Source organism: Polymorphospora sp. NPDC051019, from assembly GCF_040683055.1.
In the GTDB taxonomy this organism is placed as follows: domain Bacteria; phylum Actinomycetota; class Actinomycetes; order Mycobacteriales; family Micromonosporaceae; genus Polymorphospora; species Polymorphospora lycopeni.
The window spans coordinates 1-57,671 of the sequence record NZ_JBFBCH010000029.1 but is presented as its reverse complement, the minus strand read 5'-3'; the positions used below and the strand labels follow the sequence as shown (position 1 = coordinate 57,671).

General features: G+C 74.0%; 48 protein-coding genes and 1 pseudogene (1 of these 49 running past the window's edge). 16 read left to right on the top strand and 33 right to left on the bottom strand.

Annotated features, from left to right (window positions below):
* From AB0M79_RS32825 to mraZ, 17 genes and pseudogenes are all read right to left on the bottom strand, one after another.
* Positions 1–211, bottom strand: the start of a protein-coding gene (locus tag AB0M79_RS32825; protein ID WP_364221551.1) for a hypothetical protein. Its footprint begins 308 nt before the window's first position; only the first 211 of its 519 coding nucleotides appear in the window; it begins with the start codon at positions 209–211; the stop codon falls past the left edge of the window.
* Between the two features lie 302 nt (positions 212–513).
* On the bottom strand, positions 514–1,317 hold the full coding sequence (locus AB0M79_RS32820) for a DivIVA domain-containing protein (RefSeq protein WP_357537516.1): 804 nt from the start codon (positions 1,315–1,317) through the stop codon (positions 514–516).
* Between the two features lie 52 nt (positions 1,318–1,369).
* Positions 1,370–1,669, bottom strand: a complete 300-nt coding sequence (locus tag AB0M79_RS32815) for a YggT family protein (protein WP_357537518.1) — start codon at positions 1,667–1,669, stop codon at positions 1,370–1,372.
* A 24-nt stretch (positions 1,670–1,693) separates the two neighbouring features.
* Positions 1,694–2,398, bottom strand: coding sequence for a cell division protein SepF (gene sepF / locus AB0M79_RS32810; protein WP_364221482.1), 705 nt, complete (start codon positions 2,396–2,398; stop codon positions 1,694–1,696).
* Positions 2,399–2,674: 276 nt separating this feature from the next.
* A complete protein-coding gene (locus tag AB0M79_RS32805) occupies positions 2,675–3,433 on the bottom strand; it encodes a YggS family pyridoxal phosphate-dependent enzyme (RefSeq protein ID WP_364221479.1) in 759 nt (252 codons plus the stop codon).
* Between the two features lie 9 nt (positions 3,434–3,442).
* Positions 3,443–4,561: a cell division protein FtsZ gene (gene ftsZ / locus AB0M79_RS32800; protein WP_364221476.1), complete on the bottom strand. Its 1,119-nt coding sequence runs from the start codon at positions 4,559–4,561 to the stop codon at positions 3,443–3,445.
* A gap of 234 nt (positions 4,562–4,795) precedes the next feature.
* On the bottom strand, positions 4,796–5,620 hold the full coding sequence (locus AB0M79_RS32795; RefSeq protein ID WP_364221473.1) for an FtsQ-type POTRA domain-containing protein: 825 nt from the start codon (positions 5,618–5,620) through the stop codon (positions 4,796–4,798).
* Positions 5,617–7,065 carry a UDP-N-acetylmuramate--L-alanine ligase gene (murC, locus tag AB0M79_RS32790; RefSeq protein ID WP_364221470.1) on the bottom strand — a complete coding sequence of 483 codons (1,449 nt, stop codon included), beginning with the start codon at positions 7,063–7,065 and terminating at the stop codon, positions 5,617–5,619. Before murC ends, AB0M79_RS32795 begins: the two co-directional genes overlap by 4 nt.
* A gap of 61 nt (positions 7,066–7,126) precedes the next feature.
* Entirely contained in the window at positions 7,127–8,233 is a 1,107-nt protein-coding gene (murG, locus tag AB0M79_RS32785; protein WP_357537529.1) for an undecaprenyldiphospho-muramoylpentapeptide beta-N-acetylglucosaminyltransferase, read from the bottom strand.
* Positions 8,233–9,852 carry a putative peptidoglycan glycosyltransferase FtsW gene (locus tag AB0M79_RS32780; protein ID WP_364221467.1) on the bottom strand — a complete coding sequence of 540 codons (1,620 nt, stop codon included), beginning with the start codon at positions 9,850–9,852 and terminating at the stop codon, positions 8,233–8,235. The genes murG and AB0M79_RS32780 overlap by 1 nt, the downstream gene beginning before the upstream one ends.
* A gap of 109 nt (positions 9,853–9,961) precedes the next feature.
* Complete coding sequence (gene mraY, locus AB0M79_RS32775; protein ID WP_212820989.1) at positions 9,962–11,068, bottom strand: phospho-N-acetylmuramoyl-pentapeptide-transferase; 1,107 nt, start codon at positions 11,066–11,068, stop codon at positions 9,962–9,964.
* A complete protein-coding gene (murF, locus tag AB0M79_RS32770; protein ID WP_364221464.1) occupies positions 11,065–12,456 on the bottom strand; it encodes a UDP-N-acetylmuramoyl-tripeptide--D-alanyl-D-alanine ligase in 1,392 nt (463 codons plus the stop codon). The genes mraY and murF overlap by 4 nt, the downstream gene beginning before the upstream one ends.
* Entirely contained in the window at positions 12,453–13,985 is a 1,533-nt protein-coding gene (locus AB0M79_RS32765; RefSeq protein ID WP_364221461.1) for a UDP-N-acetylmuramoyl-L-alanyl-D-glutamate--2,6-diaminopimelate ligase, read from the bottom strand. Before AB0M79_RS32765 ends, murF begins: the two co-directional genes overlap by 4 nt.
* Before the next feature lie 264 nt (positions 13,986–14,249).
* The gene (locus AB0M79_RS32760) at positions 14,250–16,517 is read right to left on the bottom strand and encodes a penicillin-binding transpeptidase domain-containing protein (protein WP_364221458.1); all 2,268 of its coding nucleotides are present in this window, start codon (positions 16,515–16,517) and stop codon (positions 14,250–14,252) included.
* Positions 16,518–16,520: 3 nt separating this feature from the next.
* Positions 16,521–17,225, bottom strand: coding sequence for a hypothetical protein (locus AB0M79_RS32755; RefSeq protein WP_364221455.1), 705 nt, complete (start codon positions 17,223–17,225; stop codon positions 16,521–16,523).
* Between the two features lie 308 nt (positions 17,226–17,533).
* Positions 17,534–18,490: pseudogene (gene rsmH / locus AB0M79_RS32750) on the bottom strand (16S rRNA (cytosine(1402)-N(4))-methyltransferase RsmH); the annotation flags it as partial.
* 210 nt (positions 18,491–18,700) lie between these two features.
* A complete protein-coding gene (gene mraZ / locus AB0M79_RS32745; RefSeq protein WP_364221452.1) occupies positions 18,701–19,132 on the bottom strand; it encodes a division/cell wall cluster transcriptional repressor MraZ in 432 nt (143 codons plus the stop codon).
* A gap of 453 nt (positions 19,133–19,585) precedes the next feature.
* On the opposite strand from mraZ, the gene AB0M79_RS32740 reads away from it, so the two are divergent.
* Genes AB0M79_RS32740 through AB0M79_RS32730 form a run of 3 tightly spaced genes read left to right on the top strand, consistent with a single transcriptional unit; the run spans position 19,586 to position 22,315 of the window.
* On the top strand, positions 19,586–20,806 hold the full coding sequence (locus AB0M79_RS32740) for a MurT ligase domain-containing protein (protein WP_357537816.1): 1,221 nt from the start codon (positions 19,586–19,588) through the stop codon (positions 20,804–20,806).
* Positions 20,796–21,545: a glutamine amidotransferase gene (locus AB0M79_RS32735; protein ID WP_364221449.1), complete on the top strand. Its 750-nt coding sequence runs from the start codon at positions 20,796–20,798 to the stop codon at positions 21,543–21,545. The genes AB0M79_RS32740 and AB0M79_RS32735 overlap by 11 nt, the downstream gene beginning before the upstream one ends.
* Entirely contained in the window at positions 21,542–22,315 is a 774-nt protein-coding gene (locus tag AB0M79_RS32730; protein WP_364221446.1) for a VTT domain-containing protein, read from the top strand. The genes AB0M79_RS32735 and AB0M79_RS32730 overlap by 4 nt, the downstream gene beginning before the upstream one ends.
* 567 nt (positions 22,316–22,882) lie before the next feature.
* Here AB0M79_RS32730 and leuS read toward each other — a convergent pair.
* Positions 22,883–25,729, bottom strand: coding sequence for a leucine--tRNA ligase (gene leuS, locus AB0M79_RS32725; protein ID WP_364221443.1), 2,847 nt, complete (start codon positions 25,727–25,729; stop codon positions 22,883–22,885).
* Between the two features lie 404 nt (positions 25,730–26,133).
* On the opposite strand from leuS, the gene AB0M79_RS32720 reads away from it, so the two are divergent.
* The 3 genes from AB0M79_RS32720 to AB0M79_RS32710 are packed head-to-tail and all read left to right on the top strand — an operon-like array spanning position 26,134 to position 31,002.
* On the top strand, positions 26,134–27,189 hold the full coding sequence (locus AB0M79_RS32720; protein ID WP_364221440.1) for a MoxR family ATPase: 1,056 nt from the start codon (positions 26,134–26,136) through the stop codon (positions 27,187–27,189).
* A 2-nt stretch (positions 27,190–27,191) separates the two neighbouring features.
* The gene (locus AB0M79_RS32715; protein ID WP_364221547.1) at positions 27,192–28,490 is read left to right on the top strand and encodes a DUF58 domain-containing protein; all 1,299 of its coding nucleotides are present in this window, start codon (positions 27,192–27,194) and stop codon (positions 28,488–28,490) included.
* Between the two features lie 43 nt (positions 28,491–28,533).
* Positions 28,534–31,002 (top strand): DUF3488 and transglutaminase-like domain-containing protein, encoded by a 2,469-nt coding sequence (locus AB0M79_RS32710; protein ID WP_364221437.1) that lies wholly within the window; start codon positions 28,534–28,536, stop codon positions 31,000–31,002.
* A 273-nt stretch (positions 31,003–31,275) separates the two neighbouring features.
* Here AB0M79_RS32710 and AB0M79_RS32705 read toward each other — a convergent pair whose 3' ends face one another.
* From AB0M79_RS32705 to AB0M79_RS32660, 10 genes are all read right to left on the bottom strand, one after another.
* Positions 31,276–31,659 carry a DUF3040 domain-containing protein gene (locus tag AB0M79_RS32705; protein WP_357537550.1) on the bottom strand — a complete coding sequence of 128 codons (384 nt, stop codon included), beginning with the start codon at positions 31,657–31,659 and terminating at the stop codon, positions 31,276–31,278.
* Positions 31,660–31,738: 79 nt separating this feature from the next.
* Positions 31,739–33,046: a DNA polymerase IV gene (locus tag AB0M79_RS32700; protein ID WP_364221434.1), complete on the bottom strand. Its 1,308-nt coding sequence runs from the start codon at positions 33,044–33,046 to the stop codon at positions 31,739–31,741.
* Between the two features lie 177 nt (positions 33,047–33,223).
* Complete coding sequence (locus tag AB0M79_RS32695; RefSeq protein ID WP_364221544.1) at positions 33,224–34,351, bottom strand: nucleotide pyrophosphatase/phosphodiesterase family protein; 1,128 nt, start codon at positions 34,349–34,351, stop codon at positions 33,224–33,226.
* 205 nt (positions 34,352–34,556) lie between these two features.
* Positions 34,557–35,327, bottom strand: a complete 771-nt coding sequence (locus AB0M79_RS32690) for a methyltransferase domain-containing protein (protein ID WP_364221431.1) — start codon at positions 35,325–35,327, stop codon at positions 34,557–34,559.
* 171 nt (positions 35,328–35,498) lie between these two features.
* Positions 35,499–38,840: an error-prone DNA polymerase gene (locus tag AB0M79_RS32685; RefSeq protein ID WP_364221428.1), complete on the bottom strand. Its 3,342-nt coding sequence runs from the start codon at positions 38,838–38,840 to the stop codon at positions 35,499–35,501.
* 9 nt (positions 38,841–38,849) lie between these two features.
* Entirely contained in the window at positions 38,850–40,637 is a 1,788-nt protein-coding gene (locus tag AB0M79_RS32680) for a DNA polymerase Y family protein (RefSeq protein ID WP_364221541.1), read from the bottom strand.
* Between the two features lie 131 nt (positions 40,638–40,768).
* Positions 40,769–41,446: a hypothetical protein gene (locus AB0M79_RS32675; protein WP_364221425.1), complete on the bottom strand. Its 678-nt coding sequence runs from the start codon at positions 41,444–41,446 to the stop codon at positions 40,769–40,771.
* A 79-nt stretch (positions 41,447–41,525) separates the two neighbouring features.
* Positions 41,526–41,981, bottom strand: a complete 456-nt coding sequence (locus AB0M79_RS32670) for an SAV_6107 family HEPN domain-containing protein (RefSeq protein WP_364221422.1) — start codon at positions 41,979–41,981, stop codon at positions 41,526–41,528.
* Positions 41,982–42,541: 560 nt separating this feature from the next.
* On the bottom strand, positions 42,542–42,715 hold the full coding sequence (locus AB0M79_RS32665; RefSeq protein WP_364221419.1) for a helix-turn-helix domain-containing protein: 174 nt from the start codon (positions 42,713–42,715) through the stop codon (positions 42,542–42,544).
* A 22-nt stretch (positions 42,716–42,737) separates the two neighbouring features.
* Entirely contained in the window at positions 42,738–43,721 is a 984-nt protein-coding gene (locus AB0M79_RS32660; protein WP_364221416.1) for an asparaginase, read from the bottom strand.
* Positions 43,722–43,870: 149 nt separating this feature from the next.
* Between AB0M79_RS32660 and AB0M79_RS32655 the strand changes: the two genes are divergently transcribed.
* The 6 genes from AB0M79_RS32655 (at position 43,871) to AB0M79_RS32630 (ending at position 49,439) form a co-directional block, all read left to right on the top strand.
* On the top strand, positions 43,871–44,359 hold the full coding sequence (locus AB0M79_RS32655) for a YbaK/EbsC family protein (protein WP_364221413.1): 489 nt from the start codon (positions 43,871–43,873) through the stop codon (positions 44,357–44,359).
* A complete protein-coding gene (locus tag AB0M79_RS32650) occupies positions 44,356–45,147 on the top strand; it encodes a monooxygenase (protein WP_364221410.1) in 792 nt (263 codons plus the stop codon). Before AB0M79_RS32655 ends, AB0M79_RS32650 begins: the two co-directional genes overlap by 4 nt.
* 9 nt (positions 45,148–45,156) lie before the next feature.
* Positions 45,157–45,711: a GNAT family N-acetyltransferase gene (locus AB0M79_RS32645; protein ID WP_364221407.1), complete on the top strand. Its 555-nt coding sequence runs from the start codon at positions 45,157–45,159 to the stop codon at positions 45,709–45,711.
* Positions 45,708–46,502, top strand: coding sequence for a carotenoid biosynthesis protein (locus AB0M79_RS32640; RefSeq protein WP_364221404.1), 795 nt, complete (start codon positions 45,708–45,710; stop codon positions 46,500–46,502). The genes AB0M79_RS32645 and AB0M79_RS32640 overlap by 4 nt, the downstream gene beginning before the upstream one ends.
* Positions 46,499–47,629: a glycosyltransferase family 2 protein gene (locus AB0M79_RS32635; RefSeq protein WP_364221401.1), complete on the top strand. Its 1,131-nt coding sequence runs from the start codon at positions 46,499–46,501 to the stop codon at positions 47,627–47,629. Before AB0M79_RS32640 ends, AB0M79_RS32635 begins: the two co-directional genes overlap by 4 nt.
* 253 nt (positions 47,630–47,882) lie before the next feature.
* Entirely contained in the window at positions 47,883–49,439 is a 1,557-nt protein-coding gene (locus AB0M79_RS32630) for an FAD-dependent oxidoreductase (protein ID WP_364221398.1), read from the top strand.
* Positions 49,440–49,595: 156 nt separating this feature from the next.
* On the opposite strand, the gene AB0M79_RS32625 is transcribed toward AB0M79_RS32630, so the two are convergent.
* Both AB0M79_RS32625 and metF read right to left on the bottom strand, forming a co-directional pair.
* Complete coding sequence (locus tag AB0M79_RS32625) at positions 49,596–50,282, bottom strand: CDP-alcohol phosphatidyltransferase family protein (protein WP_357537575.1); 687 nt, start codon at positions 50,280–50,282, stop codon at positions 49,596–49,598.
* Between the two features lie 47 nt (positions 50,283–50,329).
* Complete coding sequence (gene metF / locus AB0M79_RS32620; RefSeq protein WP_357537577.1) at positions 50,330–51,247, bottom strand: methylenetetrahydrofolate reductase [NAD(P)H]; 918 nt, start codon at positions 51,245–51,247, stop codon at positions 50,330–50,332.
* 328 nt (positions 51,248–51,575) lie between these two features.
* On the opposite strand from metF, the gene AB0M79_RS32615 reads away from it, so the two are divergent.
* The gene (locus tag AB0M79_RS32615; protein ID WP_364221538.1) at positions 51,576–52,556 is read left to right on the top strand and encodes a polyprenyl synthetase family protein; all 981 of its coding nucleotides are present in this window, start codon (positions 51,576–51,578) and stop codon (positions 52,554–52,556) included.
* A 116-nt stretch (positions 52,557–52,672) separates the two neighbouring features.
* Here AB0M79_RS32615 and AB0M79_RS32610 read toward each other — a convergent pair whose 3' ends face one another.
* The 3 genes from AB0M79_RS32610 to AB0M79_RS32600 are packed head-to-tail and all read right to left on the bottom strand — an operon-like array spanning position 52,673 to position 53,738.
* Positions 52,673–53,041: a lycopene cyclase domain-containing protein gene (locus tag AB0M79_RS32610; protein ID WP_364221393.1), complete on the bottom strand. Its 369-nt coding sequence runs from the start codon at positions 53,039–53,041 to the stop codon at positions 52,673–52,675.
* A complete protein-coding gene (locus tag AB0M79_RS32605) occupies positions 53,038–53,367 on the bottom strand; it encodes a lycopene cyclase domain-containing protein (protein WP_364221390.1) in 330 nt (109 codons plus the stop codon). Before AB0M79_RS32605 ends, AB0M79_RS32610 begins: the two co-directional genes overlap by 4 nt.
* A gap of 8 nt (positions 53,368–53,375) precedes the next feature.
* A complete protein-coding gene (locus tag AB0M79_RS32600; RefSeq protein WP_212821040.1) occupies positions 53,376–53,738 on the bottom strand; it encodes an Rv2175c family DNA-binding protein in 363 nt (120 codons plus the stop codon).
* Positions 53,739–53,905: 167 nt separating this feature from the next.
* On the opposite strand from AB0M79_RS32600, the gene AB0M79_RS32595 reads away from it, so the two are divergent.
* From AB0M79_RS32595 to AB0M79_RS32585, 3 genes are all read left to right on the top strand, one after another.
* The gene (locus tag AB0M79_RS32595; protein WP_364221386.1) at positions 53,906–54,559 is read left to right on the top strand and encodes a hypothetical protein; all 654 of its coding nucleotides are present in this window, start codon (positions 53,906–53,908) and stop codon (positions 54,557–54,559) included.
* A 115-nt stretch (positions 54,560–54,674) separates the two neighbouring features.
* Positions 54,675–56,666: a Stk1 family PASTA domain-containing Ser/Thr kinase gene (pknB, locus tag AB0M79_RS32590; RefSeq protein WP_364221383.1), complete on the top strand. Its 1,992-nt coding sequence runs from the start codon at positions 54,675–54,677 to the stop codon at positions 56,664–56,666.
* 1 nt (position 56,667) lies between these two features.
* A complete protein-coding gene (locus AB0M79_RS32585) occupies positions 56,668–57,516 on the top strand; it encodes a deoxyribonuclease IV (protein WP_364221380.1) in 849 nt (282 codons plus the stop codon).
* Positions 57,517–57,671 lie beyond the last annotated feature (155 nt).

Here is a 57,671-nt window from a genome sequence, read left to right as displayed (position 1 = left end):
CGGATTCGTCGACCGGCGCCGACCGGGTGAACGGCTGGTCGGCCGGTGCCGAGCGGGGGAACTGTCCACGCGGACCGGGATCGTCGGTCGCGCTCTCCTGCGGGTAGCCGCCCTGTGTCGGCACGGCCGGGGCGATCGGCTCGGCGACCGCGACGGACGTGTCGCCCTCGGCCCAGCCCCCGGCGCCGTGCCGGGTGGCCGGCTCGGTCACCCGGGTCCCCGCCCCGCCGCGGTGGTAGTGCGGTTGGTCATCCTCGTCGCCGGCACGCGGATCCAGGTCGTCGCCGGGGCCGGCCCCCGCGCGGGCGGCGGCCGCCTGTCGGGCACCCACCACCAGCGCGACGGCGGCCAGCAGGCTCGCGGCGATCGAGCTGATCAGCAACGCGCTCGAACCGTTTGCCAGTCCGAGTACGAGCAGCGTAACGGCGACGAGGATGAGCAGCAGACTTCCGACGATCACGGCTCACCCCCGCCGCTTGAGTTGACGTTGTCCTCTGTGGTCGTGGACCCGGATCAACGACCGGCTTCGAGCGCGCCGGAGCGGCTCCCGCCGTAGGACCCGGAGATCCCCGCCGCCGCGAACCCGGAACCGTTGCCGGAACGGCCCCCCACCTCGGCGCGGGTCATCTCGCCCTCGAGCTTCTGGCCGCGGCCGTCGAGGTCGCGGAGCTGGCTCTCCAGGTAGGCCTTGAGCCGGGTGCGGTATTCGCGCTCGAACTGCTTGAGCTCCTCGAGCTGCTTCTGCAGCGCGGTGCGCTTCTCCTCCAGGCCGCCCATGGCCTCCTGGTGGCGCTGCCGGGCGTCCCGCTCCAGCGCGTCGGCCTTCGCCCGCGCCTCCCGGGTCACCTCCTCGGCCTTGCCGCGGGCGTCGGACAGCAGCTTGTCGGCTTCCCGACGCGCGTCGGACACGTGGTCGTCGGCGGTCCGCTGGGCCATCATCAGCACCCGGAGGGCCTGCTGCTCGCCGTCGCCGCCCGAGACCGGGCCGCCCTGCGCGCGGATCTGCTCCAGCTCGGCCTGCATCGCACGGGCCGCCTGCTCGGCCGCCGCCTTGTCGCGCTGCACCCGGTCGAGCTGGGCCTTGGTGTCGTTGAGCTCGGCGGCGAGCCGGGGGTCGGCGCCCGGGCCGGCTGGAGCGCCGCCACGACCGCCGCGCTCCACCTGCGCGCGCAGCTCGTTGTTCTCTTCGATCAGACGGGCGAGCTCACGCTCGACCTCGTCCAGGAAGGCGTCGACCTCTTCCTCGTCGTACCCCCGTTTGCCTATCGGAGGCTTCTTGAAGGCGACGTTGTGGACGTCGGCCGGGGTCAGCGGCATCGAAACTCCTCGGGTCAGTTGCGGCCGCGTGGCTCGCTGGTTCCCAGGACGTTCACCTGAGGATCAGCGGCCTTAACACGAATTCCATCAGCACGAACAGGATAACCAGGAGCACAAGGGAGGCCAGGTCGAAGCTCACGGTACCAATTCGCAATGGTGGGATCACACGCCTCAACGCCTTGAGGGGCGGATCAGTGACGCTCCACACGGATTCCAATCCTGCGGATGCCCCCCGACCGGGCTGCCAGCGGCGGCCGTACTGGAGCACGGCGCTGAGGACGAACCTCGCCAAAAGCGTCAGAAGGAACAGGTAAACGATGAGATACAGGACTTGCAGCACGATAGACAACACGGCAGGCGGGGTCCCTCGGTCGGGTTAGCTCAGACTGAAAAACCCGCCCTCAGCGATCTTGGCCTTGTCCTCCGCGGTGACCTGGACGTTGGCCGGTGAGAGCAGGAACACCCGGTTGGTCACGCGCTCGATCGTACCGCGCAGCCCGAACGCCAGCCCGGCGGCGAAGTCCACCAGGCGGCGGGCGTCCGCCTCGTCCATCTCGGTGAGGTTGATGATCACCGGTACGCCGTCGCGGAAGTGCTCGCCGATCGTGCGCGCCTCACGGTAGGTGGTCGGGTGCAGCGTGGTGATCTGGTAACGCTGCTCCTCCTCGGCCACCACGGCCCGCTCCCGCACCTGCACCTGCGGTGCCAGGGCGAGGTTGTCCCGGGTCTGGTAGCTGAGCGCGGACGACGACTCGGAGCCGCCGGCCCGGGTGATCGAGCGCACGCTGGAGCGCTCCGGACGGTCGATCCGCTCGGTGCGCTCGACCCGCTCGGGCTCACCCCGGTCACGGTCGAGGTCGGCGCCGCGGCCCACGTTGCGCTCGGCGAGCCGGGCCCGCTCGCTGGCCCGCGCCCGGGGCAGGGCCGGCGGCTCGTCGCGGTCGTCCTCGTCGTCGTTGAACTCGTCGGCGTACCGGCTCTGCCGGTAGCCCGAGTCACGGTAGCCGCCGTCGTCGTAGCCCCGCTCGTCGTCCTCCTCGACGAGGCCGAGCCAGACCCCCGCCTTGCGCAGTGCACCCATCGCCGCGCCCCTCCGTCCGCCGTGCGGCACGAGCCCCCCGTGCCGTGCCACTGTCACGCGCGTGGACACTGTGGTGTCCACTTCGGTGACCGGACCGGCTCCCCCGTGGTCCGCGGCCGCGGCGGTGTCCCCCGCCGGGCACGGAACCGTCACCACCGGTTGTCGACGGCTCACCGGCCGGTCACGACCGGATCACCGTGGAGCACCGGCCGTGTCCCCCGATCGGGAAGGCCCGTCCCCAAACAACACTGATGTAGTTTGGTGTCCGCCGTCAGGCTACCGCAGCGTGGGACGCATTCCGAGCAACGCGCTGCCGACGCGCACGTGTGTCGCGCCGTACCTGATCGCCTCTTCCAGGTCGGCACTCATGCCCGCCGAGAGCGCGGTCGCTGTCGGATGATCGACACGGAACCGGGCCGCGATCGCGGCCAGCCGCTCGAACGCCGCCGTCGGCTGCCAGCCCAGTGGCGCCACCGCCATCAGCCCGGCCAGGCGCAGCGGACCGTCGCCGGCCACCACGGCCGCCACCTCGTCCAGCCGCCGGTCCGCCTCGACCGCATCGGCCCCCCAGGCCGGCGCCAGCGCGCCGCCCCGGGCCGGATCGCCGTCGACGCTGACCTGCACCAGTACGTCCAGCGGGCGGTCCCGGTGCCGCCGCGCGGCGTCGGCCAGCGCCCGGGCCAGCCGGACACTGTCGACGGAGTGCACCACGTCGGCGTATCCGACCACCGACCGGCACTTGTTGCGCTGGAGCTGGCCGACGAAGTGCCAGGTGACCCGCGTGCCGGCGGCGGCGACCGCCCGGGCCTTGGGTGCCGCCTCCTGGTCGCGGTTCTCCCCCACCTCGGTCACGCCGAGGCCGCCGAGCAGTTCGACATCGGAGGCCGGGTAGGTCTTGGTGACCGCGATCAGGGTCACCTCGCCCCGGTCGCGGCCGGCCGCCGCGCAGGCGTCGGCGATCCGCGCGCGGGTCCGGGCGAGGCCCGCCGCCAGTTCGGCGCGGCGCTCCTCGCGCCCCTGGGTCGACTCGGTCATCGGACGGGCTCAGGACCCGTTCTTGAGGAAGTCCGGCACATCGACGTCGTCGAAGAGCACCCGGCGCGGCGGCTGGGCCGGCGGCGGGGTGACCGGCGGCGGGTTGACGGCGCCACCGCCGGAGACCGGCTGCGCCGGCGGTGGAGGCTTGCCCGCCGAGGTGGCCGGCTTGTACGCCGGGGTGCCGCCGTCGAAGCCGGCCGCGATCACGGTCACCCGCACCTCGTCGCCGAGCGCGTCGTCGATGACCGCCCCGAAGATGATGTTGGCGTCCGGGTGGGCCGCGTCGGTCACCAGCTGGGCCGCGTCGTTGATCTCGAACAGGCCCAGGTCGGAGCCGCCGGCGATGGACAGCAGCACGCCCCGGGCACCGTCCATGCTCTGCTCCAGCAGCGGGCTGGAGATCGCCGCCTCGGCCGCCTCCACCGCGCGGTTGTCGCCGCGCGCGCTGCCGATGCCCATCAGCGCGCTGCCGGCGCCGCTCATGACGCTCTTGACGTCGGCGAAGTCGAGGTTGATCAGGCCCGGGGTGGTGATCAGGTCGGTGATGCCCTGGACACCGGAGAGCAGCACCTGGTCGGCCTGCCGGAAGGCGTCCATCATGCTGATCCCCCGGTCGCCCAGGGCGAGCAGCCGGTCGTTGGGGATCACGATGAGCGTGTCGCACTGGTTGCGCAGCTCGTCGATCCCGGCCTCGGCCTGCACCTGGCGGCGCTTGCCCTCGAACGAGAACGGCCGGGTGACGACACCGATGGTCAGCGCGCCGAGCTTGCGGGCGATGTTGGCGACCACCGGCGCCCCGCCGGTGCCGGTGCCGCCGCCCTCGCCGCACGTCACGAAGACCATGTCGGCGCCCTTGAGCACCTCTTCGATCTCGTCGCGGTGGTCCTCGGCGGCGTTCTTGCCGACGTCGGGGTTGGCGCCCGCACCGAGCCCGCGGGTCAGCTCCCGGCCCACGTCGAGCTTGACGTCGGCGTCGCTCATCAGCAGCGCCTGGGCGTCTGTGTTGATGGCGATGAACTCGACGCCCTTGAGGCCGACCTCGATCATCCGGTTGACGGCGTTCACACCGCCGCCACCGATGCCGACGACCTTGATGACCGCCAGGTAGTTGTGCGGAGGAGTCATCGGGCGACCTTTCCCTTCGAGGTGGGCGGCTGCCGACCGTGTGCGGCCCGGCCAGACCGCGATCAACATCCACTCGGTACGACAAGGGTCAGGGGGTGAACCCTAACCCTCTACTAGAGGCTTACAGTTATGTCAACTACTGATCCTCACCGGCAAGGTAGGCGGACGCGCGGCCGCAACCAAGGACCTGCGCGGCGTGTCGCCGAGGTGTGAGTCGGATATCGGACCAGTGGCTCAGCGGATCGTGACCACGTCGGGCGCGCTGACATCGATCATGTCACCCTCGCGGGCGAGCAGTGCGGTCGCCACCTCGGCCTTCGTCGCGCTGTCCGTGGCGTCGCCCCACACCACCTCACGCTCGTCCGCCAGCAGCAACCGGATCCGCGCCGGACTGTCCACCACCACCTCGACCAGCTCCCGCCGCAGGTCGTCGGTCAGTGCGGTCAGCACCGTCAGCGCCCCCCGGGTGCCCAGGTCGTCGGGTCCCGGCTCGGCCACCCGCACCAGCGGCAGCCCGTCCGGCCGCTGCGGCAGCTCACGGAAGACCACACCGGACGCGTCCACCACCACGAACGCCTCGCCGCGCGGCACCACCGCGACCGGCGTACGTTCCACCACGTCGACCACCACCGTGTTCGGAAACTCCCGCGACACCGCGACCCGCTCCACCTGCGCCAGCCCACCGACCCGACGCTCCACCGCACCGGTGTCCAGGCCGGCCAGCGGCGCGCCGGACCGGACCGCCGCCGCGGCGCGTACCTGGTCGGGGGTCAGCAGATCCGTCCCGTTGACGCGCACGTCGCGTACGCCGAACACGGCGGTGCCGTAGACCACCCAGGCCGCCAGGCCGACCAGGGCCAGCAGCGCACCGGCGACCGCCCACGGCAGCGCCGCCCGCAGCCGGCGCTGGCGGGCCCGGCGCATGAACCGCCGTACCGACGGCGGCACGGCGTCGCTGCCGGCACGCACCAGCCGCCACCGCCGGGTGGGCTCACCCTGGCGGTCCCGCCCGCCGGCTGCCGGGCCGCCGGGCCGCCCGCGGCCGGCCCCGGCGGTCATCCCGCGCCGGGGGTCGGGGCGTCCGGGGCGGGCCGGGCCAGCGCGTCGAGCAGTTCGTCGCCCATCAGGGAGATCGGCGGGGCGCCCATGGTGACCACCAGGTCACCGGCGCGGGCCCGGCGGGTCACCTCGGCCGGCACCTCCTCCCAGGACGGCACGAACACCTTCCGCGCGTCGGGCAGGTCGACCGCGGCGGTCAGCGCCACGCCACCCTCCCCCGGCCCGCGGACCTCGCCCGGACCGAACACCTCCAGGACGATCACCTCGTCGGCGAGCGACAGCGCGGCGGCCAGCTCGGCCTGCAGGTCACGGGTGCGGTAGACCCGGTAGGGCTGGAACACCACGAGCAGCCGGCCGCCGGCGGCGACCTCGCGCAGGGTGCGCAGCGCCGCGGTCATCGAGATCGGGTGGTACGCGTACTCGTCGTAGACCTGGACGCCGCCGGCCACCCCCTTGCGCTCGAACCGCCGGCGTACCCCGGGGAAGGTCGCGAGCGCCTCGACGGCCGCGTTCAGCGGCACACCCAGCTTGCGGGCGGTGAGCAGGGCGGCGGCGCTGTTGAGGCCCATGTGGTGGCCGGGCACCGGCAGCCGGATCTCGCCCAGCGACACGCCGTCGAGATGGGCGAAGTAGCGCACCCCCTGCACCGACGAGACGACCTCGGTCAGCCGCAGGTCGGCGTCGGCGGCGGTGCCGTACGTGAACACCCGCCGGCCGCGCGCCCGCAGCGTCGCGATCAATCGCTGCGCCCCCGGGTCGTCGGCGCAGGTCACCACGAACCCGTCCGGGTCGGTCAGCTCGGCGTACTCGACGAACGCCGCCTCCAGCCCGGCGAGGTCGCCGTACGTGTTGAGATGGTCGGCGTCGACGTTCGTGATGATCGAGACGTACGGCCGGTAGCGCAGGAACGAGCGGTCGCTCTCGTCGGCCTCGGCGACGAAGTACCGGCCGGTGCCGTGGTGGGCGTTCGATCCCACCTCGGAGATCTCCCCGCCGATCACGAACGACGGATCCTCGCCGGCGTGCTGCAGGATCAGCGTCATCATCGACGTGGTCGTGGTCTTGCCGTGCGTGCCGGCGACCGCGACCGTGCGCCGGCCGGTCATCGTCGCCGCCAGCGCCTCCGAGCGGTGCAGCACCCGCAGGCCGCGCCGGCGGGCCTCGACCAGTTCGAGGTGGTCCTGCGGGATCGCCGTCGAGTAGACGACCGTGTCGACACCGTCGAGGTTGGACTCGACGTGGTTCATGTGGATCGTGCCGCCCAGGGCCCGCAGCCCGGCCAGCGCCGGCCACTCGCGCAACTCGCTGCCGGACACCACCATGCCACGGGTGAGCAGCAGGCGGGCCAGCCCGCTCATGCCGACGCCGCCGACCCCGATCAGGTGGATGGCGCCCAGATCCTCGGCGGCCAACGTGCCGGTCGCACCGGCCTGTGCGATGTTCACAGCCGAACCCTCCCGTGTCGCGGCGCCCCGTCCGTCGGGCCACCGCCTTGTGTCGCGAGCCTCATCGGGCCACTGCCTCGTAAACGAAGTCGAGCAGTGCCTCGTCACCGTCGCGGCGCCCGTACGCCGCCGCCGCCGTACCCATCGCGGCGAGCCGGCGCGGGTCGCGCAGCAGCGGCAGCAGGTTGCTCTCGATCCAGCCCGGGCTCAGCTCGGCGTCGTCGACGATGAGACCGCCGCCCGCCTCGACGACCGGCAGCGCGTTGCGCTTCTGCTCCTGGTTGCTGTGCGGGTAGGGCACGTAGACCGCGGGCAGCCCGATCGCGGCCACCTCGGCGCAGGTCATCGCCCCGCCGCGGCACAGCATCAGGTCGGCGGCGGCGTAGCCCAGCTCCATCTGCGAAAGGTACGGCAGCGTCACGTACGGCACCGGCAGATCGGTCGGCACCGACACCGGCTCGTTACGGGCGCCGATCACGTGCAGCACCTGCACCCCGTGCCGGGCCAGTTCCTTCGCCGCCCCGGCGACGGCCAGGTTGATCGAGCGGGCGCCCTGCGAACCACCGGACACGAAGACGACGGGCAGGTCGGGCCGCAGCCCGAAGTGCGCCCGGGCGGCGGCCTGCTGGGACCACCGGTCCAGGCCGGTGATGCCGCGCCGCAGCGGCACCCCGACGACGCGGGCGTTGCGCAGCGACTCGGCCTGCGCCGGCTGGTGCGGGAAGCCGACCGCGATGTGCTTGGTGAACTTCATGCCGAGCCGGTTGGCGACCCCCGGCGGCACGTTGACCTCGTGGATGACGATCGGCAGCTCGCGCCGCCAGGCGGCCAGGTAGGCCGGGACCGAGACGTACCCGCCGAAGCCGACGACCACGTCGGCCCGGACCTCCTCGATCACCTTGCCCGCCGCGCGGGCCGCCTTGTACATCCGGTCCGGGGTCCGCATCAGGTTCACGTTGATCGACCGGGGCAGCTGGTAGGCCGGGATCTGCCGCAGGTCGTAGCCGGCCGGCGGGATCAGCTCGTTCTCCAGGCCCTTGGGTGTGCCGACGCAGGTGATCCGGACGTTGGGGTCGTGTCGGCGCAGGCAGTCGGCGAAGGCCAGCAGCGGGTAGATGTGTCCCCCGGTGCCACCTCCGGCGAGCACGACCGACCGAAGCTGACCCATCAACGTCTCCTCTCGCTGCCCGAACCGGCGCGCGGCCGCGCCGTGCCGCCCTGCTTAGGCCGGGCGTCGCCGTCGCGCCGCTTCGTGGCGCCCGGATCGGCGCCCCGCCTGGCACCGGAACCGGTGCTCCGGGCGGTGGGCGCGGACGATCGGTCCGCGCGGCGCCCGGCGGGAAGCGGCGGCAACGGGGCCCAGAGTAGTCGTACCCATCGGGCCGGCGGTCGGGCATGCAGAGCTCGGGCGGCGTCCGGTTCGGCGCGGGCGAACGACGCCAGCATGCCGACCGCGGCCAGGGTCACCAGCAGGGCGCTGCCGCCGCGGGAGATGAACGGCAGTGGCACGCCGGTGAGCGGGATGAGGCCGACCACGCCACCGATGTTGATCAGCGCCTGGCTGATCAGCCAGGTGGTCGCCGACGCCGCCGCCAGCCGCCGGAAGTCCCCCTCGACCCGGCGGGCGATCCGCATCCCGCTGTACGCGAGCACGCCGAACAGGGCGAGCACGACGAAGCAGCCGACCACGCCCAGCTCGTTGGCGAGAATGGCGAAGATGAAGTCGTTGTCGGCGGCCGGCAACCAGTCCCACTTCAGGCTGCCCTTGCCCAGGCCGACCCCGAACCAGCCGCCGGTGTCCAGCGCGTTGCGGGACTGGATCATCTGGTAGCACAGGTCGAGCTTGCAGTCGTCTGGCGGGTTGAAGAACAGCGTGAGCCGGTCGAGCCGGTAGTTGCCGCCTTCGCCGCCCTGCGACGCCGCCGCGATCAGCAGGCCCACGCCGGCCAGGCCGAGCACCGACAGCGTGGCGAAGATCCGCAGCCGTACGCCGGCCGCCCACAGCAGGCCGACGACCACGGCGAGCAGGCACAGCATGGTGCCGAGGTCGTTGTAGCCGACCAGCACGAACAGCAGGCCGACCACCGGGAAGAGCGGCATGGCCAGTTCCCGCCACCAGCCCAGGGCCGCCCCCTTGCGGGCGATCACGTCGGAGCCCCACAGCACCATGCCGAACTTCGCCACCTCGGAGGGCTGCAGCCCGACCGGCCCGATGAAGAGCCAGAGCCGGTCGGCCTCCAGCGGCCCCAGGACGGACTCTTTGAGCAGCCCCAGCGCGGCGAGGGCCAGCAGCGCGTCGAGGATGACCAGCAGGGTCAGCGCCACACCGAGCACCGGGATCGCCAGGGCCTGGAACGTACGCGCCGGCAGCCGCTGGCACACCCAGAAGGCGACCAGGCCGATCAGCGCGAAGGCTGCCTGGTTGGCGAACGTGGCGGTGGCGCTGCCCACGTCGGCGAACGACCTGACGCTGGTCACCGAGTAGACCATGGTCAGGCCGATGACCAGCAGCAGGCCGGCGCTGGACAGCAGCAGGTAGTAGGAGGCGAGCGGCCGGGCGAGCAGGCCGCGCAGGGCGGCGAGCCCGCCGGACAGGTCGACGCCGCGCCCCGGTGCCCCGGCGGGCGCTCCGGCCCGTCGCGGCCCACCGACCTGCTGGCCGGTGCGCTCCGGCCCGGCCGGCTGTTTGGCCCGTGGCGACCCGGCGGCCGCCTCGGCCCGTGGCGGCCCGGGCCGGTCGGTGGCCGGTACCGCCCCCTCGTCGTCCGGCGGCTGCTCTCCCGTCATCGCCCGGCCCTCCCGTCCTGCCACATCGCCTCATCATGGGCGTTCGTCCGACGCCCGGCGGCGTTGCCGCCGGCCGGGCGTGTCGGGGCGAATCGCCCATCGTGACCGGTCAGCCCATGGCGGTCAGGAAATCGCTGTAGAACAGGCCGAGCGCGATCGCGACCCCGATCCCGGCGATGATCCAGAACCGGACCACGATGTTGACCTCGCTCCAGCCGGCCAGCTCGAAGTGGTGCTGCAGCGGCGACATCCGGAAGACCCGCTTGCCGGTGGTGCGGAACGAGATGATCTGGATGACGACCGACATCGTGATGATCACGAAGAGCCCGCCGATGATCGGCAGCAGCAGCACGGTACGGGTGGACATCGCCATCCCGGCGATGAGCCCGCCGAGGCCCAGGGCGCCGGTGTCGCCCATGAAGATCCGCGCCGGCGAGGTGTTCCACCACAGGAAGCCCACACACGCCCCGGCGGCCGCGCCGGCGATCAGCGCGATCTCCAGCGGGTCGCGTACGGCGTAGCAGTAGATGTCCTCGCGGGTCACGTAGTTGGGGTCGGCGCACCAGTGCCGGTACTGCCAGAACGCGATGAACGCGTACGCCCCGAGCACCATCACCGACGCGCCGGTGGCCAGACCGTCGAGGCCATCGGTCAGGTTCACGCCGTTGGTCGCCGCCATCACCACGAAGATGAAGATGATGACCGAGGCGACCTTGCCGACGTCGAGGAAGTCGATGTCGCGGACGAACGACAGCGTCGTGCTGCCGACGGTCTCCCCGTTCGTGCTGGGGAAGTAGAGGGCGATGACGCCGAAGACGGCGCCGACCAGCATCTGCCCGATCAGCTTGCCGCGCTTGTTGAGGCCCAGGCTGTTGCGCTTGCGGACCTTGAGGAAGTCGTCGAGGAACCCGACCGCGCCGGAGAAGACCAACAGGCCGAGCAGCACCAGCGCGGTGATGGTCGGGCCGACCTGGAAGATCTGCTGGTCCGGCAGGGTGGTCAGGGCGAGGTGCCCGGCCACGTACGCGATGACGGTGGCCACGATGAAGGCCACGCCGCCCATCGTCGGCGTGCCCTTCTTGCCCAGGTGCATCTGCGGGCCGTCGGAGCGGATCGGCTGCCCGGCCTTCAACCGGGTGAACACCTTGATCGCGACGGGGGTGATGAACAGCGAGACCAGGAACGCCACGCCGATCGCGACGATGACCGCCCTCACGCCGCGGCTCCCCCGTTCGCACGCAGCGCGTCGACCACGTCCCAGGTCTGGTAACGCGAACCCTTCACCAGGACGACGTCACCGGCGCGCAACTCGTCACGCAACCGCCCGACCGCCGTTTCCTGATCGGCCACCAGCACCGACTCTCCTCCCCATCTCGGATCAGCCGTTGCCGCCTCGTGGATCGGGGCGGCAGCCGCGCCGACCACGTAGAGGCGGTCCACCTCCAGCTCGGCCACCAGCCGGCCGACCTGTTCGTGCCCGGAACGCTCCTGTTCGCCCAGCTCGGCCATGTAGCCGAGCACGGCGACGGTGCGCCGGTCCTTGCCCATCGCGGCCAGCGCGCGCAGCGCGGCCGCCGTCGAAGCCGGGTTGGCGTTGTACGAGTCGTCGACGACGGTGACGCCGTCGGGCCGGTCGAACACGTCCATCCGGCGGGTGGAGACCAGCCGCAGCTCGCCCAGTGCCGCCGCGAGTTCGGCGTCGGGCAGCCCGGCCTCGCGGGCGACCGCCGCGGCGGCCAGGGAGTTGCCGACCTGGTGCCGGCCGCTGAGCCCGAGCCGGACCGGGTGCCGTCCGTCCGGGGTCACCAGCGTGTACGACGCCCGGCCCCGCTCGTCCAGCTGCACGTTCTCGGCGCGCACGTCGGCGTCGGCCGCTTCGCCGACGAGCACCACCCGGGCCGCCGTACGGGTGGCCATGGCGCTGACCAGCGGGTCGTCGGCGTTGAGCACGGCCACCCCGTCGGCGGGCAGCGCCTCGACGAGTTCGCCCTTCGCGGTCGCGATGCCCTCGACCGAGCCGAACTCGCCGATGTGCGCCACCCCGACGTTGACCACGACGCCGATCGTCGGCGGGGCGATCCGGCACAGGTAGCCGATGTGTCCGGGGCCGCGGGCGCCCTTCTCCAGCACCAGGAACCGGGTCTGCGGCCCGGCGCGCAGCACGGTGTGCGGGTGCCCCAGCTCGTTGTTGAGGGAACCGGGCGGCGCGACGGTGGGACCGACCCGGGCCAGCAGCTGGCCGATCAGGTCCTTGGTCGAGGTCTTGCCGGAGGAACCGGTCACCCCGACCACGGTCAGGTCCGGCAGCCGGCGTACCGAGACCCGGGCCAGCGCGGCGATCGCCGCCAGCGGATCGGCCACCACGACCATCGGTACGCCCGGCACCTCGCGGCTGCCGAGCACGCCGGCCGCGCCGGCCTCGACCGCCCGCGCCGCGTAGTCGTGGCCGTCGACCTTCTCCCCGACGAACGCGACGAACAGGCCGCCCGGCCCGATCTTGCGGGAGTCGTATTCGACGGTGCCGGTGACCGTCGCGGTTCCGTCGGTGCCGGCCAGCCGGCCGTCGACGGCCCCGGCCACCTCGGCGAGCGTCAGCGGGATCATCGCTGCCCCACCAGGTGCCCGAAGCGCGCGGCGAGCGCGGCGCCCAACTCGACCCGGTCGTCGAAGGGGTGGGTGACCCCGGCGATTTCCTGGCCGCGCTCGTGGCCCTTGCCGAGCAGCGCGACCACGTCGCCCGGCCCGGCCAGCCGGACGGCCTCGTCGATCGCGGCCCGGCGGCCGGCCACCTCCACGATCCGGGCGGTGGAGCCGGCGTCGGCGGCGCCGCGCAACACCTCGGCGCGGATCGCGGCCGGGTCCTCCGAGCGCGGGTTGTCGTCGGTGACCAGGACCAGGTCGGCGCCGCGCGCCGCGGCCGCCCCCATCACCGGGCGTTTGGCCCGGTCCCGGTCGCCGCCGGCACCGATCAGGCAGATCAGCCGGCCCTGCCCGGCGCCGACCAGGTCGCGCAGCGCGGCCAGGACGGCCACGATCGCGTCCGGCTTGTGTGCGTAGTCGACCACGCCACGCACCGGACCCGGCGCGTCGACCAGTTCCAGCCGGCCCGGCACCCCACGGCAGGCGGCCACCCCGGCGGCGGCCGTCACCGGGTCGACGCCGACGGCGACCAGGGCCGCGATGGCGAGCAGCGCGTTGGCGACGTTGTGCCGGCCGGGCAGCGCCACGCCGGCCTCGACGGCGACCCCGCCGGGGCCGTGGGCGACGAACCGCTGCTCGTAGCCGCTGCCCCCGATGTCGGTCGCCCGCCAGGTCGCGGCCGGGTCACCGGCGGCGGAGTACGTCACCGTGTCCGGCTTGTGCAGCGGTAGCAGTGCCGGGTCGTCGAGGTTGAGCACCTCGACCCCGCACCGGCCGTCGAAGAGCTGCGCCTTGGCCGCGAAGTAGTCGGCGGAGTCGGCGTGGAAGTCCAGGTGGTCCTGCCCGAAGTTGGTGTAGCCGCCGACGTCGAACCGGACCCCGCCGACCCGGCCCATCGCCAGCGCGTGGCTGGACACCTCCATGACCAGGGCGGTCACGCCGCGCTCGCGGGCGGCGGCGAGCATCGCGTGCAGGTCGGTGGCCTCCGGCGTGGTGCGGACGCTGTCCACGGTCAGCTCGCCGAGCCGGGTCTCGACGGTGCCGATCAGGCCGGTGACGTGCCCGGCGGCCCGCAGCCCCGACTCGACCAGGTAGGCGGTCGAGGTCTTGCCGGCGGTGCCGGTGACGCCGATGACGAGCAGGTCGCCGGTGGGATCGCCGTACACGGCCGAGGCGACCGTGCCGAGCACCGCCCGCGGGTCGTCGACGACCAGCGCCGGCAGGCCGGCGGCCGCGGCGGCCGGGGCGCCGGCCGGATCGGTGAGTACGGCGACCGCGCCGGCCGCCGCCGCGGCGGGCACGAACTCGGCGCCGTGCCGGCGGGCGCCCGGCAGTGCGGCGTAGAGGTCGCCGGGCAGCACGTCGCCGCTGGCGTGCGTCACCCCGGTGACGGTCAGCGCCACGGCGCCGTCCGGGGGTGTGACGCCGAGCAGCGCGGCGAGGCCGGCCAGCCGGTGGGGAGCGACGGTGTGAGGACGCGGATTGCCGGGCACGGCGGTAGACCCTACCCCGTCCGGTTGACGGGGCGGCACAGCCGGCCCGGTGGTTCGTGGAGTCACCCGGGCCCTCCTTCGGCGCTGCGGGGCGCGTGGGAGCGCCGCCTCCGGCGGGCCGACGCCCCGGTACGCGTATCGGACGAGGCAGTATCACCACCACACGCCCGGCAAAACACCGATCAGACGCAAGTCGGTACGGGCACCGGCCACTGATCCCGGCGTGGTCCGCCGGCCCGGTGGAGCCGGTGCACCGCGCGCCGGCTACCCCGGGAAGACGACGAACTTCGGCGGCTCGGTGCCGGTCGGCGGCACCCGGTAGTGCAGGAGGGTGAACGCCATGATGTCCTTGAACGTCGGTGCCGCGATGTCGCCGCCCCCGCCGCCGGGGGTGTGGGCGAACACCGACACCACGTACCTGGGGTTGTCGGCCGGCGCCATTCCGATGAACGACGCGACCTCGCCCGGGGCGTAACGACCGTCGACCACCCGCGAACCGGTGCCGGTCTTGCCGGCCACCCGGTAGCCCGGGATGGCCGCCTTCAGACCGGTCGCCCCCGGCACGGTGGTCACCGCCTCCATGACCGTACGCAGCGCGGCCGCGTTCTCCGGGCTGATCACCCGGCGGGTCTCCGGCGCCGGAGCCGCCGTACGCGTGCCGTCCGGGTCGACCGTCTCGCGGATCAGCCGGGGCTGCACCCAGGTGCCGCCGTTGGCGATCGCCGCGTAGACGGCGGTCATCTGCAGCGGGGTGACGTCGACGCTGTGCCCGATCGGGATCGAGCCCGGCGACGAGCCGTTCCAGTCCTTCGGTTCGAGCACCCGGCCGGCCGCCTCTCCCGGCATGCCCTCGCCGGTCGCCTTACCGAGCCCGAACTTCAGCTGGTAGTCGTAGAGCCGCTGCGCCCCGAGCTGGTCGGCGAGCATGATCGTGCCGACGTTGGACGAGAACGCCATCATGCCGGGCAGGCTCATCTGGGCGCCCTGCGCGTTGCGGCTGTCGCGGTAGGTGGTGCCGCCCTTGTTGATGGTCGCCGGCACCGGCAGCGTGCCGTCCGCCGCGATCACGCCCTCCTCCAGCGCGGCGCCGAACACGATCGGCTTGTGCACCGAGCCCGGGTCGACGACGAAGCTCGTCGCGGCGTCCTCCCGGTCGGTCGGCTTGCTGCCCTTCCAGTTCGCCGCGTCGTACGTCGGATGGCTGGCCTGGGCGAGCACCTCGCCGGTCCGGATGTCCATCACCACGACGGTGCCGGTGGTCGCCCTGACCCGGGCCATGGCCTCGCTCAGGATGCGCTGGACCTCGAACTGCAGGTCGCGGTCGATGGTGAGGACCAGGGAACTGCCCGGCTGCGCCGCCCGCTCCTTGAGGTAGCCGTCCGGGATCGCCTTGTTGAGGTCGCCGCCCCCGATCTCGAAGATCCGCTCGCCGTTGACGCCGCGCAGTACGTCGTCGTACCGGGCCTCGATGCCCTCCAGGCCGGACATGTCGTCGCCGGTGAACCCGATCAGGTTGGCGCCGAGGTCGCCGCCCGGCACCTCGCGCCGCTCGTCGCGGTGGGTCCGGACGCCGTCGATGTCGAGTTCGAGGATCTGCTCGGCGGTCTCGATGTCGACGCCCCGGGCCAGGTATTCGAACTGCGACTCGTTCCCGTCCGGGCGCTTCTGCGGCAGCAGGCGCGGCAGCAGTTGCGACTTCGGGATGCCGAGCAGCGGCGACAGCGCGGTGGCGGCCGCGGCCGGGTCGGTGACCTTGGTCGGGTCGGCGTAGACGTACCGGGCCTCGACGCTGTGCGCGAGGACCGCGCCGTCCCGGTCGTAGATGGTGCCCCGGGGCGCCGGGATGACGACCGGGTTGCTGAGCCGGCCGGCGAGGCCGCCGTCGGCGTACGCCGGCGTGTCGACCACCTGGATGACGACCAGCCGGATGCCGATGACGGCGAAGAGCGTCAGGGCGAGGAAGCTGCCCAGCCGCAGCCGCCGGTTCGGGTTGGCCAGTTGCGGTGGCCGTGGCTTGCGGTACGGCCGTACCGGCTGTCCCCGGCCGGCGGTGCCGGACCCGCGGCGCGGTGCCGGTGCGGCGCCGGGGCCACGGACGGCCCGGCTCCCGGTGCCCCGGCCACGTTCGGTGGCGGCCCGGCCGGTGCCCGTACGGTCCGTTCCGGCGCGGCCGGTGCCCCGGACCCGGGCGCCCCGGTCGGCGCGGTCCGGCTCACCGCGGCCGCCGGCACGGTCCGAACCCCGTGCCGGCTGGGCCGGGGTACGCCGAACCGGTCCCTTGCGTCCGCCGTCGAGCACCTGCAACGCCGGCCGGAACGGGTCCCCGCTGCGGTCCGGGCGGCCGGCGTCGCGCACGGTACGGCCCCGGGGGGTGTACGACCGCGCGTCCGAGATGCCGCCGAGCCGCCGCTCGGGGGTGTCTCCGTCAGCGGCGCCGCCCCGGCCCTGGCTGTCCCGGCCGGCCGCCGACCGGGACGAGCCGCGCCGGGGCACTTCCGTGTCCCGGCGCGGCTCGTTCGACCTTGGTGCCATGGGCTATTGACCCGCTCCCTGCTGGCTGGTGATCGCCGGCTGCCCGCCGGCCGGCTGTGGGATGCCGATGACCTGGCCGTCCGGCAGCCGGATGAACGCCGGCTGCTTGGACTCCACGAGTCCGAGCTGACGGGCCCGGGCGGTGAGGTTGCCCGGCGCCTCGTGCTGCGCGATCTCGCGCTTGAGCTTCTGCTCCCGCACGTCGAGCGCGGCCTGCTCGGTCTGCAGGCTGTCGAGCCGGAACGCGTTCTCGTTGATCTTCGTGTTGATCACGAGGATGCCGAGCACCCCGCCGACCACGAGCACCAGGACCGCGGCCACGAACGGCGCCCGCGGCACCGCGACCGGGCGCGGTGGGGCGACCCGGAGCCGGGGCGCCGGCTGCGCGTCGACCTCGGCGCCGGCCGGCTCGGCCGTGGCGCGCCATTCCTGCTCGCGGGGCGCCAGCGCCGCGCTGCCCTGGGTCGGGAACTCGCGGACCGCGCCGTCGCGGTTCTCCCGACCGGCGACGGACGTGCCGCCGGCCCGCCCCGCGGACGTGCCGCGCGCCGAGGCGATGTCCCGGGCACCCGTGGCCGCCCCCCGGCCACCGCGCGCCCGCGTCGTGTTCCGGCTCGTGGTCGCATCCGTGGTCCGGCCCCCCGACCGCGGTGCGCGCCGCATGGTGTCGCGCTCGACACCGTTCCCGCCGCTGATTCGCTCGCTCATGATCCCTCCCCCTTTTCGTCCGTCTCCCCCGGACGTCGCCGCCCGTCCTGCCCCTGCGGTGCGGACGTCGCGGAGCGCCGCCGGGCGCTCGGCTGGTGCAACGCCTTCACCTGACGGCGGGGCCGTTCGCGGGCGGCCCGTGCCGTCTTGCCGTTCCCGGCCGGTCGCGGGTCGGCGCCCCTGCCCCGTCCCGTACCCGCCGGGCCGCCACCGCTCCGGCCTTCCCCGCCGGTGCCGGTGTCGCGACCTCTTGCCGTGCCGGCGGTGCGGCCCGCCCGGACACCGGCTTCCCCTGCCGGTCGTGCGTCCGGGTCGATCCGTTCCGCCGCCCGCAGCCGTACCGAGGCGGCGCGCGGGTTCGCCGCGACCTCCGCCTCGCCCGGCAGTTCGGCGCCGCGGCTGAGCAACCGCAGCGTCGGACCGGTACCGGGCAGTTCGACCGGCAGGTCGACCGGCCCGGTACTGCGGGCCCGCGCGCCGATGGCCTGTTTGGTGAGGCGGTCCTCCAGCGAGTGGTAGGACAGCACCACCATCCGGCCGCCGGGCGCGAGCGCGTCCAGCGCGGCTGGCAGTGCTGTCTCCAGCACCGCCAGCTCCTGGTTTACCTCGATACGCAACGCCTGAAACGTTCTTTTTGCCGGGTGTCCACCCGTTCGTCGCGCTGGTGCCGGAATGGACTCCCTGACCAGTTCGGCGAGCCGGGCCGACGAGGTGATCCGGGCCCGGCCCCGCTCCCGTACGATTGCCCCCGCGATCCGCCGGGCGAACTTCTCCTCGCCGTACACCCGCAGCACCCGGGCCAGCTCGTCGACCGGATAGGTGTTGACCACCTCTTCGGCCGTCGTTCCCCGGGTCTGGTCCATCCGCATGTCCAGCGGGGCGTCCTGCGCGTAGGCGAACCCGCGGTCGGGTGCGTCGAGTTGCAACGACGACACACCGAGGTCGAAGAGCACCCCGTCGACCAGTGGCAGGCCGAGTTCGTCGAGGACGCCGGGCAGTTCGTCGTAGACCGCGTGCACCAGGTGGATCCGGTCGGCGTACGGCCGCAGCCGGTCACGGGCGTGCGCCAGCGCCTCGGTGTCGCGGTCGAGCCCGACGAGGACCGTCCGGGGAAACGCCGCGAGCACCGCCTCGGCGTGCCCGGCGAGGCCGAGCGTGGCGTCGACGTGCACCGTCTGCCGGTCGCCCCGGTCCAGCGCGGGGGCCAGCAGCTCGAGACACCGCTCGAGCAGCACCGGCACGTGTGTGCCGCGAAGCTCCCCCATGTCGACCCCCCGGTGGACCGCCGTCTGGTGTGAATGTGCCCGGTGGAAAGCTGTGCCGCTCGCCGTACCGCCAGATCCCCATCCGCTCGTTACGCCTGGCGCCGGGGAAGAGGCGCCAGGGGCATAGGAGCGGCTGGAGATCTCGCAGTACGTCGGGCGACCGGCGCCGGACCGGTCCTTCGCGGGGACCGGCTGCCGTCGTGCGCCCTCCTACAGTCCGCCGGGCAGCACCCCCTCCTCGATGTCGGCGAATTCGTCTTCGCTCTCGGCGAGGTAGGTGTCCCAGGCCTGTCGGTCCCAGATCTCCACCCGGCTGCTCGCCCCGATCACCACGAGGTCGCGGCCCAGACCGGCGTAGTCGCGCAGGTGACCGGGTATGGTCACGCGCCCCTGCCGATCCGGGACCTCGTCGTGCGCGCTGGCGAAGAAGACCCGGCTGTAGGCCCGCGCGGCCTTGTGCGTCATCGGTTGCTGGCGCAACTGGTCGGCGATCCGCTGGAACTCGGGCGTCGGGAATACGTAGAGACAGCGCTCCTGCCCTTTGGTGATCACGACACCTCCCGCCAGCTCGTCCCGGAACTTCGCCGGGAGGATCAGCCGGCCCTTCTCGTCCAGGCGCGGTGTATGGGTGCCAAGAAACACCGACCCAAACCCCCTCGCCCATCGGCGGTGTTCGCGGCACCGCAGATCCCCCTGGGCCGGCGGACCCTTCCGGACCCGCCATCGGGCCCCACTCTACTCCACTTCCCTCCACCTGCAACCAGAATCGCGGGTTTGGCAAGCCCTGTCTCATTTGCAAAACCGCACGTCAGAGCGGGTGGAGCGGAGTGGAGGGCGGCGAGCGGCGGGGCGTCCCGTCACCTACCCGACATTGATCAACTCTGTGGCGATCACCACGGTTTCGACCGGTATCGAGCCGTTGGCCTGCCGCGCAGCCCCGTTCTGTCAAGCCCGGGGAGGAAAGTGGAGGGTCACCGGTCGGGCGTTGTCCAGGGCGAACGGACCGGTCGCCCCCGCCGGAAGGCCCGCTGTCCTCCACGGCGATCGGGAGCCCGCGTCAGTTCCGGTAACCTCGCTCGCGTGACGGACGCGAAAATGCCCCTGCGCGCAAAGGTGGCCAGCTCGGTGTCGCGGACCGCCGCGGCGCTGTCGCGGGCCGCCGGCCGCGGTGACGGCTCGGTGATCGGTGGCTGGCTCGGGCTGAAGATCGACCCGGAATTGCTCGCCCACCTCGCCGCCGGCCGGACGATCGCCCTGGTGTCCGGCACCAACGGCAAGACCACCACGACCCGGCTGGCCGCCGCCGCCGTCGGCGTCCTCGGACCGGTGGCGACCAACTCCTTCGGCGCCAACATGCCCACCGGGCACACCTCCGCGCTGGCCAAGGCCGGCCACACCCCGTACGCGGTGCTGGAGGTCGACGAGCACTACCTCGCCCAGGTCCTCGACGCGACCGAACCCCGGGTCGTCGCCCTGCTCAACCTCTCCCGCGACCAGCTCGACCGGGCGAAGGAGGTGGCGATGATGGCCCAGGGCTGGCAGACCACCCTGGCCAAGCACCCCGACGTGCACGTCGTCGCCAACGCCGACGACCCGATGGTGGTCTGGGCCGCGATCGGTTCGGCGCACACCACGTGGTTCAGCGCCGGCCAGCGGTGGCACGACGATTCGTGGGTATGCCCCGAATGTGGTTCCCCGATCGAGCGCGCCGAGGACCAGTGGTGGTGCACCGGCTGCACCCTGCGCCGCCCGCAACCCCACTGGGTGGTCGAGGACGACGGCGTCGTCGACCCCACCGGCGCCTGGCACAAGATCGTCCTTCAGCTTCCCGGCCGGGTCAACATCGGCAACGCGGCCACCGCGCTCGCCGTCGCGGCGCAGTTCGGCGTACGCCCCACCGACGCGGTGTCGCGGCTGGGCGGGGTCGCCTCGATCGCCGGCCGCTACGCCCAGGTCGTCCGCGACGGCCGCGGCATCCGGCTGCTGCTCGCCAAGAACCCGGCGAGCTGGCTGGAGGCGTTCGACATGGCCGACCACGCGCCGACACTGCTCTCCATCAACGCGCGCGACCCCGACGGCCTGGACACCTCCTGGCTCTTCGACGTCGACTTCGCGCCGCTGCGCGGCCGGCAGGTCCTCATCACCGGCGACCGGGCCTACGACCTGGCCGTCCGGCTCGACATCAACGACGTGCCCTTCCAGCACGTACGCACCTTCTCCCAGGCGATCGCGGCGGTACCGCCCGGCCGGCTGGAGGTGATCGCCAACTACACGGCGTTCCAGGACATCCGAGCGGAGTTGGACCGTGTCAACTGATGCCGGCTACCCGGCCCCCCCGCCGCCGGGCGCGGACAGCTACCTTCGCCTGGTCTGGGTCTACCCCGACCTGCTGTCGACCTACGGCGACCGCGGCAACCTGCTGATCCTCGCCCGCCGGGCGCAGCGCCGCGGCATCCCGGTCCAGACCATCGAGGTACGGTCCGACCAGGCGCTGCCCACCGCCGCCGACATCTACCTCCTCGGCGGTGGCGAGGACGGCCCGCAGGCGCTGGCCGCCCAGCGGCTGATCTCCGACGGCAACCTGCACCGCGCCGTCAACCAGGGCGCGGTCGTGTTCGCCGTGTGTGCCGGCTACCAGCTCCTCGGCGGCTCCTTCTTCGCCAAGGGCGCCAAGTGCGCGGGCCTCAACCTGCTCGACCTCTACTCCGACCGGGGGCCGACCCGGGCGGTCGGCGAGCTGGCCGGCGACATCGACCCGCGGCTCGGGCTGCCGCCACTGTCCGGCTTCGAGAACCACGGCGGCCGCACCCACCTCGGCCCCGGCGTGTCACCGCTGGCCCGGGTCACCACCGGGATCGGCAACGACGGCAGCACCGAGGGTGCCTGGCGCGGCCACGTACTCGGGACGTACTCGCACGGCCCGGCCCTGTCGCGCAACCCGGCCCTGGCCGACCTGCTGCTGCGCTGGGCCACCGGCACCAACAACCTCGCCCCGCTCGACGACACCTGGTCGGACCGGCTGCGGGCCGAGCGCGCGGCCGCCGTACGGGTATGAGCGGCCCCGGCCGCTGGCTGCGGACCCGGGCCGACGAACTGGTCCGGGCCGTACGGCTCCCGCCGCACGGCCACGGCCGACCGCTGCGGGAACGGCTGCGCGAGCGGCCGTTCCGGCGGTTCGTCCTCCTCCTCGGCATGCTCGGGGTCCTCGGGATCGTCATGCTCCTGGTGCCGCAGCCCGACCTGGCCGCCGCCCCGGAGATGGTCGACGACCTGGGCCCGTTCGCGCCGGTCGCCGCGGTCGTGGTCGGTGCGCTGCTGCTCGTGGCGCTCGTACCGCGCACCTTTCTCACCGTCGCCTGGGGAGCCCTGTTCGGCCCGCTCGGCGGCGCCGGCTACACCCTGGGCGCGGCGCTGCTCGCCGCCGCGCTCGGGTTCGCCGTCGGCCGGCTGCTCGGCCGCGAATTCGTCGCCGAGCGGATCCGGGGCCGGCTGGCCAGACTCGACGGCTGGTTCGCCCGGCAGAGCGTCTTCGGTGTGATCACCGTACGGCTGCTGCCGATCGGCGGCTTCGGCCTGGTCAGCTACGGCTACGGCACCACCGGCGCGCGGCTGCTGCCGTTCCTGGTCGGCAGCCTGCTGGCCTCCGTACCGTCGGCGTTCGGCTACGCGGCGGTCGGCGCCGCGGTGGCCGAGCCGGACACCTTCAACCCGCTGTCGGTCGCCCCGGCCGGCCTGGGCCTGATCGCCACCGCCGTCATCGTGTGGCGCTGGCGCCGCTCCGCCCTCCGCGACCGCACCCCGGCCGCCGGCACCGCGCCGAACTGACCCCGCCCACCGGCGCCGCCCGGTCAACCCGGCGTCCGGTCGACCCACGGTCCGGTCGACCCGCGGTCCGGGTAACCCACGGTCCGGTCGACCCGCCGTCCGGTCGACCCGCCGGTTGTCGTGGCGACGGGCGGCCGGTGGCCGGACCGGGGATCGGGACCTGCCGCCGGCGCCCAGGGCCGGCTCCAGGGCCGGGACCCACGGCCGGGACCGGGGCGCCGATCAAGGAGTCGCTGACCGGCCTGCCGCCGGCCGGGCGTCCGGGCGGCGGCAGGCCGGCCGGGCATGTGTCGCTGTTCGGGGTCACAGCGAATTCGCTGTATCCACACTGAATTCGCTGTGGCTCGAAACAGATACCCCGGCCCGGGAATGTTCGGGGGGCGAACCGGCGCGGCCGCGCCGGCCCGGCTCGGCCCCGGCCCGACCCCGGCCCGACCCCGGCGCAGCGACGGCCCGGGCCAAGCCCGCGGCAGCGGCGGCAGTGCGGACCGAACCGGACCGGACCGACCGAACCGGACCACGCCGCCGCCCCGGCCGGCGAGGCGCCGGCCGGGGCACCTGCGGCGGTCAGGGAACGATGCTGACCATCCGGCCCTTGACCACGATGACCTTGCGGGGCTCCTTACCGCCCAGTTGCTCGGCGACCACGGCCAGCGCCGCCGCGCGTACGGTCGGCTCGTCGGCGTCGGCCGGGACCTCGATCCGGCCGCGGACCTTGCCGCCCACCTGCACCGGGTAGGTCACCGACTCGGCGACCAGCAGCGCCGGGTCGGCCGTCGGGAAGTCGGCGTACGCCAGCGAGCCGGGGTGCCCCATCCGCTCCCACAGTTCCTCGGCGATGTGCGGGGCGAACGGGGCCAGCATCAGCACCAGCGGTTCGGCCACCTCGCGCGGGGTGGCGGGCAGCCGGGTCACCGCGTTGGTCAGCTCGATCAGCTTGGCGATCGCGGTGTTCAGCCGGATGCCGGTCAGGTCGGCGCGGACGCCGTCGACGATCCGGTGCAGCAGCCGCCGGGTGGCGTCGTCGGCGGGTTCGTCGACGACCCGCAGCGCCCCGGTCTCCTCGTCGACGACGGTGCGCCAGACCCGCTGCAGGAACCGGTACGCGCCGACGACCGCCCGGGTCTCCCACGGCCGGGAAACCTCCAGCGGCCCCATCGACATCTCGTAGACCCGGAACGTGTCGGCGCCGTATGCCTCGACCATCTCGTCCGGGGTCACCACGTTGCGCAGGGACTTGCCCATCTTGCCGTACTCGCGGTTGACCTCGACCTCGCCGTGGAACCAGCGACCGTCGCGCTCCTCGACCTCGGCCGCGTTGACGTACGCGCCGCGGGCGTCGGTGTACGCGTACGCCTGGATGTAGCCCTGGTTGAACAGCTTGCGGAACGGCTCGAACGAGGTGACGTGGCCCAGGTCGAACAGCACCTTGTGCCAGAAGCGGGCGTACAGCAGGTGCAGTACGGCGTGCTCGACACCGCCGACGTACAGGTCGACGCCGCCGCAGTCGCCGGCCCCGCGTGGCCCCATCCAGTAGGTCTCGTTGTCCGGGTCGACGAATCGTCCGGCGTTGGTCGGGTCCAGGTAGCGCATCTCGTACCAGCAGGACCCGGCCCACTGCGGCATGGTGTTGGTCTCGCGCGTGTAGCGCTTCGGGCCGTCGCCCAGGTCCAGTTCGACCTCGACCCAGTCCCGGGCCCGCGACAGCGGGGTCTCCGGGGAGGTGTCGGCGGCCTCGGGGTCGAACGTCTTCGGCGAGAAGTCGTCGATCTCGGGCAGTTCCAGCGGCAGCATGTTCTCCGGCAGCGCGACCGGCAGGCCGGTCTCGTCGTAGACGATCGGGAACGGCTCGCCCCAGTAGCGCTGCCGGCTGAACAGCCAGTCGCGCAGCCGGTAGGTGGTGGCGCCCTGGCCGTGGCCGTTCGCCTCCAGCCATTCGATGATGCGGGCCTTGGCGTCGGCGACTCCCAGGCCGTCCAGGTCCAGGCCGCGGTCGGGCGCGGCGCTGTTGATCGCCGGACCGTCCCCGGTGTACGCCTTGCCGTCGAAGCCGTCCGACGGCCGCACGGTACGGATGATCGGCAGGTCGAAGACCTCGGCGAAGGCCCAGTCCCGCTCGTCCTGCCCGGGCACCGCCATGATGGCGCCGGTGCCGTAGCCGGCCAGCACGTAGTCGGCGATGAAGACCGGCACCGGTGCGCCGTTGACCGGATTGGTCGCGTAGGCGCCGGTGAAGACGCCGGTCTTCTCCTTGGCGTCGGCCTGCCGTTCGACGTCGCTGCGGCCGGCGGCGAACTCGCGGTAGGCGGCGACGGCGGCGCGCGGGTCGGCGTGGCCGCCGGTCCAGGCGTCGCGGGTGCCGGCCGGCCAGGTGCCGGGCACGATCCGGTCGACCAGTTCGTGTTCGGGGGCCAGCACCATGTAGGTGGCACCGAAGACGGTGTCCGGGCGGGTGGTGAAGACCCGGATCGGGTCGGCCGAGCCGGGGACCGGGAAGTCGATGTGGGCGCCGGTCGAGCGGCCGATCCAGTTGCGCTGCATCAGCTTGATCGGCTCGGGCCAGTCCAGAGTGTCCAGATCCGCCAGCAGCCGGTCGCCGTACGCGGTGATCCGCATCATCCACTGCTTCAGGTTGCGCTTGAAGACGGGGAAGTTGCCGCGTTCGGAGCGTCCGTCGGCGGTGACCTCCTCGTTGGCCAGCACGGTGCCCAGGCCCGGGCACCAGTTCACCGGCGACTGCGAGACGTACGCCAGCCGGTGGTCGTCGACGATCAGGCGGCGCTCGACCGGGTCCAGGTCGGCCCAGGGGCGACCGTCCGGAGTGGGCCGGGCGCCGGCCTCGAACTCGGCGACCAGTTCGTCGATCGGGCGGGCGCTTCGCCGGTCGGTGTCGTACCAGGAGTTGAAGACCTGCAGGAAGATCCACTGGGTCCAGCGGTAGAAGTCGACGTCGGTCGTCGCGACCGAGCGCCGCCCGTCGTGGGCCAGGCCCAGCATCCGCAGTTGCGCCCGGTAGCGGGTGATGTTCTCGTCGGTGGTCTTGCGCGGGTGCTGCCCGGTCTGCACCGCGTACTGCTCGGCCGGCAGCCCGAAGGAGTCGAAGCCCATGGCGTGCAGCACGTTGCGGCCGGCCATCCGTTGGAAGCGGCCGTAGCAGTCGGTGCCGATGAAGCCCAGCGGGTGCCCGACGTGCAGCCCGGCACCCGACGGGTACGGGAACATGTCCAGGATGTACATCTTGTCGGCTCCGGCCCGGGGGTGGTCCGGGTCGGCCAGCGGCCCCACCGGGTTCGGAGCGTGGAACGTCCCGCGCTCCTCCCAGCGGTCCTGCCAGCGCGCCTCGATCTCGTTGGCCAGCGCGGCCGTGTATCGGAAGGACGGGATGTCGCCAGCCGTCTCGACTACGTCACTCATGGTTGCCACCTCGGTCTAGTCCAGGGCTCGGGAATCGTCGGCGCGCGAACCAACGCGGTCTACAGGGGCATAAAAAAGCCCCTCGCGCAGGAGGGGAAGCCGTGCCGCTGATCCCGTGCTCGGCGGCGGCGCCTCGCGTGGGTCTGTCAGCACGGCTAGGTAAGGAGCAGAAAAGCCCTGGCCATGACGGCAGTCTAACCCTTTCGCCCGACGATGTCGCACCGCGGCCGCCCGAATTCGCCGACCCTCGACAAGCACCCCGGTCGGCGCGGTGGCCGAATCCGGTTAGCCTGATGAAAGCTACGGGAGACCGGTCGACGCGACCGGTCTATTTCCGCAGACTTTCGGCCGGGTCTGGAAACTCCAGTCATCAGCCAGGCAGCAGCGCGACGAGGAGGAGGCCCGTGACACAGCAAACCCGGGACGAGCTGGGCGACATCCTGCCCGCCGACGAGTTCCGCACCGCAAGTGAAGCCATCGTCGCCAACATCGAGCAGGTCATCGAGGGCAAGACCGCCACCGTACGCCTGGCGCTGGCTGTCCTGCTCGCCGAGGGGCACCTGCTCATCGAGGACGTACCCGGAGTCGGAAAGACCAAACTGGCCAAGGCTCTCGCCCGGACGATCGACTGTTCCGTACGGCGGATCCAGTTCACCCCCGACCTGCTGCCCAGTGACGTCACCGGGGTGAGCGTCTACAACCAGGAGACCCACGACTTCGAGTTCAAGCCGGGCGCCGTCTTCGCCAACCTGGTCGTCGGCGACGAGATCAACCGGGCCTCCCCCAAGACGCAGTCGGCGCTGCTGGAGTGCATGGAGGAACGGCAGGTCACCGTCGACGGCACAACGTACGAGCTGCAGAGCCCGTTCATGGTGATCGCCACCCAGAACCCGATCGAGATGGAGGGCACCTACCCGCTGCCGGAGGCGCAGCGCGACCGGTTCACCGCCCGGATCGCGATGGGCTATCCCGACGCCGGCGCCGAACTCGCCATGCTCGACGTGCACGGCGGGGCCGACCCCCTGCACGCGCTGCGCCCGGCCGCCGACGCGGCCACCGTACGCCGCCTGATCGCCACCGTCCGCGACGTACACGTCGCCGACGCGGTCAAGCAGTACGCGGTCGACCTGGTCACCGCCACCCGCGAAGCCCCCGACCTGCGGCTCGGCGCGTCCCCCCGGGCCACCCTCCAGCTCCTGCGCACCGCCCGGGCCGTGGCCGCGCTGGACGGTCGCGACTACGTGCTCCCCGACGACCTCCAGACGCTGGCCGTGCCGGTGCTCGCGCACCGCATCATGCCGACCGCCGACGCGCAGCTCGCCCGGCGTACCACCGACGCGATCGTCGCCGACCTGGTGCACCGCCTCCCGCTGCCACACGACCGGCGGTCCCCGTACGACACCCGCTCGACCGGCAACGACGACAGCGGCCGCTCCCACTACGAGCCCCGGGGGCGGTGACCGTGCGGGAGGCGCTGCGTGGCATGACCACCCGCGGCCGCTCGTTCCTGGCCGCCGCGGCGGCCGCCGCGCTGTCCGCGCTGATCCTCGGTGAGAAGGACCTGCTGCGGGTCGCGGTGCTGCTCGCCATACTGCCGCTGCTGGCCGCCGCGTACGTCGGCCGCAGCCGCTACAAGCTGGCCTGCACCCGGTCGCTGGACCCGCAGCGGGCCACCGTCGGCTCGACGGCGCGGGTGGTGCTGCGGTTGCAGAACATGTCCCGGCTGCCCACCGGGACACTGCTGCTCGAGGACCGCCTCCCGTACGCCCTGGGCAGCCGCCCCCGGGTGGTGATCGAACGGCTCGGCGCCAACCAGGCGAGTTCGGTGGCCTACACGGTGCGTACCGACGTACGTGGCCGCTACGAGATCGGCCCGCTGGTGATCCGGCTGACCGACCCGTTCGGCCTGTGCGAGCTGGTCCGCGCCTTCCCCAGCGTCGACCGGCTCACCGTCATCCCGCAGGTCGTCCCCCTGCCGTCGGTCCGGGTCGCCGGGGAGTACGCCGGCGCCGGGGAGAGCCGCGCCCGGTCCGTCGCCGTGCACGGCGAGGACGACACCGCGACCCGGGAGTACCGGCGCGGCGACGACCTGCGCCGGGTGCACTGGAAGTCGACCGCGCGGACCGGCGAGCTGATGGTCCGCCGCGAGGAGCAGCCCTGGGACAGCCGGGCGACGGTGGTGCTCGACACCCGGGCGTTCGCCCACCGGGGCGAGGGGCCGACGTCGAGTTTCGAGTGGGCGGTGTCGGCCACCGCGAGCGTCGCCGTGCACCTGCGCCAGGCCGGCTACAAACTGCGCCTGGTCAGCGACTCCGGCATCGACACCGACGCCGACCAGGCCGGTGGTGAGGGCATCCTGCTCGACCACCTGGCCGACGTGCAGCCGGCCCAGCGCGGCGACGTGTCGACGCTGGTCGAGCGGGTCCGGCAGCGTTCCGACGGCGGCCTGATCATCGCCGTGCTGGGCGCGCTGACCGTACCCGAGGCCGAACTTCTCGCCGGCCTGCGCACCAACGGCGCCACCTGCGTCGGATTCCTGATCGACACGTCCACCTGGCTCGACCTGCCGCCGGAGATCCGCGCCGACGCCGACCAGGCGCACGGGCAGGCCGCGCTCGCCCTGCTGCGCAGCGGCTGGCGGGTCATCGGCGCGACCCGCGAGGACCAGCTCCCCGCGCTGTGGCCACAGGTGGGACGCGGCTCGCAGGGCTTCGCCTGGCGGGCGACGATGGCCGAGACGGTCGCCGGAGGTATGCGATGAGCAGGCACGACGTACACCGCTCCGGGACCGGCGGGGGGCCGGCATGACCCGCGGCCGCTACCTCGGGTTCGTCGCCGCGGCGGCCACCCTGCTCGCCGCCGCCCCGCTGTCGGCGATCTTCGACACGATGACCTGGCTGCTCCAGTCCGTCGTCGCGGTCGCCCTGGTCACCGGTGCCGCCACGCTGGCCCGGTCGCTGCGGGCACCGGTGTGGGCGCAGGTCCCCGCCATGATGCTCGCCCTGCTGTTCGCGCTGACCTGGATCTTCCCCAGCGGCGACGAGGTGCTCGGCATCCTGCCCGGCCCGGCCACCTTCGGCCACTTCGGGGAGCTGATGTCGCAGTCGGCCGACGACGTGCGGTCGTACGGCGTACCCGTACCCGACGGCGACCCGCTGCTGTTCATCAGCGTGCTCGGGATCGGCGGCGTCGCCGTCGTCGTCGACCTGCTGACCGTCGGGCTGCGCCGGCCGGCGCTGGCCGGTCTACCGATGTTGGCGATCTACTCGGTGCCGGTCGCGGTCTACTCCGACAGCGTGCCCGCGCTGCCGTTCGCCATCGGCGCGGTCGGCTTCCTGTGGCTGCTGGTCGCCGACAACGTCGACCGGGTACGCCGCTTCGGCCGGCGCTTCACCGGCGACGGCCGCGACGTCGACGTGTGGGAACCGTCGCCACTGGCCGCCGCCGGCCGCCGGCTCGCCGTCGTCGGTGTCGCCCTGGCGGTCCTGCTGCCGGTGGCCGTACCCGGCATGAGCTCCGGGCTGCTGACCAACTTCACCACCGACGGCGGCAGCGGCCCCGGCGGCAACGGGCGGCCCGGCCAGGGCACCGGACCGGGGCGGGTCAACCTGTTCGCCGCGCTGTCCGGCCAGCTCAACCAGTCCCGGGTCTACGACATGGTCAAGGTCACCACGACCGAGGACGACCCGTTCTACCTGCGCTTCGGGGCGGCCGACGAGATCCGCCGGGACGGTTTCGGCGTACGGACGCCGCGCGGCACCCCGGTCACCCGGTCGCTGCCCGACCCGCGCGAGGCGGCCCGGCCCGGCGTCAGCCGGGAGACCCACCGGGCCGAGGTCGAGATCACCGACGACTTCGTGATGCCGTTCCTGCCGGTCTACGGCGAGCCGGTCGGCACCCGCGAACTCGACGCCAACTGGCTCTACGACCCCGATCTCCAGGTCGTCTACTCCAACCGCCAGCAGTCCAGGGGCAAGAAGTACTCCTTCGAGTACGTCCGTAGCCGTTTCAGCCCGATCGCGCTGCGGGCGGCCACCCCGCTCCCGGCGGAGGACGAGACCCGGCAGCGGCTGACCCAGGTGCCGGCCGTACCCGAGGTGCAGACCCTCGTCGACGGGCTGATCGCCGACCGGTCGAACGACTACGACCGGGTCCGGGCGATCTACGACTACTTCTCCCGCGACAACGGGTTCAGCTACAACCTGCGCACCGAGGGCGACACCAGCGGCGAGGACATCGTCAACTTCCTGGACAACAAGGTCGGCTACTGCCAGCAGTACTCGGCGGCGATGGCCTGGATGGTCCGGGCCGCCGGCATCCCGGCGCGGGTCGCGTTCGGGTTCACCAACGGCAGCAACCGCACCGGCGGCACGTACACGCTGACCAACCTCAACCTGCACGCCTGGACCGAGGTCTACTTCGGTGGCATCGGCTGGGTGCCGTTCGACCCCACCCCGGCGTCCAGCGTCGCCGGGTCGGCCCGGTCGGCCTGGGCGCCCGACACCGACGCCCCCGACCCGGTGACCCCGTCGGCCGCCCCCACCGGTTCCGCCGGCCCGAACACCCCGCTCGACCCCGGCGACGAGAACCTGTCCGGCGGCGGTCTCGGCGACAACTACACCGACGACCCGACCGGTGCCACGCCGGAGACCGCGCCGAGGTGGCCGTGGTGGACCGCCGCGGGCGTGGCGCTGGTGATCGTGTTGCTCGCGCTGCCCGGGTGGCGCCGTGGTCAGGTACGCCGGCGCCGCCACGCGGCGACGGTGGCGGCCACCCCGGACGACACGGCCGCCGCACCGGGGGTGGCCCGGGTGGTGGTCACCGGCGCCGAGGCGCAGCGGGCCAGGGCAGACGCGCACGCCGCCTGGGACGAGCTGATCGACACGCTGGTCGACTACCGGGTGCCGGTCGACCCGACCGAGACGCCCCGGGCCACCGCCGACCGGCTGGTGAAGGCCGACCTGTCGAAGCCGGCGGCGGCGGACGGCGTACGCCTGCTCGGGCGGGCCGAGGAGCGGGCGCGGTACGCCCGCGAGCCACTGCCGGGCGTACCGCTGACCGAGGCGCTGCGCTCGGTACGGCGGGCGCTGGCGGAGGGCGCCGACCGGCGTACCCGGCTGCTCGCCGCGACGCTACCGCCCTCGGTGCTGCTGCGCTGGCGCGGCGCGATCATGGATGCTTCGGGCCGGCTCGTGGCGACGACCGGACGCTGGCGGGACGCCGTGACCCGCTGGAGCCCCCGTCGCCTCCTGGCCGCCCGCACCTCCCGCTAACACCAAGATCCGCGTGATCAGGGATTGAATCGGGCGTGTCGTCGGCGCGCCGGGATACCAACTCCCTGATCACGCGGATCTTGCCGGGCGGCGGGCGCGGCGAAGCCCGGCCGGGCAGGACGGGGTGTCCGGATCAGGCTGAGGGTACGAGCGCTCCCGCGCCGGGTGGCACGCAGCGGCCACCGGCCATCAAGATCGGCCTGATCAGGGAGTTGGTACCCGGACGCGCCGAAGACACGCCCGAACTAGTCCCTGATCACGCGGATCTTGGAGTCAGCGGTTGCCTTCCGGCCGCTGACGCCACCGATCCTCCAGGCGGTCGATGAACGACGACCGCCTGGCACGGGTGCGCCGGCTCGTGGTGCCTCCGACGACATGCAGGTCCGGCGACTGCGCCCGCCGACGCGAATGGATCGCGTAGGCGGCCCCACCGAGCATGACGACGAATCCCGCCACGCCGAGCAGTGGAACCTTGCTCACCGTGCCGTAGACAACCAGTGCTAGGCCGGCGATGACCACGACGGCCGCGACGAGCAGCCGACGCCGCGAGTGCAAACGCGGGTCGCTGGCGCGCACAGCCGAGGCGAATTTGGGGTCCTCGGCAAGCGACCGCTCGATCTGCTCGAACAGCCGCTGCTCGTGCTCCGAGAGCGGCACGGCACTCCTCCCGGTCGCGTTGGTCGGTCCGGTCGAACCGACAGACCGTGGCAGCCAAGCCGGCTGCTTTCCTGCAAGTCTACGAGGGCGTTCGACGCTCGGAAAGCGGGACGACCTTCCGCCGGCCCGGATTTTCCGTCCGTCGCAGATCATTATCACCGAGAAGGCTCGCCGGACGCACCACCGACCGGCCGAAACGTGCTGCCGCCGCGTCCGCCGCGGCCTCCGCCTCGCGCCAGCCACGCTCCGGCGCACCCAGTGTGAGCTGCTGCGGAGTCGACCCGGCGGCGGCGAGCCCCTCGACCCGTACGCCGACGAGACGGATCGAACTCCCCGGGGCCAGCGACTCGTAGAGTGCCCACGCGGTGTCGAAGACGTCACGTGCCACATCCGTCGCCCCGGGCAACGTGCGTGACCGGTTCACGGTCCGGAAGTCGGCGAGCCGGACCTTGATTGTCACGGTGCGCCCGACCTGTCCGGACCGTCGCAGCCGCACGCCGACCTTCTCGGAGAGCGCGAGCATCGCCCGCCGGATCACCTGTGGGTCGTCGACGTCGGTGTCGAAGGTGACCTCGGCGCCGATGGACTTGTCGACGTGCTCCGGGGTGACCCGCCGCGGATCCCGGCCCCACGACAGTTCGTGCAGGTGGGCGGCTGCGGCCTCACCCAGCGCGCCGCGCAGTGTCGCGAGCGGGACGTTGGCGATGTCGCGCACGGTGGTCAGCCCCAGCCGGTGCAGCGTCTGCGCCGACCGCTCCCCCACCCCCCACAGCGCGGCGACCGGCAACGGGTGCAGGAAGTCGAGCACCAGGGCTTCGGGCACCACGATCAGCCCGTCGGGCTTGGCCCGGGTGGAGCCCAGTTTGGCGACGAACTTGGTCGGCGCGACCCCGACCGAGCAGGTCAGCCCCTCCTGCTCGTGGACCCGTTCGCGGATCAGCCGGGCGATCTCCGCCGGCCGGCCGAGCAGTCGCCGGGCGCCCGCCACGTCGAGGAACGCCTCGTCCATCGACAGCGGCTCGACCAGCGGGGTGACCCCACGGAAGATCTCCATCACCGCCCGGGAGGCGGCCGTGTACTGCGTGAAGTCGGGCGGCAGGAACACCGCGCCGGGGCACAGTGCCCGGGCCCGGGCGGTGGGCATCGCGCTGCGCACACCGTAGGCGCGGGCTTCGTAGCTGGCCGAACTGACCACGCCACGGTTGCCGGTGCCACCGACGACGACCGGCCGGCCGCGCAGCTCGGGCCGCCGGCGGATCTCGACGGCGGCGAAGAAGGCGTCCATGTCGACGTGCAGGATCGGGCATCCGCTGTCGTCGGCTTCCGGCCCGAAGCGCGGATCGCCTCCCGGCCCCCCGGCCCGTGGAATTGCCTGGCTACGCCCCACCCCAGCAGGCTAACCACCGGGTACGACACCACACCGCCCCCACGCCCTACGGGGCGCGATCGAGCCGGCCGGACGGGCGCCGATCAAGGAGAAGTCGTCCCCTTTCCCGCCCGAATTGCCGTACACATCCCCTTGATCGCGCAAAAGCCCGGCGCGCAAAAGCCGGGCGCGGGAACCTCAGGGGCGGATGGTCAGGAGTGGGATGAGCATCTCGGCGGCGGTGTAGGAGCCGTGGTAGCCGACCAGCCGCGCCTCGATCGGATGGTCGGTGCGGGTGGCGACCACCGCGTAGTTCTCGTGGCAGGCCACCACCACGTCACCGACCCGCGCCAGATGCCGCTCCGGCACCGGGCCGAACCAGCCCGCCGCCACCGCCTCGTCGCGGGTGGCGACCCACGCCGCCCGACCCAGTACGCCCCGCCAGGCGGCCACCACGTCGTCGGTCGCACCCGGCTCGACATGCAGGTAGCGCACCCGCGGCTCGCCGGCGACCAGCCGCAGCCCGGCCCGCAGGCGCGGGTCGGTGTCGAGGTCGAAGCGCCGGTCGACCGGCACGTTGAGCTGGCCGTGGTCGGCGGTCACCAGCAGCGCGGCATCGGACGGCAGCCCGTCGGCCAGGTGGGCGACCAGCCGGTCGACGTCGGCCGCCGCCAGCCGCCAGGCGGGCGAGTCGACGCCGGTGAGGTGCCCCACCTTGTCGAGATCGGGGTGGTAGCCGTAGACCAGGCCACGGCCGTCGGCGGCCCGCAGCGCGGCCAGCATCTCGGCGGCGAGCGCGTCCGGGTCGGCGGCGCCGACATGGCGACCGCCCCGGTTGGCGGCCAGGGTCAGCCCGCTACCGGCGTACTCGGGGCGGCTGATCACGGTCACCGCGACCCCGTCGGCCTCGGCCCGTTCGAGCTGGGTGGAGACCGGCTGCCAGTGCAGCGGCGACGGCTCCTCGCGCCAGTCGATGTGGGTCAGCACCCGGTCGGTGCCGGGCACGTTGACCCGGAAGCCGAGCACGCCGTGCCGGCCGGGGGCCGTGCCGGTGCCCAACGAAACCAGACTCGTCGGGGTGGTCGACGGGAATCCGCTGGTCAGCGGGCGCCCGTACCGCCCGGCGAGGTCGGCCAGCGCCGGCGCGTGCGGCGCCGCGACCGGAAGCAGGTGCCAGCCGAGCCCGTCGACGAGCAGGACGGCGATCCGGCGTACGCCGTCGAGCCGGCCGACCAGGCCGAGCGGGTCGGCGGCGCCGGGCACCCCGAGCACCGCGAGGCTGCTCGGCAGCACGTCGGCGAGGCTCCCGCCGCCGTAGCGGGGCATCACCCGGTCGAAGACGTCCTGTCCCGGCGCGGCTGGTTTCGGTACGCCCTGAGCCGGTACGACCGGCACGGCGACCTCGGCCGTACCCTGCTCCGGCACGACCGGAACGGCGGCCACCTCGCTACGGTCGCTCACGGGTTCTCCTCGCTGCGCTCGGTGCCCCCGTGACCAGACCTGAACCGACCGGTTCCCTCGCTACGCCCGCTCACGGGACCGGGCGGCGGGCGAAGAGGTGCAGTTGGGCGGCGACGTCCCGATACGGCGGCAGCGCCGCGGCCGCCAACTCCAGGTCGATCAGCGCCTGCGGGGCGCCGTCGGCGACCGCGGCCGGGATCAGGTCGGCGAGGACCCGTACGCCGTGGGTCTCCTCGACCGTCAGCCCGGCGGCCGCCAGCAGCGCGGTGGCGCCCGCCGCGTCGTAGCGGCGGCGCAGCGTGTCCCGCGGCCCGGCGGTGCCGTGCTCGTCGGCGAGCAGCGCGGCGGCGACGTCGAGGTGCCCGTTCGTGGCCCGGCTGAGCACGGCGGCGGCCCGCCCGGCGACCAGCACGCTCGCGGCCCCGCCCGGACGGAGCGCCGACGCGACGGCGGCCACGACGGACGCCGGGTCGTCGACAACCTCGAGTACGGAGTGGCAGAGCACCAGGTCGGCGCTGGCCGGCTCGACGAGCCCGGCGAGCGCGTCGCCGTCGCCCTGCACGGCGCGTACCCGGTCGGCGACGCCGGCCTCGGCGGCCCGGCGGGTCAGCGCGGCGAGCGCGTCGGGGCTGGCGTCGACGACGGTGACCCGGTGGCCGGCCTCGGCGAGCGGTACGGCGAAGCCGCCGGTGCCGCCGCCGACGTCGACGACAGTGAGCTGGCGGTCGCCCCGGCGGTCGAGTTCGCGGCGCAGGACGGCCCAGACCACGGCGGTGCGGGGGGTGACGAGGGGGCCGGCCGACGGCACCGGGGATCCCGGCCGGTTACGTGTGCGCTCCACCCGGACGAGCCTAGGCCATGCCCCACGTGCAAGCCCGGCGCGAGCGCCGGCAGGCGCCCCACGTGCAAGCCCGGCGCGAGCGCCGGCAGGCGCCCCACGTGCAAGCCCGGCGCGAGCGCCGGCAGGCGCCCCACGTGCAAGCCCGGCGTGAACCGCCCGGGCGCCGGGGAGTCAGCGGAAATCCCGGGACGCCGGGGTGACCGGGGTGGTGATCGGGTCGAGCCGGTCGGCGACGAGGTTGGTCACGCCCTCGGTCTTCTCCAGCCGGCCCCGCACGACCAGCGCCGTGCTGGTGCGGGCCACCCGGCGGTAGCGCTGCCACAGCCCGGGCGAGCAGGTGACGTTGAGCATGCCGGTCTCGTCTTCGAGGTTGACGAACGTGACCCCGCCGGCGGTCGCCGGCCGCTGCCGGTGGGTGACGATGCCGCCGACCCGGACCCGGCGGCCGGCTTCGACCGACGCCAGGGCGGCGATCGGCACCGCGTCCAGTTCGTCCAGCCGGGGGCGGATGAACCGGGCCGGGTGGGTTTCCGGGGACAGCCCGGTCGCCCAGACGTCGGCGACCAGCCGGTCGACGTCCTCCATGCCGGGCAGGGTGGGCGCGGTCGCGCCGGAGACGGTGCCGGGCAGCCGGTCCGGCCGGTCCTGGGCGGCGGCGCCGGCCGCCCACAGCGCCGCCCGCCGGTCCAGGCCGAAGCAGGCGAAGGCGTCGGCGGTCGCCAGGGCCTCCAGCTGCGCGGCCGTCAGGCCGACCCGCCGGGCCAGGTCGGACATGTCCCGGTACGGCCCGTCGGCGGCCCGGGCCAGCTCGATCTTCTCGGCGAGGTCGGCGCCGATGGTGCGTACGCCGGACAGCCCGAGTCGGACCGCCGGGCCGCCCAGCCCCCACCGGTGCGGCGGCTCCCCCGGCGCGCTGCCCCACCGGGTGTCCGGTGTGGACTCCAGTCGGGCCTTGGCGGCGCTGGCGTTGATGTCCGGCCGGCGTACCTCGACACCGTGCCGGCGGGCGTCGTCGACCAGGGTCTGCGGCGAGTAGAAGCCCATCGGCTGGGCGTTGAGCAGCGCGGCGAGGAACGGTGCCGGGTGGTAGCGCTTGAGCCAGGCGCTGGCGTAGACCAGGTAGGCGAAGCTCATCGCGTGGCTCTCCGGAAAGCCGAAGCTGGCGAACGACGACAGCTTGAGGAAGATGTCGTCGGCGACGTCGCCGGTGATGCCGCGCTCGGCCATCCCGGCGTACAACCGGTCCTTGATCCGGGCCATCCGCTCCTCGGAGCGTTTCGAGCCCATCGCCCGGCGCAGCTGGTCGGCGCCGGCGGCGTCGAAGCCGGCGACGTCGATCGCGAGCTGCATCAACTGCTCCTGGAACAGGGGTACGCCGAGCGTCTTCTCCAGGGCGTTGTTCATCAGCGGGTGCGGCACGGTCGGCGGCTCCAGCCCGTTCTTGCGCCGGATGTACGGGTGCACCGAGCCGCCCTGGATCGGGCCGGGCCGGATCAGCGCCACCTCGACGACCAGGTCGTAGAACCGGCGGGGCTTGAGCCGGGGCAGGGTGGCCATCTGGGCGCGGCTCTCCACCTGGAACACCCCGACCGAGTCGGCCCGGCACAGCATGTCGTAGACCTCGGGGTCGTCCAGCGGCATGTCGCTCAGGTCCAGTTTGGACTCGATCATGTCGTGGGCGTAGTGCAGGGCGGAGAGCATGCCGAGCCCGAGCAGGTCGAACTTGACCAGGTCGACGGTGGCGCAGTCGTCCTTGTCCCACTGCAGGACGCTGCGGCCGGGCATCCGCCCCCACTCGACCGGGCAGACCTCGATGATCGGCCGGTCGCAGATCACCATGCCGCCGGAGTGGATGCCGAGGTGCCGGGGGAAGGTCTGCAGCTCGTTGGCGTACTCGATGACCTGCTCGGGGATGCCGTCGACGTCGACGGCGGCGACCGACCCCCACCGGTCGATCTGCTTGCTCCAGGCGTCCTGCTGGCCGGGCGGGAAGCCGAACGCCCTGGCGACGTCGCGCACCGCCGACCGAGGCCGGTACGAGATCACGTTGGCGACCTGGGCGGCGTGCTCCCGGCCGTACCGGGTGTAGACGTGCTGGATCACCTCCTCCCGGCGGTCGGACTCGATGTCGACGTCGATGTCGGGCGGGCCGTCGCGTTCCGGGGCGAGGAACCGTTCGAAGAGCAGCCCCCAGCGGACCGCGTCGACGTTGGTGACCCGCAGCGCGTAGCAGACCGCCGAGTTCGCCGCCGAACCGCGCCCCTGGCAGTAGATGTCGTTCTCCCGGCAGAACGTGACGATGTCGTGCACCACCAGGAAGTAGCCGGGGAAGTCCAGTTCCTCGATGATCCGCAACTCGTGCTCGATCTGGTCGTACGCCCGCCGGTTCGACTCCGGCGGGCCGTACCGGTCGAGCGCGCCCGCCATGGTCAGGTGGCGCAGCCAGCTCATCTCGGTGTGCCCGGCCGGCACCGGGTGGTCGGGCAGCCGGGGCGCGACCAGGTGCAGGTCGAAGGCGAGGTCGGCACCGAACTCGGCGGCCCGGGCGACCGCACCCGGGTACGCCGCGAACCGGGCCGCCATCTCGGCGCCGCCGCGCAGGTGGGCGGTGGCGGCGGCGGGCAGCCAGCCGTCGATCTCGTCCAGGCTGCGCCGGGCCCGTACGGCGGCGAGCGTGGTCGCCAGCCGGCGCCGGGCCGGGGTCGCGTAGTGCACGTTGTTGGTGGCGACGGTCGGCAGCCCGGCGCGGGCGGCGAGCCCGGCGAGCGCGTCGTTGCGGTCGCCGTCGGTCGGGTCGCCGTGGTCGGTCAGCTCCACGGCGACGTTGTCGGCGCCGAACAGCGCGGTCAGCCGGTCGAGTTCGCGGGCGGCGGCCCCGACCCCGGCGGTGAGCAGCGCCGCCGGCACCGGACCCTTGCGGCAGCCGGTGAGCACGAGTACGTGGTCGCGCAGCTCGGCGGCGATCTCCTCCAGCTCGCCGTAGTCGGGTTTGCCCTTCTCGCCGCCGCGCAGGTGGGCGCGGGAGATGGTCCGGGCCAGCCGGGCGTAGCCCTCCGGCCCGTGGGCGAGGGCGAGCAGGTGCCGGCCGAGCGGGTCGGGTTCGCCGTTCTGCGGCCCCGGCAGCCCGAGCGACAGTTCGGCGCCGAAGATGGTCGGCAGCCGCAGTTCGCGGGCCGCCTCGGCGAACCGGACCACGCCGTAGAACCCGTCGTGGTCGGTGACGGCGAGCGCGGCCAGCCCGAGCCGGGCCGCCTCCTCGGCCAGTTCCTCCGGATGGCTGGCCCCGTCGAGGAAGCTGAAGTTGGTGTGGCAGTGCAGTTCGGCGTACGGCACCGTGGCCGCCGGCGGAGCCAGTGCCGGCGGCGCCTCGTACGGCTGTCGGCTGCGGGTCCAGGCCGGGGAGTCGCCGCCGTCGCCGTCGACGGCGAGCGGGTCGACCACGTACGGCCGGGGCCGGCCGGACAGCGCCCGTTCCAGTTCGGACCACGGCATCGCCGGATTGTGGAAGCTCACGGCCGGTGGTCAGTCATAGACCGCCTCCACCGACCACCGGCCGCCGGAGAGCGCGAGCAGCAGTCCGCCGCCGTCGGCGAGAACCACCTGGAAGCGGGCCCGGCGACGGGCCTCGGCCGGCGCCCACCAGCGCTCGTCGACCGGCCACGGCCCGGCCCACCCGACGATCCCGACCGGTGGCCCGGTGCCGACGGTGACCCGGGCCGGCGGGGCGCTGACCGCCAGCCGGGCGCTGACGGTGACCGGTTCACCGGCCGCGTCCAGGACGGTGGCGGGCAGCGGAGCGGGCAGCACGACCGCCGGGTGCGGGGCCGGCAGGCTGCCCGGCCACGGCGGCACCGGCCCGGCCGCCGCCCGGGACCGGCCGGCGGCCCGTCGGCCGCCGCCCGATCGCCCGCCCACCGGATCGGGCTGGGCCGCCGGAAAGGCCGGCGCGCTCCCGGCCGATACGCTCCCGGCCGCCGGGGCGGCTGACACACTCCCGGCCGGCCCGTGCTCGGCCGGCGTGGCGGCGGACGGCCCGGCGACAGACGGCACAGCGGCGGGCAGCGCCGGCAGGCCCGGCGCCGCCGCCGGGTTGCCGGGGCGGGCCGGCACCCGCTCGTCGCCCCACGGCACCAGCCGTACCTGGTCATGGGGTGACCGGCCACCGCCGGGCACCGGGGTGACCACCGACTCCGGGCCGAGAATGCCCTGCACCCGGCTCAGCGCCCGGTGTGCCCGGTCGCGTCCGGCGCCGGTCTCCCCCCACAGGCCGGGTTGCAGGCCGACGTGGGCGAGCACGCCGTCGGGGACCAGGCGCAGCCGGAGGATGCCGGCGGTCGGCCGGGGTGGTGCGGCACCGGCCGCGCCGGGCCGCCGGCCGGCGGCGGTCAGCCAGCCGTCGAGTTGCCAGCGGACCCGGTCGCTGATCGCGGCCGCCGTCAGCAGCCCGTCGTGCCGCCAGACCCGGTGCAGTTCCTGGCCGTGCGCGGTGACCGCCTCGATGACCAGCCGGGTGCAGGCCAGGCCGTGCCCGGCGAGCGTGTCGTGCAGCCGTTCGGCGAGCGTCCGGGCGGCGAACGCGGCCACGTCGACCCGTTCCAGCGGCTCGTCGTACGTCTCGGTCACCGCCAGGTCGGGCGGTGGCCGGCGGGCGGCGAGCGGGCGGTGGTCGCGGCCGGCCGCGAGCCGGTGGGCGAGGATCCCGTCGAACCCGAACCGGGCCAGGACGTCCGCGGCGGGCAGGGCCGCGAAGTCGCCGAGGGTACGCACCCCGAGCCGGCGCAGCAGGTCGGCCAGGGCCGGCCGGCCGAGGGCCTCGACGGGCAGGCCGGCGAGGAAGCGCGGGGTGTCGCCGGGTGGGACGACCTGCCCGGTGCGGGCGGCGAGACCGGCGCCGAACACCCCGTCGGCGATCCCGACCTGGCTTTCCACCGCACAGGACTGCGCGACGTGTTCGACGACGCGTTCGGCGGCCGGCTCCTCGCCGCCGAAGTAGCGGGCCGGGCCGCGGGCGGCGATCGCGCAGGCGCCCGGCCGGATCACCTCGACGCCGGCGGCGACCTCCTCGACGGCGGCGAGGACCGGCTCGAAGGCGCGGGCGTCGCGGGCCGGGTCGTGGTCGACGACGGTCAGTTCGGGGCAGCGGCTCTGCGCCTCGCGCCGCCGCAGCCCGCGCCGGATCCCGTCGGCGCGGGCCGCCTCGGAGCAGGCGACGACCCGGCCGGCGTGCAGAACCGCGACCGGGGCCGACGCCGGGGTGCCGTCGGTGATCTCGGCGGCGATGACCGGCCAGCCAGGGCACCAGACGAACATCGTCCGCACCGGCACGCCCACCGCTCCCCCACCCCCGCGACCCCGTGCCGGTCACCTCGACCGACGACCAACAGATTAGAACATACGTTCGGAATCCATGGGATGACCAGGGAGAATAGGCTCGCGGGCTGTCAGCCCGCCTGTGCGCGCCGCCGGCCCACGGGCAACTGGACCGGCGCCGCCGCGTCCCGGGCGGCACGGACCCGCCCGCCCTCGTCCGGCAGCCACAGGACCAGTTCGGCGTGCGGGCGGTGGGACGCGGCCATGGTCAGCCGGCGGGTGCGCAGCCGGCCCCGCCCCTGCCCCAGGCCGAACCACTCCTGGCGGCGTACCGACACCCGCAGGTCGCTGCCCTCCCAGGCGGATCCCAGCGTGAACAGCGTGCAGCGGTGTTGGCGGGCCTTCGCCGCCAGCCGCCGCGCCAGCGTTCCCGGCACCCGCACCGCCGGGTCGACCAGCACCGCGTCCGCCCCCGTCACCAGGGCGCCGACCGCGTCGGCCCAGGCCGCACCGGGATGGGGAACCAGCGCCAGGGTCTCCAGCCGGATGCCCAACTCCTGGGCGGCCAGGTGACCGAACGACGGGAGACCGACCACGCCGCACCAGCCGCCTGACGCCGACACACCGGCCAGCATCATCATCGCCAGCGACGTCCGGCCGCCCCCGCCGTCGATGGCGACCACCGCGCCGCGCCTCAGCCGCCCGCCGAGCAGCGGCTGCATCGGCGCCGGCAACGGCAGGCGGTCGTCGACCGCGAGCCCCGGATCGGTCTGCCCGACCAGCGCCCGCAGACGCGCGAGGTCAGTCATCTGTGCTCTCTGGTCGGTCGTGCGGGTCGGGTCGTGCCGGGTGGCTGGTCGGCGCGGGGTGACCGGTCGGCGGGGCCGCTCAGGCGGCCAGGTCGCCGGGCAGGCCGTCGATGGCCGGCTGGTGGGCCACCCCGAGCGTCGCCTCGACGAGGCCGACGAACTGCTCGGCGGCCCGCAGCAGGTCGTCGGCCTCACGGGCGGTCACCACCCGGGGAATCCCGGCCTCGGCGGCGGCGCGCTTGGTGGCACCGGTGGCGAAGAAGGTGGCCCACTCGCCCATCTCGGGAGCGACCAGCACGAGCAGGGTCCAGACGCTGGTGATCCGGTTGCGGCGGGTGGGGGCCGGACGGGCGCGGGCGGCGAGCATCGCCGCGGCGGCGCGCAGGGCGGCCAGGTGGGCGGCGGCGTAGCGCAGACCGTCGGGGCGGGTGCGGGCCGCCTCGGCCAGTCCCTGGCGGGCGATCGTGAGCAACTGGGTCGGGGTGCGGTGCGGCAGCACGTGGGCCGGCACCAGAGGTGCCGAGTTGGTCGCCATGGCTCTCTCCTCCGCGTCGCAATTCGCCGTACGTCACCGGCCGCCGACGCCGGTCGGCCGGTCCGCGGCGGTGCACCGACCGGCCGGGCGCGAAGCTTCCCCACACCACACCCGGCCGGTCGTGCCGGCGGGCCCGTTGTCCGCCGCCCGGGGGTCGGGGGCGGCGGACAACGGTCCTGCCTTTGGCGGGCCAGGTCTCGCGAAGACCCGGGTCCCTCTGTGCGGTCGCGCGTCACCGCACATCCGGGAGTCGCGCCGCGAATCGCTCCTCCCGGGCGCCAGAACCGTCCCCGAAAGCGGCCACCTGTCGGGCTCGACCCGGAGGCTCGGCCGGGTCGACCCAATCAAGAGAGTCGAATCGAACACGCGTTCTAACTACTGAAGACTGTACACCTCCCCTGCGACAAAAACGCAAGGCCAACCGCGACAACCTCCCCGGTCCGGGGAAACGGCGGGGTCGCCCGGAGGCGGCCGGAGCCGTAGCCGGGCGGGCCGCGGCAAGACGGCCGGACGGGACGGGGCGGCCTGGGCGGGACGGGGCGGAGCGGGCACCGGCCCCGCTACGTGACGCGCGGGAACCGCTGACGGTAGGCACGCGGGGACGTACCGACCACGCGTTTGAAGGCCACGCTGAAGGCGCTCTCCGAGCCGTACCCGACGTCGCGGGCGGTGGCCGCCGACCGCCTCTGGGCGTACCGGCCCGGAGTGTCGCGACGGCGCGCTGAAGCCGACACACCGCCGGCCGGCGTCCGCGGGCTACGGTTCGAGGCGGGCGAACCAGTCGCGGGCGGCCCGCACCCCGCCGGTCGGGGCGAGGGCGACCATCAGGGCGCTTCGCGCCTTGCCGGAGGCCAGCCCACGCGCGCCGATCGCGCCCACCCGGCCGGCGAGCTGCGCGCCGAGGGACAGCTCGTCGAGGTCGACGCCCCGGGTACGGCACCGGGATGCGACGACCACCGGGATGTCCCACTCGACCAGGTCGGCGACGGTGCCGAGCAGGCCGGCCGGGATGTTGGACAGGCCGGTGCCCTCCAGTACGACGCCGCGGGCGCCGGCGTCCACCACCGCGGTGAGCAGCACCGGGTCCATGCCGGGATACGTCTTGATCAGGGCGACGTCGGACTCCGGCTCGCCGGCGGGCGCGGGTGGCCGCGGCGGTCGGGCGGCCAGCATCTCGACCCGGCCGTCGACGACCCGGCCCAGGGTCGGGAACGGCGCGGAACTGAACGCCGCCACGCCGGTGGCGTCCACCTTGGTGACCCAGCGGGCGGCGTGCAGTTCGTCGTCGAGGCAGGCCACCACGCCGACGCCGGGCAGGGCCGGGTCGGCGGCGGCGGTGATCGCCGAGGCCAGGTTGCGCGGGCCGTCGGCGGACAGGTCGTCGAAGTGCCGCATCGCGCCGGTCAGGACGATCCCGCCGCGCAGGGCCGCCTCCCCGGCGAGCAGGTCGGTGAGGAAGGCGGTGTCCTCCAGGGTGTCGGTGCCGTGGGTGATCACGACGCCGGCGTACCCGTCGTCGAGGATGGCGGCGCGGGCCCGGCGGGCCAGCGCCAGCATCGTCGCCGGGGTCATGTCCCAGCTCGGCTCGGACAGCACGTCCTCGACGGTCACCTCGGCGGTGAGCAGTCGGTCGGGAACGGTCCGGAGCAGGCCGGCTCCGTCGGCGACGGCCTCGTGGCCCGGCCGGCGCGAGTAGGCCATGGTGTCCTTCGTGGCCAGCAGCAGCACCCGTCCACCCACGTACGCCCCCTCGCCCGATCCGACGCCGGAATCATAACCCGCATATACCCCTACTGGGGTTATAGGTTGATCCACTCTTCCGCCCGGGCTCGGCGGTTCGACGCCCGCCCCGCCCCCGGCGCCGGCGGGCGACCGAGCAAGATGGGGACATGCAGGCACACCCGAACGTCCAGGCCGTACAGGACGCGCTGGACAACGCCGACGCCCGGGACGGCTCCGGCAACCGATGCCAGGTCCGGATGCTGCCCGACGCGGTCCACACCGCGGCCGCGGCGGCCGACGCGCTCGGCGTCGAGATCGGCCAGATCGCCAACTCGCTGATCTTCGACGCCGACGGCGAACCGCTGCTGGTGCTGACCTCCGGCGCGCACCGGGTCGACACCGCCCAGGTCGCCGCCGACCTCGGGGTGACCGCGCTGCGCCGGGCCACCCCGGAGTTCGTACGCGCCCACACCGGCCAGCCGATCGGCGGCGTCGCCCCGCTCGGCCACCCCGGGCCGGTACGCACCCTCGTCGACAAGGCGTTGGCCGGGTACGGCGAGGTGTGGGCGGCCGGCGGCGTACCCCGGGCGGTCTTCCCGACGACGTACGAGGAACTGGTCCGGATCACCACCGGCACGCCCGCCGAGGTGGCGTGACCGGGCACGGACCCGACACCCGTCCCGCGGGCGCCGAGCGCAGCGACGTACCGGAGCTGGTCACGCTGCACGTGTGGCGGATTCCCCGGCGGGCGGTGCCGCGCGCGCTGGTCCGGATGGCGGTCGATCCGCGCCGGCTGCGGGCGCTGCCCGGAGTACGGTTCGGCAAGCTGCTCGGCACGGGCACCGGAACCGGGTTCGGGCCGACCGACGCCGACCCGACCCGCTGGGCCGCCGTCACCGTGTGGGACGACCCGGCGGCGGCGGACGGCTTCGACGAGAGTCCGGTCGCCCGGTCCTGGCGGCGGATCGCCGCCGCCGGCGTACGCGTCGACCTGCGGCCGGTCACCAGCCGGGGCGAGTGGTCCGGCGTACGGCCGTTCGGCGCCCCGCCCGGCGGGGCGACCAGCGGGCCGGTGCTCGCCCTGACCCGGGCCCGGCTGCGGCCGTCCCGGGCACTGACGTTCTGGCGGGCGGTGCCGCCGGTGGCGCGGGCGCTGCACGCGGCGCCGGGGCTGGTCGCCCGCTTCGGCATCGGCGAGGCGCCGGTCGGCTGGCAGGGCACGGTCAGCGTGTGGCGCAGCGCAACGGATCTCGTCGAGTTCGCGTACCGTCACCCGGAGCACCGGGCGGCGATCACCCGCACCCCGGTCGAGCGGTGGTACGCCGAGGAACTGTTCGCCCGCTTCGAGGTGCGCGACGTCGTCGGCGACCGGTCGGTGCTCGGCTGGACCGGGCCGGATGCGGGCGGGGCGGGACCGGCGGAGGATGACCGTGGACGGCAGTGAGGAGCGGGCGTGAGGTTGGTGTCGTGGCAGCCGGACGATCTCGTACGGCGGCTGGACGATGTCGTGGCCGTCTACGGCGAGGCGATGGGCTACCGGGCCGAACTGCTGGAGGCCCGGCGCGGCTACATCGCCACCCACGTACGCCGGCCCGGGTTCCGGGCGGTCGCCACCCTGACCACCGACGGGCAGCTGGCCGGCTTCGGCTACGGCTACACGTCCGGCAGCGGCCAGTGGTGGCACGACCAGGTGCGCCGGGCACTGGCCGAACCCGAGCGGCGCCGGTGGCTGGTCGACTGCTTCGAGGTCGTCGAACTGCACGTACGGCCGGAGGCGCAGGGCCACGGCCTGGGTGCCCGGCAACTGCGGGCGCTGCTGACGATGGCGGCCGGGGCGACCACCCTGCTGTCCACACCGGAGGCCGACGAGCAGCGGTCCCGGGCATGGCGGCTCTACCGGCGGTTCGGGTTCGTCGACATCCTGCGAGACTTCCGCTTCCCCGGTGACGAGCGGGCGTTCGCCGTACTCGGTCGGGATCTGCCGCTGCCGTCGCCGCCACCCCGGTGACCAGGGTCCGGGCCGGGCTGCCCTGGCTGCTGCTCGGTGTGCTGGTGCTGGCGCAGATCGGCTACCCGCTGACCGACGGCACCGCCCGGGCCCGGCTGACGGTGGCCACCGTCGTGCTCGGCTACCTGCTGTCGGTCGGGCACGCGCTGCTGACCCGGGGGCCGCGTACGGCGGCGGCGCTGGTGCTGGTGGCGACCGGTGGCGGGCTGGCGGTCGAGGCGGTCGGGGTCGCCACCGGGGTGCCGTTCGGCTTCTACGACTACTCCGGCGAACTGGGGCCGAAGCTGCTCGGCGTACCGGTGATCATCCCGCTGGCCTGGACCTGGATGGCGTGGCCGGCGTGGCTGGCGGCGGTCCGGCTGGTCGGGCCCGGCCCCGGCCGGGTGGTGCTGGCCGCGCTCGGCCTGGCCACCTGGGACCTGTTCCTCGACCCGCAGATGGTCGCCGAGGGCTACTGGACGTGGCAGGACCCGACACCGGCGCTGCCGGGGCTGCCCGGCATCCCGGTCGGCAACTACGTCGGCTGGCTGCTCGTCGGGCTGGCGATGATGACGGCGCTGGCGACGGTCACCGTGCCGGGCGCCCGCGAGACACAGCCCGGCGACGGGCCGATGTACGCGCTCTACCTGTGGACGTACGGCTCCAGCGTGCTCGCCCACGCGGTCTTCCTCGACCTGCCCGCCTCGGCGGTGTGGGGGGCGGCGACGATGGCGGTGGTGGCCGTACCGCTGGCGGTGGTCCTGGCCCGCAGGGCCGCCCGTGACCGGCGCACCGGCCGGGTCGGCGCGTGACGGCACTGGCGGTCGTGCTGGCCGTGGCGGTCACCGGGCTGACCCTGCACACGCTGGTCAACGCCACCCGGTGGCTGCGCCGCCCGCCGGCCGCCCCGGCCCCCGTCGACGAGACGGTGGCCGTGCTGCTGCCGCTGCGTGACGAGGCGGCGCGGCTGGCGCCCTGCCTCACGTCCCTGCTCGCCCAGCGGGGCGTGGCCCGGCTCGAGATCGTCGTCCTCGACGACAACTCCACCGACGGCACCGCCGACGCGGTACGCGCCGTCGCCGGCACCGACCCCCGGGTCCGGCTGCTGACCGGGGCACCGCTGCCGGACGGCTGGCTCGGCAAGCCGTACGCCTGCCACCAGCTCGCCGGGCACGTCTCGCCCGAGGCAAACGTGCTGGTCTTCGTCGACGCCGACGTGGTGCTCGCCCCGCACGCCGTCGCCGCGTCCGTCGCCGCACTGCGGGACGCGTCGGCGGACCTGCTGACGCCGTACCCGAGGATCCTGGCCGGCTCGGCCGGCGAGCGGCTCGTGCAGCCGCTGCTGCAGTGGTCGTGGCTGACGTTCCTGCCGCTGCGGGCGATGGAACGCTCGCCGCGCCCGTCGCTGGCCGCCGCCGGCGGGCAGCTGCTGGTCGTCGACCGGGCCGGCTACGACCGGGCCGGCGGCCACGCGGCGGTCCGCGACCGGGTGCTGGAGGACATCGAACTGGGCCGGGCGGTGAAACGCTCGGGCGGTCGGATCGCGCTCGCCGACGGGTCGGCGCTGGCCACCTGCCGGATGTACACCTCGTGGCGCGAACTGGCCGCCGGCTACACCAAGAGCATGTGGGCGTCGTTCGGTTCGCCGGCCGGCGCCGCCGCCGTCGTGGTCACGCTCCTCGCCCTGTACGCCGTACCGCCGGTCCTCGGCCTGGCGGCCGCTGCCAGCGGCCGGTACGGCGTGGCCCTGGCCTGCGCGGCGGCCTGGCTGGCCGGGGTCGCCGGCCGGGTGGTGACGGCCCGGGCGACGGGCGGGCGGGCGTTCCCGGACGCGTTGGCGCACCCGGTGTCGGTCGTGCTGTTCGGGTGGCTGATCCTGCGGTCGTACGATCTGCGCAGGCGGCGGCAGCTGTCGTGGCGCGGCCGGCCGGTGAGCTGAGGCCGGTCCGGCCGCCGTCCCCTCTCCCGCGCGGGCGGCCGGCGATCTAGAACATTTATCGCGGTCGGGGCGACGACAAACGTTCCAGATCGCGAAGGTGGCAGCGGCACGGTGGTGCTGCCGGTCGTCCGGTGCCCGGGGTGGCCGACCGCCCGGTCGTACGATGCGCAGGGGTGACGCGGCCGGCCCGGCTCCCGTACCGGCGGCCCGAACCGGGTCGGGGCCAGCCTCGGCGGATGGGAGGACGGACGGCGTGGCACGGGTCGTGGTGGTGGGTGCCGGGGTCGGTGGGCTGGCGGCGGCGGCCCGGCTGGCGGCTACCGGGCACCGGGTGACCGTCGTCGAGCGGTCCGGGGCGGTCGGCGGCAAGCTCGGCCGCTACACCCGGACGACGCCGGAAGGCACGTTCCACTTCGATACCGGCCCGAGCCTGCTGACGCTGCCGCAGGTCTTCGCCGACCTGTCCGCCGCCACGGGCGGTCCGGCCGCCGCGACGACCGCCGGCACCACCCGGACGGCCGACGCCACCGGCGGGGCGGCGTCGGCCGGGGCCGGGCTCGACTTCGGCGGGCTGCTCGATCCGGTGCCGCTGGACCCGATCGTCCGGCACCGGTTCGCCGACGGCACCGTACTCGACTCGTGCGCCGACCCGGACGCCTTCGCCGGCCGGATCGGGGCGGCCCTCGGCCCGGCCGCCGCCGACGACTGGCGGCGGTTGTGGCGGCGCGCCGGCCGGGTCTGGGACGCGTCGTGGCGGGACATCCTGCGCCGCCGCGTCGACTCGCCGCTCGCCCTGGCACCGCTGGCCTGGCGGCTGCGCGACCTCGCCGCCATCGCCCCCGGCACCACGCTGCGCGGGCTCGGCCGCCGGCACCTGCGCGACCCCCGGCTGCGGATGCTGCTCGACCGCTACGCCACCTACACCGGCGCCGACCCGCGCCGGGCGCCGGCGGCGCTGGTCGCGGTGCCGTACGCCGAACTCGCCTTCGGCGGCTGGTACCTGCGCGGCGGCCTCGGCACGCTCGCCGACGCGCTGCTGTCCCGCTGCCTCGACCTCGGTGTGGAAATCCACACCGGACAGACCGTGACCGGGATCGACGCCGCCGGCGGCCGGGTGCACCGGGTACGGCTGGCCGGCGCCGCCCCGCTGCCGGCCGACGTGGTGGTCGCCAACGTCGACGCGCAGACCGTCTACCGCGACCTGCTGCCGAACCCGCGCCGGCTGGCCGGGCTCGCCGACCGCAGCCTGGCCGGCTTCGTGCTGCTGCTCGGCGTACGCGGCGACTCCGGGCTGGCCCACCACAACGTGTTCTTCCCCGCCGACTACGACGCCGAGTTCGACGCGGTCTTCGGCGATCCGGGGCGGGGTGTGCCGGCCCGGCCGGCCGCCGACCCGACCGTCTTCGTCACCGTCGCCGCCGACCCGGCGGTCCGTCCGGACGGCCACGAGGCGTGGTTCGTGCTGGTCAACGCGCCCCGACAGGCCCGCACACTGTCCGGAGTGGACTGGCGCCGGCCGGGGCTGGCGGAGGCGTACGCCGACCGGGTCCTCGACGTCCTGGCCGCGCGCGGCGTCGACGTCCGCGACCGGTTGCTGTTCCGGGAGGTACGCACCCCGGCCGACCTGGCCGGCGCCACCGCCGCCCCGGGCGGGGCGATCTACGGTACGGCCGGCGGCCTGCTCCGGCCGGCGAACCGTGGCCCGGTGGACGGCCTGTTCCTGGTCGGCGGGTCGGCGCATCCGGGCGGCGGCCTGCCGATGGTCACGCTGTCGGCCCAGATCGTCGCCGGAGAAATCGGCCCCGCGTGAGGAACTCGCCGGCCCGGTCCGTGTCCCGTCCGTGCCCGGTCCCGCCTCGTTGATCAAGGACAAGTCGTGGGGTGTGTCGCGGCGTGTCGCCCACGACAACTCCTTGATCAACGAACGCAGCGGGGCGGCGGGCGCGGACGCGGGGCGGGACGGGGGCTACGCGTTGCCCAGGGCGCGGCGGACGGCGCCCAGCAGCTGGAGCAGGCCGCCGAGGGCGATCACGCCCCACACGACCGTGGCCAGGGTCATCGTGCCGGCGGCGAGGTCCGGGTCGACGTACCCGATGCCACCGGCCACCAGCAGGCCGACGATCGCGACCGAGACCCGGCTCGGCCGCTCGCCGATGGTCACCACGCCGATCTCCTTCATGCCGACGCCGACCGCCCGCGCCCGGACGTACTCGTGCAGCCAGGACAGCCCGCCGGCGGCGGCGACCACCGGCCCGGGCGCGCCGACCAGCCAGAACGCGACCAGCCAGGCGGCTTCGCCGAGCCGGTCGGCGAACGAGTCGTAGACGTATCCCATCCGGGTGACCCGGCCGGTGACGACCGCGACGGCGCCGTCGGCGCTGTCGGCGATGGCGCCGAGCAGCACGAAGCCGGCGGCGATCAGTGGCCCTTCGACGCCGCGTGGGGCGAAGACGGGTACGCCGACGGACAGCAGCACACCGACGAAGGTGACGGCGGTGGGCCGGATCCGGATCCGGCCCAAGATCCGGCCCAGCCGGTAGGCGAGGCGCAGCCAGCCGCGCACCACGGTGGAGGCGTCACGGGGATCGAACCCGCCGTGCAGCCTGGCCCAGGTGCGGGCGTAGTCGTCCCAGTTCAGCAGCGCGATGCCCACCTCAACTCAACCGTCGTACGGCGGGTCAGGTGGCGCTGCCGGGCGTGTCACACCCGTACGCCGGCCCGCAGGTGCTGCCACAGGTCGCGGGTGGCGGTCGAGCGGTTGAGGGTGATGAAGTGGATGCCGGGCACGCCCTCGTCGACGAGTCGCTGGCACATCTCGCCGGCGAGTTCGATGCCGAGTTTGCGGACGGCGACCGGGTCGTCGGCGATGCGTTCGAAGCGGGCCGCGAGCGCCTTGGGGAACGGGGCGCCGGAGAGTTTCTCGGAGCGTTCGATGGTGCCCATCCGGGTGACCGGCATCACCCCGGCGACGATCGGGGTGTCGCAGCCGGTGGCGGCGACCCGGTCGCGCAGCCGCAGGTAGTCGTCGGCGTCGAAGAACATCTGGGTGATGGCGAAGTCGGCGCCGGCCCGGCATTTGCGCACGAACTGCGCGGTGTCGCTCTCGATGTCCGGCGACCGGGGGTGCTTGTACGGGAAGGCTGCGACGCCGACGCTGAAGTCGCCGGATTCGCGGACCAGCCGGACCAGCTCCTCGGCGTAGAGGACCCCCTCCGGATGCTGGACCCACTCGCCGGTCGGGTCGCCGGGCGGGTCGCCGCGCACGAGCAGCATGTTGCGGATGCCGGCGGCGGCGAGCCGGCCGACGATGTTGCGCAACTCGGCGACCGAGTGGTTGACCGCGGTCAGGTGGGCCATCGGCAGCAGGGTGGTGTCGGTGGCGATCCGCTCGGTCACCGCGATGGTGGTGTCGCGGGTCGAGCCGCCGGCCCCGTAGGTGATCGAGACGAACGACGGCAGCAGCGGCTCCAGCTCGCGGATCGACCGCCACAGCAACTGCTCGCCCTCGGCGTCCTTCGGCGGGAAGAACTCGAACGAGTAGGTCGGCCCGGGCGCGCGGATCAGGTCCCCGATCGACGGCTGCGAGGCGGGAAGCACAGAGGGAAGGCCGAGCGACACTCCGCGATCGTACCGGCTCCCCCTCGCCCCTCCCGCCCCGTTTCCGCGATCTTGCAATTATCACCCGACAAAGCCGACAAAGAGGGGGAGACAAGCGCAAGATCGCGGAGAGGGTGTGGGTGGCGGCAGCGCGACCGACGGCGGCGGCTAGCGTCATGGCGTGACCGACGTCGACTCCGTATCCCCGGCCGACCGCACCGGCCCACCGCCGGTCGAGGCCGTCCCGCCCGCGGTCGGGGCCGCCGGCGCGCCGCCGGTCGACCGGGCCGACCTGCGCCGCCGGATCGACCGGGCGCTCGCCGGCTTCCTGGCCGCCCGGCGGGCCTGGATGAACGACGTCGACCCGGCGCTGCACCCGGTCGCCGACGCGCTCGACGCCTTCCTGCTCCGGGGCAAGCGGCTGCGGCCCGCGTTCGGCTACTGGGGCTACCGTGGCGCCGGTGCCCCGGACTCCGACGAGATCGTCGCCGCGCTCGCGGCGCTCGAGCTGGTGCAGGCCAGCGCGCTGATCCACGACGACCTGATGGACCGCTCCGACACCCGGCGCGGCGAGCCGGCCGTGCACCGCCGGTTCGCCGGCCTGCACCGGGCCGCCGGCTGGCAGGGCAACCCCGACGGGTACGGCGACTCCGCCGCCATCCTGCTCGGCGACCTGTGCCTGGTCTGGTCCGACGAGCTGATGCACCGCAGCGGGCTGGCCCCCGAGGTGGTGGCGCGGGCCCGGCCGGACTTCGACGAGATGCGCACCGAGGTCACCGTCGGGCAGTACCTCGACGTACTCACCCAGGTCACCGGGGACACGTCGGTCGAGCGGGCCGGCAAGGTCGCCCGCTACAAGTCGGCGAAGTACACCGTCGAGCGGCCGCTGCTGATCGGGGCGGCGCTGGCCGGGGCACCGGCGGCGCTACGGGCGACGTACTCGGCGTACGGGCTGCCGCTGGGCGAGGCGTTCCAGCTGCGTGACGACGTACTCGGGGTCTTCGGCGACCCGTCGGTGACCGGCAAGCCGGCCGGTGACGACCTGCGTGAGGGCAAGCGCACCTACCTGGTGGCGGCCGCCTACGAGGCGACCGGCGACGCCGGGCGGGCCGAGCTGGCCGGGCGGCTCGGCGACCCGGACCTCGACGCCGACGGGATCGAACGGCTGCGCGCGGTCATCGTCGACAGCGGCGCGCTGGACCGCACCGAGCGGCGGATCGCCGAACTGACCGACACCGCGCTCGCCGCCCTGGCCGGCGGCGACATCGAGCCGACGGCCGCCCGGGCCCTGATCGACCTGGCGGTCGCCGCCACCCGCCGCACCGGCTGACACCCGGCCCCCTCCCCCGCGATCTTGCACTTGTCGCCCGGCAAATCCGGCAAACGGAGGAGACAACCGCAAGATCGCGGGAACGGGGGTGGCGGGGGGCGGGCGGGTGGAGCGGGTCAGCTGTCGCGGCGGGGGCGGGCGCGGAGCCTGGTCAGGACGCGGCTGCCCTCGCCGGCCGCCGGGGTGCGCTGCACCCCACGCCGGCCGAGCCACACCCAGGTCGACAGGGTCAGCAGGATCAGCGCGAATCCGAAGAGGAGATCCTCCGCCGGGGCGTACACGATCCGCAGCCCGACGATCGCGTCCGGGTCGTACCGGACGATGTTCCGCCCGGTGAGCACGCCGTTGGACAGCAACTGGAAGAACACGATGATCGGGTACGTCGCCCAGAAGACGCCGCGCAGCACCAGCCGGGTACGCAGCACGAACAGGTCCACGGCCAGCGCGCCGACCACGCCGAGCAGCGCCGCGGCGGTGTAGGTCACGTCTCGTCCCCCGCCCGCCACCGCAGCACCGCCCGGACCGCCTCGAAACCGAGCACCGCGCAGACCGGTACGACGACGAAGAACAGCAGCTCGTCGACGGGCAGCCGGCCGGGCAGCATGATCCCGGTGATCTGGTCGGGGTCGAAGCTCCAGTGACCGGCGGCGATGGCCGCGAGGTCCCAGGCGACGAAGACGACCACGACCGGCAGCAGGGTGAGCAGCAGCCGGCGCCACCGGCGCAGCACGTTGACCCGGAACACCGGCTCGAGCCAGATGGCGGCGAGCAGGCACCCCGCGAGTACCGCCAGATAGGCGAGACGTCCCATCCGCCGGCTCAGAACCCGAGTGCCTGCGCGCGCCGCTTGACCTCGGTCGCCAGGTCACCGCCGAGCGCGACCGCCGGAGTACCCGGAAGGGTGTCGTCCGGCGTGAACAGCCACCGCAGGGCCTCTTCGTCGTTGTACCCGGAGTCACGGAGCACGGTCACGATGCCGGGGAGGTGCTTGAGCACGGTGCGGTTCGCCACCAGCTCCGCCGGCACCATCCGGATGCCGTCGCGCCGCACCGCGATCAGCGCGCCTTCGCGGATCATCTGGTGCACCTTGCTGATCGTGATGTCCAGCAGTTCGGCGACGGCGGGCAGCGTCAGCCACTCCCGCGCCGGGACGTCGGAGGCGGTGGGTACGGAATCGGTCACCCGGTCACCCTGTCACGCCGTCGCCGGCCCCCACCACCGGCCCCGTGGCCGGCACCCCTCGCCCTCCCCCATGTCCCGCGCGGCCCGGTGTCCCGTCCGGACCCGGCCGCGCCCGGTCGCGCGGTGGCCCCGTACCCCTCGGGCCGGCCGCCGGAAGGATCCTCGACGTGAGCACCTGGCGGGGCGTACGCCATGAACTTGCCGGCGCGTGGCGATCGCTGCGCTACGACCTGGGCCGGCGCGAGCCCGCGGTGGGCCCGCCAGCCGGGCCGGTCCGGCCGGCGCCCGGTCCGGCGCATCCGGCGGCACCACGCCGGGCGCTGGTCGCCTCGTCGATCGGGGCGCTGGCGGTCGCCGGTACGGCCGGCACGTATCTGATGGTCGGCGGCCTGGACACGGTGCACGACGAGCGGCCGGCCGGGGCGCCCAGCCCGGCGCCGGCGGTGGCGGAACAGGGCGGCCAGGCGTCGCGGGACGACTCCGGGGCGCCCCCGGTCGTGCCGGGCGCCGGACCGACCGGTCCGGCCGGGCCGGATGCCAGCCCGTCCGCCACGCCGGACCCGGCGCAGCCGTCGCCGACGCGGGAGTCGCCGGAGTCCAGCCCGCGCCCGACCCCGAGCTGCGAGTGCCCCGACCCGAGGCCGACGACGTCCAGCCCGCACCCGCCGACCTGGCCGCCGCCGTCGCCGACCGCCTCGCCGACGCCGACCCCCACGCCGTCCACGTCGCCGAGCGCCTCGCCGACGGCGTCGCCGACCGTCCCGCCGACGCCGACGCCGAGCGGCGAGACCAGCCCGCAACCAACGCCCGACCAGGGATGACGGCCGTCACGGCCGGTCGGTCCGCGGTCACGGCGCGGCGCGCCCCATACCGCTTCGGTACCGGCTGTGGCATCCTGTTCTGCCGTCACCCACCCGACACATAGACTGCCTGCCGATGGACATTCAGGTCGCCGACACTCTGCTTGGCTCGTTGATCGACGGGCGCTACCGCATCCGCGGGCGCGTGGCCCGCGGTGGGATGGCGACCGTGTACACCGCGACGGACGAGCGCCTCGAACGCACGGTCGCTCTCAAGATCATTCATCCGACCCAGGCGCCGGACGCCCGGGCCCGGCTCGCCGGATTCGTCGAGCGGTTCACCGACGAGGCCAAGACCATCGCCCGGCTCACCCACCCCAACGTGGTGGCCGTCTACGACCAGGGCGTGCACAACGGCCTGCCCTACCTGGTGATGGAATACGTGCGCGGCCGCACCCTGCGGGAGATCCTCATCGAGCGCCGCCGGCTCAACCCCGGCGAGGCGCTGGCGATCCTCGACCAGATGCTGGCCGCCATCGCCGCCGCGCACCGCGCCGGCCTGGTGCACCGCGACGTGAAGCCGGAGAACGTGCTGGTCGCCGAGGCGCCCAGCGGCGGCGCCGGCAACCTGATCGACAGCGTCGTCAAGGTCGCCGACTTCGGGCTGGCCCGCGCCGTCGAGGCGAGCGCCGACGAGGAGAACGGTGGCCAGCTGATGGCGACTGTCGCGTACGTGGCGCCCGAACTGGTCACCGAGGGCCGGGCCGACCCGCGCAGCGACGTCTACTCCGCCGGCATCGTGCTCTTCGAGATGCTGACCGGCCGGGTGCCGTACGACGGAGACCGGCCGGTCGACGTCGCCTGGCAGCACGTCGACCGGGACGTACCGCCGCCGTCGAAGTTCGTGCCCGGCCTGCCGTCGGTCCTCGACGACCTGGTCACCCGCTCCACCCGCCGCGACCCCGGCGAACGCCCGACCGACGCCGGCGCGCTGCTGACCGAGGTGCAGGGCGCCCGCGACGACCTCGGCAACGCCAGCGTCAACACCGCCGTACTGCGCCAGGTCGCCCAGCCCACCATGGTCGTGTCGTCGGTCCAGACGACCGACCGGCCGTCGTGGGCCCGGCTCCCCGACCAGAAGGCGGCGGCACCGGCCGCCGCCCCGCAACAGCCGCGCCGCCGGCGGGCCGCCGAGCCCGCCGACACCCCGCCGCTGCCCGAACGCCTGAAGGCGATGTGGCAGGTCGTGATGAGCGACCGCCGGGGCCGCACGGCCGTGGCCGCCGCGATCGTGGTGCTGGGGCTGGTGGCGGCGCTCGGCGGCTGGTGGTTCGGCGTCGGCCGCTACACCGTGGCACCGGAACTGGTCAACATGTCCAAGGCCGCCGCCGAGGAACAGGCCGCCCGGGGCGGCTTCACCATCACCTGGGGCGATCCGCGACACGACGAGAACATCGAACGCGACGTGGTGCTCAGCCAGGACCCGCCGACGAGCGAACGGATCCTCAAGGGCGGCACCATCACGCTCGTGCTCTCCCTCGGCCCGGAGCGCTACCAGGTGCCCGACGTGGTCGGCAAGACGTTCGACCTGGCCCAACTCGACCTGGAGAACGCCCAGCTGAAGGTGACCAAGGGCGCCGACCGGTACGACAACAACCTGCCGGCGGGCACCGTCATCGCCGTCGACCCGGCGGTCGGCACCGAGGTCAAGCCCGGCGACGAGATCACCGTCTTCGTCAGCAAGGGACGCGCGCCGATCACCGTCCCCAACCTGATCGGCAAGAGCGTCGCCGAGGCCCGCAACATCCTGGCCGGGCTCAACCTGGTCGCCCGCGAGTCGTACGTCGACTCCGACCAGCCGAAGGACCAGGTCCTGCGGCAGGAACCGGCCGACGGGGCCGGCGTGGAACGCGGCGCCGAAGTCAAGATCGACGTCAGCAAGGGGCCACCGGCCGTCATCGTCCAGCGGGTCATCGGCATGCCGTGCCCGCAGGCCAAGGCCGCCCTGGAGGCACAGGGCCTCGCGGTACGCGTCGACTTCAACCCCAACGGCACCGTCGCCTACCAGCAGCCGGGCGAGAACTCCGAGGTACCGCCGGGCACCGAGATCGCCATCGGATGCTTCTGACATGGCGGTGACCAGGCCCGTCGGCTCCCACACGCCCACCGCCGGCGGCCTCGCCAAAGCGGCCCTGCCGTACGTCGACGCCGCCGGCGCCGAAGCCGTACAGGTCTACGTCGGCAACTCGCGCGGCTGGGCGCTGCCGCCCGGCGACCCGGCCCAGGACGAACTGTTCCGGGCCGGGTGCGCCGAACGCGGCATCCCGGCATACATCCACGCCTCGCTGCTGGTCAACATCGGGTCACCGACCCCCGCCACGGTCGAACGATCGGTGGCGACGCTGGCGCACGCGCTCCAGCGGGGCGCCGCGATCGGCGCCACCGGAGTCGTGTTCCACGCCGGCAGCGCCGTCGACGCCACCCACACCGACGCCGCGATGCGCCAGGTACGCGAGGCGCTGCTGCCCCTCCTCGACCGGGCCGCCACGGACGGCGGCCCCAAACTGCTCGTCGAGCCGAGCGCCGGCGGCGGCCGCTCGCTGGCGTCGAAGGTCGAACACCTCGGCCCCTACCTCGACGCCGTCGACCGGCACCCGTGGCTCGGCGTCTGCTTCGACACCTGCCACGCCTGGGCCGCCGGACACGACCTCGCCCGCCCCGGCGGCATGACCGCGACCTTCGACTCGCTGGTGGCGACCGTGGGCGACGACCGGCTGTGGCTCGTACACGCCAACGACTCCCGCGACACCTGCGGGTCCACCCGCGACCGGCACGAGACGATCGGCAAGGGCACGATCGGCGAGCCCGCCTTCGCGGAATTGATGCGCCACCCGGCGACCGCCGGAGTCGCCGTGATCGTCGAGACCCCCAGCGAACATCACGCCACCGACATCGCCACCCTCCAGAAGCTGAGCTAGCCGGCCTCGGCTGTGTTTTCCGGCCTCGGCTGTGTTTTCCGGCCTCGCCTTCGGCTCGGCTGGCTCGCTCCGCTTCGCGCCGCCTGGATGCACCGTCTTCGCCCTGCGGGCCGCGACCGCTTCGCGGCGCGGTCCTCGGGCTCCAGACGGTGCGG

Coding starts and splice junctions, on each gene's coding strand:
- AB0M79_RS32820 (WP_357537516.1), bottom strand. CDS start 1,317: ATGCCGCTGACCCCGGCCGACGTCCACAACGTCGCCTTCAAGAAGCCT.
- sepF (WP_364221482.1), bottom strand. CDS start 2,398: ATGGGTGCACTGCGCAAGGCGGGGGTCTGGCTCGGCCTCGTCGAGGAG.
- AB0M79_RS32805 (WP_364221479.1), bottom strand. CDS start 3,433: ATGACCGAGTCGACCCAGGGGCGCGAGGAGCGCCGCGCCGAACTGGCG.
- ftsZ (WP_364221476.1), bottom strand. CDS start 4,561: ATGACTCCTCCGCACAACTACCTGGCGGTCATCAAGGTCGTCGGCATC.
- AB0M79_RS32795 (WP_364221473.1), bottom strand. CDS start 5,620: ATGACCGCCGGGGCCGGCCGCGGGCGGCCCGGCGGCCCGGCAGCCGGC.
- murG (WP_357537529.1), bottom strand. CDS start 8,233: ATGGGTCAGCTTCGGTCGGTCGTGCTCGCCGGAGGTGGCACCGGGGGA.
- AB0M79_RS32780 (WP_364221467.1), bottom strand. CDS start 9,852: ATGACGGGAGAGCAGCCGCCGGACGACGAGGGGGCGGTACCGGCCACC.
- murF (WP_364221464.1), bottom strand. CDS start 12,456: ATGATCCCGCTGACGCTCGCCGAGGTGGCCGGGGCCGTCGACGGCCGG.
- AB0M79_RS32760 (WP_364221458.1), bottom strand. CDS start 16,517: ATGGCACCAAGGTCGAACGAGCCGCGCCGGGACACGGAAGTGCCCCGG.
- AB0M79_RS32755 (WP_364221455.1), bottom strand. CDS start 17,225: ATGAGCGAGCGAATCAGCGGCGGGAACGGTGTCGAGCGCGACACCATG.
- AB0M79_RS32740 (WP_357537816.1), top strand. CDS start 19,586: ATGCCCCTGCGCGCAAAGGTGGCCAGCTCGGTGTCGCGGACCGCCGCG.
- AB0M79_RS32730 (WP_364221446.1), top strand. CDS start 21,542: ATGAGCGGCCCCGGCCGCTGGCTGCGGACCCGGGCCGACGAACTGGTC.
- leuS (WP_364221443.1), bottom strand. CDS start 25,729: ATGAGTGACGTAGTCGAGACGGCTGGCGACATCCCGTCCTTCCGATAC.
- AB0M79_RS32710 (WP_364221437.1), top strand. CDS start 28,534: ATGACCCGCGGCCGCTACCTCGGGTTCGTCGCCGCGGCGGCCACCCTG.
- AB0M79_RS32695 (WP_364221544.1), bottom strand. CDS start 34,351: ATGCCCCGCTACGGCGGCGGGAGCCTCGCCGACGTGCTGCCGAGCAGC.
- AB0M79_RS32680 (WP_364221541.1), bottom strand. CDS start 40,637: ATGTTCGTCTGGTGCCCTGGCTGGCCGGTCATCGCCGCCGAGATCACC.
- AB0M79_RS32675 (WP_364221425.1), bottom strand. CDS start 41,446: ATGACTGACCTCGCGCGTCTGCGGGCGCTGGTCGGGCAGACCGATCCG.
- AB0M79_RS32670 (WP_364221422.1), bottom strand. CDS start 41,981: ATGGCGACCAACTCGGCACCTCTGGTGCCGGCCCACGTGCTGCCGCAC.
- AB0M79_RS32655 (WP_364221413.1), top strand. CDS start 43,871: ATGCAGGCACACCCGAACGTCCAGGCCGTACAGGACGCGCTGGACAAC.
- AB0M79_RS32615 (WP_364221538.1), top strand. CDS start 51,576: ATGAACGACGTCGACCCGGCGCTGCACCCGGTCGCCGACGCGCTCGAC.
- AB0M79_RS32605 (WP_364221390.1), bottom strand. CDS start 53,367: ATGGGACGTCTCGCCTATCTGGCGGTACTCGCGGGGTGCCTGCTCGCC.
- pknB (WP_364221383.1), top strand. CDS start 54,675: ATGGACATTCAGGTCGCCGACACTCTGCTTGGCTCGTTGATCGACGGG.
- AB0M79_RS32585 (WP_364221380.1), top strand. CDS start 56,668: ATGGCGGTGACCAGGCCCGTCGGCTCCCACACGCCCACCGCCGGCGGC.